The organism is Limnohabitans sp. Rim8, from assembly GCF_943326455.1.
Lineage (GTDB): Bacteria > Pseudomonadota > Gammaproteobacteria > Burkholderiales > Burkholderiaceae_C > Limnohabitans_A.
On the sequence record NZ_CALPTI020000024.1, the window covers coordinates 1 to 51,585 of the forward strand.

General features: G+C 59.3%; 54 protein-coding genes. 26 read left to right on the forward strand and 28 right to left on the reverse strand.

Annotated elements, in window-relative coordinates; genetic code table 11:
* The first annotated feature begins 238 nt into the window (after positions 1-238).
* The 3 genes from Q1M54_RS13745 (at position 239) to Q1M54_RS13755 (ending at position 3,052) form a co-directional block, all read left to right on the forward strand.
* Complete coding sequence (locus tag Q1M54_RS13745; protein ID WP_300558237.1) at positions 239-763, forward strand: helix-turn-helix domain-containing protein; 525 nt, start codon at positions 239-241, stop codon at positions 761-763.
* A gap of 117 nt (positions 764-880) precedes the next feature.
* The gene (locus Q1M54_RS13750; protein WP_300558240.1) at positions 881-1,555 is read left to right on the forward strand and encodes a response regulator transcription factor; all 675 of its coding nucleotides are present in this window, start codon (positions 881-883) and stop codon (positions 1,553-1,555) included.
* 36 nt (positions 1,556-1,591) lie between these two features.
* Entirely contained in the window at positions 1,592-3,052 is a 1,461-nt protein-coding gene (locus tag Q1M54_RS13755; protein WP_300558243.1) for a sensor histidine kinase, read from the forward strand.
* A gap of 12 nt (positions 3,053-3,064) precedes the next feature.
* Here Q1M54_RS13755 and Q1M54_RS13760 read toward each other — a convergent pair whose 3' ends face one another.
* The 4 genes from Q1M54_RS13760 to Q1M54_RS13775 are packed head-to-tail and all read right to left on the reverse strand — an operon-like array spanning position 3,065 to position 5,372.
* Complete coding sequence (locus tag Q1M54_RS13760) at positions 3,065-3,724, reverse strand: glutathione S-transferase family protein (protein ID WP_300558246.1); 660 nt, start codon at positions 3,722-3,724, stop codon at positions 3,065-3,067.
* Between the two features lie 26 nt (positions 3,725-3,750).
* Positions 3,751-3,942 carry a hypothetical protein gene (locus tag Q1M54_RS13765; protein ID WP_300558249.1) on the reverse strand — a complete coding sequence of 64 codons (192 nt, stop codon included), beginning with the start codon at positions 3,940-3,942 and terminating at the stop codon, positions 3,751-3,753.
* Positions 3,943-3,956: 14 nt separating this feature from the next.
* Positions 3,957-4,727: a biotin--[acetyl-CoA-carboxylase] ligase gene (locus Q1M54_RS13770; RefSeq protein WP_300558252.1), complete on the reverse strand. Its 771-nt coding sequence runs from the start codon at positions 4,725-4,727 to the stop codon at positions 3,957-3,959.
* 3 nt (positions 4,728-4,730) lie between these two features.
* On the reverse strand, positions 4,731-5,372 hold the full coding sequence (locus tag Q1M54_RS13775) for an SET domain-containing protein-lysine N-methyltransferase (protein WP_300558254.1): 642 nt from the start codon (positions 5,370-5,372) through the stop codon (positions 4,731-4,733).
* A 96-nt stretch (positions 5,373-5,468) separates the two neighbouring features.
* On the opposite strand from Q1M54_RS13775, the gene Q1M54_RS13780 reads away from it, so the two are divergent.
* Complete coding sequence (locus tag Q1M54_RS13780; RefSeq protein WP_300558257.1) at positions 5,469-8,399, forward strand: DNA topoisomerase III; 2,931 nt, start codon at positions 5,469-5,471, stop codon at positions 8,397-8,399.
* A 13-nt stretch (positions 8,400-8,412) separates the two neighbouring features.
* Here the strand turns inward: Q1M54_RS13780 and Q1M54_RS13785 are convergent, their stop codons facing one another.
* Positions 8,413-10,308: an acyl-CoA synthetase gene (locus Q1M54_RS13785; RefSeq protein WP_300558260.1), complete on the reverse strand. Its 1,896-nt coding sequence runs from the start codon at positions 10,306-10,308 to the stop codon at positions 8,413-8,415.
* Positions 10,309-10,424: 116 nt separating this feature from the next.
* Here Q1M54_RS13785 and Q1M54_RS13790 point away from each other — a divergent pair, with 116 nt between their 5' ends.
* Positions 10,425-11,399: a threo-3-hydroxy-L-aspartate ammonia-lyase gene (locus Q1M54_RS13790; protein WP_300558263.1), complete on the forward strand. Its 975-nt coding sequence runs from the start codon at positions 10,425-10,427 to the stop codon at positions 11,397-11,399.
* A gap of 96 nt (positions 11,400-11,495) precedes the next feature.
* On the opposite strand, the gene Q1M54_RS13795 is transcribed toward Q1M54_RS13790, so the two are convergent.
* The 5 genes from Q1M54_RS13795 to sucC form a co-directional block, all read right to left on the reverse strand.
* A complete protein-coding gene (locus Q1M54_RS13795; protein ID WP_300558266.1) occupies positions 11,496-12,128 on the reverse strand; it encodes a response regulator in 633 nt (210 codons plus the stop codon).
* Positions 12,129-12,212: 84 nt separating this feature from the next.
* On the reverse strand, positions 12,213-12,695 hold the full coding sequence (locus Q1M54_RS13800; RefSeq protein WP_300558269.1) for a pilin: 483 nt from the start codon (positions 12,693-12,695) through the stop codon (positions 12,213-12,215).
* A gap of 122 nt (positions 12,696-12,817) precedes the next feature.
* Positions 12,818-13,525 (reverse strand): TerC family protein, encoded by a 708-nt coding sequence (locus tag Q1M54_RS13805; protein WP_300558272.1) that lies wholly within the window; start codon positions 13,523-13,525, stop codon positions 12,818-12,820.
* A gap of 139 nt (positions 13,526-13,664) precedes the next feature.
* A complete protein-coding gene (gene sucD, locus Q1M54_RS13810; RefSeq protein ID WP_300558275.1) occupies positions 13,665-14,561 on the reverse strand; it encodes a succinate--CoA ligase subunit alpha in 897 nt (298 codons plus the stop codon).
* A gap of 94 nt (positions 14,562-14,655) precedes the next feature.
* On the reverse strand, positions 14,656-15,816 hold the full coding sequence (gene sucC, locus Q1M54_RS13815; protein ID WP_300558277.1) for an ADP-forming succinate--CoA ligase subunit beta: 1,161 nt from the start codon (positions 15,814-15,816) through the stop codon (positions 14,656-14,658).
* Positions 15,817-16,005: 189 nt separating this feature from the next.
* Between sucC and argC the strand changes: the two genes are divergently transcribed.
* Positions 16,006-16,929 (forward strand): N-acetyl-gamma-glutamyl-phosphate reductase, encoded by a 924-nt coding sequence (gene argC, locus Q1M54_RS13820; RefSeq protein ID WP_300558279.1) that lies wholly within the window; start codon positions 16,006-16,008, stop codon positions 16,927-16,929.
* Between the two features lie 48 nt (positions 16,930-16,977).
* Here argC and Q1M54_RS13825 read toward each other — a convergent pair whose 3' ends face one another.
* On the reverse strand, positions 16,978-17,538 hold the full coding sequence (locus Q1M54_RS13825) for a YaeQ family protein (RefSeq protein ID WP_300558282.1): 561 nt from the start codon (positions 17,536-17,538) through the stop codon (positions 16,978-16,980).
* Positions 17,539-17,542: 4 nt separating this feature from the next.
* Positions 17,543-18,943, reverse strand: a complete 1,401-nt coding sequence (gene purB, locus Q1M54_RS13830) for an adenylosuccinate lyase (RefSeq protein WP_300558285.1) — start codon at positions 18,941-18,943, stop codon at positions 17,543-17,545.
* Between the two features lie 125 nt (positions 18,944-19,068).
* Between purB and Q1M54_RS13835 the strand changes: the two genes are divergently transcribed.
* The 10 genes from Q1M54_RS13835 (at position 19,069) to Q1M54_RS13880 (ending at position 29,165) form a co-directional block, all read left to right on the forward strand.
* Positions 19,069-19,683, forward strand: coding sequence for a glutathione S-transferase N-terminal domain-containing protein (locus Q1M54_RS13835; RefSeq protein ID WP_300558288.1), 615 nt, complete (start codon positions 19,069-19,071; stop codon positions 19,681-19,683).
* A gap of 179 nt (positions 19,684-19,862) precedes the next feature.
* The gene (locus Q1M54_RS13840) at positions 19,863-20,735 is read left to right on the forward strand and encodes a fumarylacetoacetate hydrolase family protein (protein WP_300558291.1); all 873 of its coding nucleotides are present in this window, start codon (positions 19,863-19,865) and stop codon (positions 20,733-20,735) included.
* 20 nt (positions 20,736-20,755) lie between these two features.
* The gene (locus Q1M54_RS13845; RefSeq protein WP_300558294.1) at positions 20,756-21,730 is read left to right on the forward strand and encodes a tripartite tricarboxylate transporter substrate binding protein; all 975 of its coding nucleotides are present in this window, start codon (positions 20,756-20,758) and stop codon (positions 21,728-21,730) included.
* Positions 21,731-21,791: 61 nt separating this feature from the next.
* A complete protein-coding gene (locus tag Q1M54_RS13850) occupies positions 21,792-22,685 on the forward strand; it encodes an alpha/beta hydrolase (protein ID WP_300558297.1) in 894 nt (297 codons plus the stop codon).
* A gap of 103 nt (positions 22,686-22,788) precedes the next feature.
* Positions 22,789-23,703 carry an alpha/beta fold hydrolase gene (locus tag Q1M54_RS13855; RefSeq protein WP_300558300.1) on the forward strand — a complete coding sequence of 305 codons (915 nt, stop codon included), beginning with the start codon at positions 22,789-22,791 and terminating at the stop codon, positions 23,701-23,703.
* 2 nt (positions 23,704-23,705) lie between these two features.
* Positions 23,706-24,674, forward strand: coding sequence for a tripartite tricarboxylate transporter substrate binding protein (locus Q1M54_RS13860; RefSeq protein WP_300558302.1), 969 nt, complete (start codon positions 23,706-23,708; stop codon positions 24,672-24,674).
* 68 nt (positions 24,675-24,742) lie between these two features.
* The gene (locus Q1M54_RS13865) at positions 24,743-25,714 is read left to right on the forward strand and encodes a tripartite tricarboxylate transporter substrate binding protein (RefSeq protein WP_300558305.1); all 972 of its coding nucleotides are present in this window, start codon (positions 24,743-24,745) and stop codon (positions 25,712-25,714) included.
* A gap of 3 nt (positions 25,715-25,717) precedes the next feature.
* Positions 25,718-26,203, forward strand: coding sequence for a (2Fe-2S)-binding protein (locus tag Q1M54_RS13870; protein ID WP_300558308.1), 486 nt, complete (start codon positions 25,718-25,720; stop codon positions 26,201-26,203).
* Entirely contained in the window at positions 26,200-28,461 is a 2,262-nt protein-coding gene (locus Q1M54_RS13875; RefSeq protein WP_300558311.1) for a molybdopterin cofactor-binding domain-containing protein, read from the forward strand. Before Q1M54_RS13870 ends, Q1M54_RS13875 begins: the two co-directional genes overlap by 4 nt.
* Positions 28,462-28,475: 14 nt before the next feature.
* Positions 28,476-29,165, forward strand: coding sequence for a substrate-binding domain-containing protein (locus tag Q1M54_RS13880; RefSeq protein ID WP_300558314.1), 690 nt, complete (start codon positions 28,476-28,478; stop codon positions 29,163-29,165).
* A 23-nt stretch (positions 29,166-29,188) separates the two neighbouring features.
* On the opposite strand, the gene Q1M54_RS13885 is transcribed toward Q1M54_RS13880, so the two are convergent.
* The 9 genes from Q1M54_RS13885 to Q1M54_RS13925 all read right to left on the reverse strand — a co-directional run bounded on the left by Q1M54_RS13885 (position 29,189) and on the right by Q1M54_RS13925 (position 37,151).
* The gene (locus Q1M54_RS13885; RefSeq protein ID WP_300558317.1) at positions 29,189-29,623 is read right to left on the reverse strand and encodes a nuclear transport factor 2 family protein; all 435 of its coding nucleotides are present in this window, start codon (positions 29,621-29,623) and stop codon (positions 29,189-29,191) included.
* A 20-nt stretch (positions 29,624-29,643) separates the two neighbouring features.
* On the reverse strand, positions 29,644-30,414 hold the full coding sequence (locus Q1M54_RS13890; protein WP_300558385.1) for an SDR family NAD(P)-dependent oxidoreductase: 771 nt from the start codon (positions 30,412-30,414) through the stop codon (positions 29,644-29,646).
* 155 nt (positions 30,415-30,569) lie between these two features.
* Positions 30,570-31,163 carry a DUF3833 domain-containing protein gene (locus Q1M54_RS13895; RefSeq protein WP_300558320.1) on the reverse strand — a complete coding sequence of 198 codons (594 nt, stop codon included), beginning with the start codon at positions 31,161-31,163 and terminating at the stop codon, positions 30,570-30,572.
* A 32-nt stretch (positions 31,164-31,195) separates the two neighbouring features.
* A complete protein-coding gene (locus Q1M54_RS13900) occupies positions 31,196-32,524 on the reverse strand; it encodes an MFS transporter (RefSeq protein WP_300558323.1) in 1,329 nt (442 codons plus the stop codon).
* On the reverse strand, positions 32,521-33,135 hold the full coding sequence (locus tag Q1M54_RS13905) for a chalcone isomerase family protein (RefSeq protein WP_300558326.1): 615 nt from the start codon (positions 33,133-33,135) through the stop codon (positions 32,521-32,523). Before Q1M54_RS13905 ends, Q1M54_RS13900 begins: the two co-directional genes overlap by 4 nt.
* A 5-nt stretch (positions 33,136-33,140) precedes the next feature.
* Positions 33,141-34,382 carry a cyclopropane-fatty-acyl-phospholipid synthase family protein gene (locus tag Q1M54_RS13910; protein ID WP_300558329.1) on the reverse strand — a complete coding sequence of 414 codons (1,242 nt, stop codon included), beginning with the start codon at positions 34,380-34,382 and terminating at the stop codon, positions 33,141-33,143.
* 29 nt (positions 34,383-34,411) lie between these two features.
* On the reverse strand, positions 34,412-35,203 hold the full coding sequence (locus tag Q1M54_RS13915; RefSeq protein ID WP_300558332.1) for a DUF1365 domain-containing protein: 792 nt from the start codon (positions 35,201-35,203) through the stop codon (positions 34,412-34,414).
* Positions 35,200-36,519 (reverse strand): FAD-dependent oxidoreductase, encoded by a 1,320-nt coding sequence (locus Q1M54_RS13920; protein WP_300558388.1) that lies wholly within the window; start codon positions 36,517-36,519, stop codon positions 35,200-35,202. The genes Q1M54_RS13915 and Q1M54_RS13920 overlap by 4 nt, the downstream gene beginning before the upstream one ends.
* A 20-nt stretch (positions 36,520-36,539) precedes the next feature.
* Positions 36,540-37,151: a glutathione peroxidase gene (locus Q1M54_RS13925; protein WP_300558335.1), complete on the reverse strand. Its 612-nt coding sequence runs from the start codon at positions 37,149-37,151 to the stop codon at positions 36,540-36,542.
* Between the two features lie 87 nt (positions 37,152-37,238).
* Between Q1M54_RS13925 and Q1M54_RS13930 the strand changes: the two genes are divergently transcribed.
* Together Q1M54_RS13930 and Q1M54_RS13935 are read left to right on the forward strand one after the other, a co-directional pair.
* The gene (locus Q1M54_RS13930; RefSeq protein ID WP_300558337.1) at positions 37,239-37,472 is read left to right on the forward strand and encodes a DUF2256 domain-containing protein; all 234 of its coding nucleotides are present in this window, start codon (positions 37,239-37,241) and stop codon (positions 37,470-37,472) included.
* Positions 37,469-39,007 carry a cryptochrome/photolyase family protein gene (locus tag Q1M54_RS13935; RefSeq protein WP_300558340.1) on the forward strand — a complete coding sequence of 513 codons (1,539 nt, stop codon included), beginning with the start codon at positions 37,469-37,471 and terminating at the stop codon, positions 39,005-39,007. Before Q1M54_RS13930 ends, Q1M54_RS13935 begins: the two co-directional genes overlap by 4 nt.
* A gap of 3 nt (positions 39,008-39,010) precedes the next feature.
* Here the strand turns inward: Q1M54_RS13935 and tgt are convergent, their stop codons facing one another.
* Together tgt and Q1M54_RS13945 are read right to left on the reverse strand one after the other, a co-directional pair.
* The gene (gene tgt / locus Q1M54_RS13940; protein ID WP_300558343.1) at positions 39,011-40,183 is read right to left on the reverse strand and encodes a tRNA guanosine(34) transglycosylase Tgt; all 1,173 of its coding nucleotides are present in this window, start codon (positions 40,181-40,183) and stop codon (positions 39,011-39,013) included.
* A gap of 63 nt (positions 40,184-40,246) precedes the next feature.
* Positions 40,247-41,194: a LysR family transcriptional regulator gene (locus Q1M54_RS13945; protein WP_300558346.1), complete on the reverse strand. Its 948-nt coding sequence runs from the start codon at positions 41,192-41,194 to the stop codon at positions 40,247-40,249.
* Positions 41,195-41,299: 105 nt separating this feature from the next.
* On the opposite strand from Q1M54_RS13945, the gene Q1M54_RS13950 reads away from it, so the two are divergent.
* The 3 genes from Q1M54_RS13950 to Q1M54_RS13960 are packed head-to-tail and all read left to right on the forward strand — an operon-like array spanning position 41,300 to position 43,373.
* Positions 41,300-42,565 (forward strand): aromatic ring-hydroxylating dioxygenase subunit alpha, encoded by a 1,266-nt coding sequence (locus Q1M54_RS13950; protein ID WP_300558349.1) that lies wholly within the window; start codon positions 41,300-41,302, stop codon positions 42,563-42,565.
* 5 nt (positions 42,566-42,570) lie between these two features.
* Entirely contained in the window at positions 42,571-43,059 is a 489-nt protein-coding gene (locus Q1M54_RS13955) for an aromatic-ring-hydroxylating dioxygenase subunit beta (RefSeq protein ID WP_300558352.1), read from the forward strand.
* Complete coding sequence (locus tag Q1M54_RS13960; RefSeq protein WP_300558355.1) at positions 43,056-43,373, forward strand: non-heme iron oxygenase ferredoxin subunit; 318 nt, start codon at positions 43,056-43,058, stop codon at positions 43,371-43,373. The genes Q1M54_RS13955 and Q1M54_RS13960 overlap by 4 nt, the downstream gene beginning before the upstream one ends.
* A 22-nt stretch (positions 43,374-43,395) precedes the next feature.
* Here Q1M54_RS13960 and Q1M54_RS13965 read toward each other — a convergent pair whose 3' ends face one another.
* From Q1M54_RS13965 to Q1M54_RS13980, 4 genes are all read right to left on the reverse strand, one after another.
* A complete protein-coding gene (locus Q1M54_RS13965; RefSeq protein WP_300558358.1) occupies positions 43,396-43,704 on the reverse strand; it encodes a type II toxin-antitoxin system RelE/ParE family toxin in 309 nt (102 codons plus the stop codon).
* Between the two features lie 18 nt (positions 43,705-43,722).
* Positions 43,723-43,992 (reverse strand): prevent-host-death protein, encoded by a 270-nt coding sequence (locus Q1M54_RS13970; protein WP_300558360.1) that lies wholly within the window; start codon positions 43,990-43,992, stop codon positions 43,723-43,725.
* 53 nt (positions 43,993-44,045) lie between these two features.
* Positions 44,046-45,134, reverse strand: coding sequence for a tRNA preQ1(34) S-adenosylmethionine ribosyltransferase-isomerase QueA (queA, locus tag Q1M54_RS13975; RefSeq protein WP_300558363.1), 1,089 nt, complete (start codon positions 45,132-45,134; stop codon positions 44,046-44,048).
* A gap of 67 nt (positions 45,135-45,201) precedes the next feature.
* Positions 45,202-45,567: a response regulator gene (locus tag Q1M54_RS13980; protein WP_300558366.1), complete on the reverse strand. Its 366-nt coding sequence runs from the start codon at positions 45,565-45,567 to the stop codon at positions 45,202-45,204.
* Between the two features lie 169 nt (positions 45,568-45,736).
* Here Q1M54_RS13980 and Q1M54_RS13985 point away from each other — a divergent pair, with 169 nt between their 5' ends.
* From Q1M54_RS13985 to ubiA, 4 genes are read left to right on the forward strand one after another with little or no spacing between them, the layout of a single operon-like run.
* On the forward strand, positions 45,737-46,150 hold the full coding sequence (locus tag Q1M54_RS13985) for a hypothetical protein (protein ID WP_300558369.1): 414 nt from the start codon (positions 45,737-45,739) through the stop codon (positions 46,148-46,150).
* A 43-nt stretch (positions 46,151-46,193) separates the two neighbouring features.
* Entirely contained in the window at positions 46,194-48,263 is a 2,070-nt protein-coding gene (gene recG / locus Q1M54_RS13990; RefSeq protein ID WP_300558372.1) for an ATP-dependent DNA helicase RecG, read from the forward strand.
* 16 nt (positions 48,264-48,279) lie between these two features.
* Complete coding sequence (locus tag Q1M54_RS13995) at positions 48,280-49,242, forward strand: LysR substrate-binding domain-containing protein (RefSeq protein WP_300558374.1); 963 nt, start codon at positions 48,280-48,282, stop codon at positions 49,240-49,242.
* 9 nt (positions 49,243-49,251) lie between these two features.
* Positions 49,252-50,100 (forward strand): 4-hydroxybenzoate octaprenyltransferase, encoded by an 849-nt coding sequence (gene ubiA / locus Q1M54_RS14000; RefSeq protein ID WP_300558376.1) that lies wholly within the window; start codon positions 49,252-49,254, stop codon positions 50,098-50,100.
* Between the two features lie 42 nt (positions 50,101-50,142).
* Here the strand turns inward: ubiA and proC are convergent, their stop codons facing one another.
* Positions 50,143-50,967, reverse strand: a complete 825-nt coding sequence (gene proC / locus Q1M54_RS14005) for a pyrroline-5-carboxylate reductase (protein WP_300558378.1) — start codon at positions 50,965-50,967, stop codon at positions 50,143-50,145.
* A 405-nt stretch (positions 50,968-51,372) separates the two neighbouring features.
* Here proC and Q1M54_RS14010 point away from each other — a divergent pair.
* Positions 51,373-51,585: uL14 family ribosomal protein (locus tag Q1M54_RS14010; protein WP_300558381.1), on the forward strand; the 213-nt coding region annotated here is incomplete at its 3' end.

A 51,585-nucleotide genomic window follows, 5' to 3' on the forward strand; every position in this document is an offset into this window, starting at 1 on the left:
CCCAGACGCATGATGGTGCCTTTGCCGAATTGCTTTTCAATCTGGGCCAGGGCGGCTTGCAGGGCTTTGGACTTTTCGCTGTTGTCGTCGCTCATGAGAATCTCCTTGAATATCAATGGGTTGAGGCACCGGTTTCAACAGCGACGCGCTGTTTACTGGATGTGTGAACAGTACTGTAAACGACCTGTATAAACGTGTAAACCATATTTTTGGTCAGTTTGCCTTACCATATGAGGCCATGAACTCCATCCCTAATGCGGCCTTTCAAGTACCAGAAAACAGCCCCTCTGAGCGGCTGGAAATCCAAGACGACCGTTGGCGACAAAGCCATCTAGGTCGCCTTTTAGGTCATGCCATGCGGCGTTTTGACGAGCGTGTGCTGCACCTGATGGCGGTCAACGAGGGTGTACCGCTGGCCTTGGCCAATTTGGCTTCGCGTGACCAGATCAGCGCTGCGCATGTGCACATCACAAGGCATTTGGGGCTGAACGGCTCGCGATTGACCGATTTGGCTCGCGCAGCGGGCATGAGCAAACAGGCCATGGGTGATCTGGTGGACCAATGCACAGCTTGGGGTTTGGTGCAGCGCGGGCCGGACCCTTTGGATGCACGGGCACGGCTTGTGGTGTTCACGCCAGTTGGTTTGGCTTGGCTGCAGGCCTTCAAGGATGCGGTGGCCCAAGCGGAGGCCGAATTCCGTGATGCGGTAGGTAAAGATGTGGCCACGGTGGTTGCTTTGGGACTCGAGGCGTATGCCCATTGACACGAAGACCGCATTCAGCGGGGCGCAAGGCACATGCCTGACACTAGAATCAGACAGCGGGTGCACCCAGCCGAGTCAAAAGGCCCTGCGCCATAGCCACAACAACAGGAGACAGCCATGCGCATTCTGATAGCCGAAGACGACCAGGTGCTTGCGGACGGTTTGTTGCGCACTTTGCGCAGCGCAGGCGCCGCAGTGGACCACGTGGCCAGTGGCAGCGAGGCCGATGCGGCCTTGATGACCAACAGTGAATTCGATCTGCTGATTTTGGACCTTGGCTTGCCTAAAATGCACGGCCTTGAGGTCCTCAAGCGCTTGCGCGGCAGAGGCTCTGTGTTGCCTGTCTTGATCCTCACGGCCGCCGATAGCGTGGAAGAGCGTGTCAAGGGTTTGGATTACGGCGCCGATGATTACATGGCCAAACCCTTCAGCCTCCAAGAGCTCGAAGCCCGAGTTCGTGCGCTGACCCGCCGCGGCATGGGCGGTGCCACATCGCAAATCAAGCACGGCCCCTTGGTGTATGACCAATCTGGCCGTGTGGCCACCATCGACGGCAAGATGGTCGAGTTGTCGGCGCGCGAGCTGGGTCTGCTCGAAGTCTTGCTGCAACGCGCAGGGCGTTTGGTGAGCAAAGACCAGTTGGTCGAGCGCTTGTGCGAGTGGGGCGAAGAGGTCAGCAACAACGCGATTGAGGTGTACATCCATCGCTTGCGCAAGAAAATCGAGAAGGGTCCGATCCGCATTGCGACCGTGCGCGGCTTGGGTTATTGCCTCGAAAAAATTCCTGGCTGACCCCGCCCAGTGACGATGCTGCAGGTCATTTGAGCCATGAAGTCCAAGGGCTTGAACCTGCGGGTTTTCAAACGCGAGCAACGCTCGTTGTTCGGCGAAATCCTGGACTGGATGCTGACGCCCTTGCTGTTGCTTTGGCCGATCAGTTTGGCGCTGACCTGGTTGGTGGCGCAAGGCTTGGCCAACAAGCCGTTTGACCGGGCTTTGGTGCACAACGTGCATGCGTTGGCGCAGCAGGTCAAATTGGGGCCAGACAAAACAGTCGAATTCAATTTGCCCCAACCGGCCAGCGAACTGCTGCGCGCAGATGAGACCGATTTGGTTTACTACCAAGTGCGCGGTGCCCTCAATGAGCACTTGAGTGGTGAGCGTGACTTGCCGCTACCCCAACCCAATGAACCCAAGGGCAGCAGTTACGAGGTGCACATCCGCGACGATGAAATGCGGGGCCTGGAGGTGCGGGTGGCGTACACCTGGATACGGCTCGATGCCGAGGGCAATCGGCCCGCGCTGGTCCAGGTGGCCGAAACGCGTGAAAAGCGCTCGGTGTTGGCGGCTGAAATCATCAAGGGCGTGATGCTGCCCCAGTTCGCCTTGTTGCCGCTGGCCGTGCTTCTGGTTTGGCTGGCTTTGGTGCGTGGCATCAAGCCCTTGTCACAGTTGGAGGAGAGAATCCGCGCTCGCAAATCGGATGACCTGAGCCCCTTGGACGACAAGGCGGTGCCAATGGAGGTGGCGCCTTTGGTGGTGTCGGTGAATGACTTGCTGGAGCGGCTGAAGGACTCGATCGTCACGCAAAAAAGGTTTTTGGCCGATGCGGCCCATCAGCTCAAAACACCGTTGGCCGGATTGCGCATGCAGGCCGACTTGGCCCAGCGCTCGGGCTCTAGCGAAGACGATCTCAAAAAGTCCTTGCAGCAGATTGGACGTGCCAGTGTGCAGGCCACGCACACGGTGAACCAGTTGTTGTCATTGGCCCGCGCCGAAGGGGGCAGCAACCACCTGCCGCAACAGCGCTGTGACATGGCGGCCCTGAGCAGCGAGGTGTTGCAAGACTGCCTGCCCCGTGCCATGGACAAAGGTATTGACTTGGGCTATGAGGGTGTGGCGCCCGGTACCCGCGGCGCACAAGTTCAGGGCAACTTGACCTTGCTCAAAGAGATGCTGCGCAACTTGGTGGAAAACGCGGTCCACTACACCCCCAGTACACCAGAGCGGCAAGGGGTGATCACGCTCCGTGTGTTGGTGGATCCTTACAGCAAAGTCTTGGTGGTTCAGGTAGAAGACAACGGACCGGGCATTGCGCATCACGAACGGGACTTGGTGTTTCAGCCGTTTTTCAGGGCGCTGGGTACCAACGTAGATGGTTCTGGCTTGGGCTTGCCCATCGTCAAGGAGATTGCACAGCAACACGGCGCCACGGTCAGCATTGATGCCGCTATCGCCGGCGCACCCATGCCGGGGGCCTGTTTCACCGTGCGATTCGGCATGGCTTGAGGGACTGGCTTCTCAAGCTGGAGTGGCCATGTTGAGCTGTAAACGCTCGCGTGCTATGACCCGCGATACAGCAGGAGTAGCGGCTACTTTTTCCACAAAGCGCCATAAAGCGGGGTGTTCTTCTGCTGTGATGCCCGCAATCGTTCCCCAACGTGCCAGGGTCAGGGTGTAGGCATCCAGTGCGCCCAAGCGTTCGCCACCAAGCCAGTCTTGGCCTTGGTTTTCAGCGGCTTGCACCAAGGCCTGCAACTCACTGAGCATGCCTCGAAACAGCTGCGTGTTGTAAGGTTTGAGCGCCGCCTGCACTTCGGCTTGGTCCGAGAATTTTTGCGGCATGAAAATGTGTGTGAAGGTCGGGTGAACCGTGTTGTTCATCCAGGCCAAGGTGGACAAAGCGCGGGCGCGGGCCATGGGTTCGGTCGGCAAAAACCCCATGCTTGGGAACAGTTGATCCAAGTGCAGCACGATCGCCAAAATTTGTGTGACAGGCTGGCCTTCGTGCACCAGCACGGGCACTTGACCTCGCGGATTGATGGCTTTGTAGTCGGCGCTGTTTTGCTCGCCTTTGTGCAATTTCACCATGCTGGGCTCAAACTCGGCGCCGCTCAGCTCCAGCAGAACATGGGGCACAAAGGAACAGGCCCCAGGGGCAAAGTAAAGTTGTAATGACATGGTGGTGGTTCTCGGGTTGAATGGTCCTAGCGTGGTGCTGCATTTGGAACGCTTGGCGCAAGCACCGGTTGAATGGCTTCAGGGCGCAGTTGTTGCTGCAGCCGTTCAGGTTCTTGGGGCTGCTGAGGCCCCAGACCCAAGGGGGCCAGCGCATCCCATTGCCATGCCAGTGCAGCGGCGTTGAGCACCACCAAAAGGGCTAGCCAGTATTTCAACATGGTTCGGTGTCCAGTCAGATGAAAGGTCGTACGCTGATTTCGGCGCTGTGGATTTCTTGCGCGCCCAGCTCGGTTTGCAATCGTAACGCACCCCCGCGGCTGACACCCAAGGCAATCCCCTGCTGACCGTCGCTGGTGTGCACACGGCGGTCTTTCAGCACATCGCGCGCCTCGAAGCGCTTTTGCAGGGGTGCAAAGCCGGTGGTTTCAAAGGCCAACAACGCTTGAACCAAGGGAAAAGCCAGTTTGCCCAGTGCATCGGCTGCGGTGCAGCCTGGCCACAGCTCAGACAAGGCAGCAGGGGCTGTGCTCAAGCCTTCTGACGGGCGGGGGCGTATGTTCAGGCCCACGCCGACCACCACTTGGCTGCGCCCAGCCATGCTGGCTGCTTCAACCAATATGCCGCCGAGCTTGCGGTCTTCAAACCATAAATCATTGGGCCATTTCAGGCGCACATCGGGGTGCAAACTTTCGGCCAAACTCAGACCCACAGCCAAAGACAAGCCGGACCAATCTTGCGGGCTCAAAGCCAAGCTGATTGAAAAGGTGAGCGAATCACCCGGCTGGCTTTGCCAGACGCGTCCTTGGCGGCCACGTCCCGCAGTTTGGCGCTCGGCCACCAGCAAAGTGGCTTCGTGCTGTCCTGCCCGGGCCCTGCGCATGAGCTCGCTGTTGCTGGAGTCGATTTCGGGCAGCACCTCAACCGTGAAATCGGGCAGCAGGGGGTACACCTGCGTCCAGATCGTTTCGGCGGGCCATGGGTGAACCATGCTGACCAGTGGCATGACTCAGCGCTTTTTGGGGCTGGAGGCTTTGCCCGTTTTATCGGCCTTGACGGCCTTGGAGGCTTTTGGAGGGGTTTTGGCTTTGACCTTGTCTTTGGCTTTGGCCTTGGCCTTTGCTTTCTTTTGCTTGGGGGTCTTGGGTGTGTCTTTGCGCTCTTTGGGCGACAGCAAGGTGCCGCGGCAGTTGGCGCTGCCGCACCAGCAAGGGTATTCGGCTTTGAGCTTCTTGGTGTAAGGCTCGTCGATGATCAGGCCGTAGTCGTAGTTCAGCTCTTCACCGGCCGCAATGTTGCGAATCGCCTTGATGAAGATGCGGTCGTTGTCCTCGTCGGCTTCACAGTTGGGATCGCAGCTGTGGTTGATCCATCGCGATGAGTTGCCGCCGTGCAGCGCATCGATCACCCGGTCCTCGTTCACATGGAAGTAAAACGTGTGGTTGGGATCGTTGGGATCATGCGGGTGGCGGTCTTGCGCTTCATCCCAGCTGATGACCTCACCCACGTATTCGATCAGGGTCTCGCCCTCGGTGATGTCTTGTAAAGCGAAGACACCTTTGCCATGCACGCCTGAGCGGCGGGTCTGGATGCGTTTGCCAGACGCACAAGCAATTCGGTGACTGGGGGAGGAAACAGGGGTTTTGGCCACGACGTCAAAAAATTTGTTATGGTGAATTCATGTGGGCGCGTGCGTGAGCGCGTGCCCGGGCGCGTGCGCACACGCGAGACAACGGATTGTAATGACATGAAGACACTGGTAATTGCAGAGAAGCCTTCAGTGGCCCAAGACATCGTGAAGGCCTTGACCCCGACCTCGGGCAAGTTCGAGAAACACGACGACCATTTTGAAAACGACCGCTATGTCGTGACCAGTGCGGTGGGCCATCTGGTGGAGATCCAAGCCCCCGAGCAGTACGACGTCAAGCGCGGCAAGTGGAGCTTTGCCAACTTGCCCGTGATCCCGCCCCACTTTGACTTGAAGCCTGTGGACAAAACCAAGAGCCGCCTCTCTGCGGTGGTCAAGCAGGCCAAGCGCAAAGATGTGAATGCCCTCATCAACGCCTGTGACGCGGGCCGCGAGGGTGAATTGATCTTCCGCCTGATTGAGCAGTACGCCGGTGGTACCAAGACCCTGGACAAACCCGTGCAGCGCCTGTGGCTGCAGTCCATGACGCCGCAGGCCATTCGAGATGGCTTTGACAACCTGCGCAGCAACACCCAGATGCAGGGCCTGGCCGATGCCGCCCGCAGCCGCTCGGAGGCCGATTGGCTGGTCGGTATCAATGGCACGCGTGCCATGACCGCGTTCAACTCGCGCGATGGCGGCTTCTTCTTGACCACTGTGGGCCGGGTGCAAACGCCCACGCTGGCCGTGGTGGTGGAGCGCGAAGAGCAAATCCGCAAGTTCATCAGCCGCGACTATTGGGAAATCCATGCCGAGTTCAGCGCCGCCGCAGGCACCTATGCCGGCAAGTGGTTTGACCCGAATTGGAAGAAGGAAGAAGACGCTGAAAAGAAGGCCGACCGAAAGTGGACGGCCCTTGAGGCGCAAGCCATTGTCGATGCCGTGCGTGGCAAAACGGCCACCGTGACCGAAGAGGCCACGCCCACCACGCAAGCCAGCCCCGGCCTGTTTGACTTGACCAGCTTGCAGCGCGAGGCCAACGGCAAGTTTGGCTTCTCAGCCAAGACCACGCTGGCGCTGGCCCAAAGCCTGTACGAACGCCACAAGGCCCTCACCTATCCACGTACCGACTCGCGTCACCTGCCCGAAGACTACGTGCCCGTGGCCAAGCAAACCTTTGAAATGCTGGCCGACAGCGGCATGCGCCACCTCGCCCCGCACGCGCTCACGGCGCTGAACAACAACTACGTGCGCAAGATGCCACGCGTGTTCGACAACAAAAAGGTGTCGGACCACTTTGCCATCATCCCCACACTGCAAGCGCCCAGCGGCTTGTCTGAGGCCGAGCAAAAGCTCTATGACCTGGTGGTGCGCCGCTTTATGGCGGTGTTTTTCCCCAGCGCCGAGTACCAAGTTACGACCCGCATCAGCTTAGCTGCAGGCCACAGCTTCAAGACCGTGGGCAAGGTGTTGGTCAAACCGGGTTGGTTGGCCATTTACGGCAAAGAAGCCGCAGCCGAAGTGGAAGACGCCAAAGACGGTGACAAGGGCCAGAACCTGGTGCCGGTACAGCCGGATGAACAGGTCGGGGTCGACTCGGTTGAAGCCAAGGGCCTCAAAACCCGTCCTCCGGCCCGCTACTCAGAAGCCACGCTTTTGGGTGCCATGGAGGGCGCGGGCAAATTGGTGGACGACGACGAGCTGCGCGAAGCGATGCAGGAAAAAGGCCTGGGCACACCCGCCACCCGCGCCGCCATCATCGAAGGTCTGCTGAACGAAAAATACATGCTGCGCGAGGGCCGCGAGATGATTCCAACGGCCAAGGCTTTCCAGCTCATGACGTTGCTTCGCGGCTTGCAGGTGGAAGAGCTGTCCAAGCCCGAACTCACGGGCGAGTGGGAATACAAGCTTGCGCAAATGGAGCAAGGCAAACTCAGCCGCGCTACCTTCATGGCCGAGATTGCGGCCATGACCGAGCACATCGTCAAGAAAGCCAAAGAGTACGACCGCGACACCGTGCCCGGTGACTACGCGACGCTCAGCACGCCTTGCCCCAATTGCGGCGGCGTGGTCAAAGAAAACTACAGACGCTATACCTGCAATGGGGCTGACGGCGCCAGCGACGGCTGTGGTTTCTCTTTTGGCAAGTCACCCGCAGGCCGAACCTTTGAGCCGGCCGAAGTCGAACAGTTCATGCAGGACAAGAAAATTGGACCGCTTGATGGTTTCCGCTCCAAAGCTGGGTGGCCGTTCGTGGCGGAGATGGCGCTGAAATACAACGAAGAAGAGAAGAACTGGAAGCTGGAGTTCGATTTCGGTGACGACAAGAAAAACGAAGAAAGCGGTGAGATTGTCGAGTTCAGTGATGAATCGCTGGGCGCATGCCCCAAGTGCGGCAGCGCGGTACACGAGCACGGCAGCAACTACGTGTGCAGCAAAGCCGTACCGACAAACGAGCAACCCACGCCCAGTTGCGACTTCAAGAGCGGCAAGATCATCTTGCAGCAACCGGTGGAGCGTGAGCAGGTGACCAAGCTGCTGGCCACCGGCAAGACCGATTTGCTCGACAAGTTCATCAGCAACCGCACGCGTCGCCCCTTCAAAGCCATGCTGGCTTGGAACCCCGAAGAGGGCAAAGTGACTTTCGAGTTTGAGCAGCGCGAAGGCGCAAAGAAGTACCCGCCACGCAAGACGGCGGCCAAAAAGACGCCGTTTGGCAAAGTGGCCGTGAAGAAGGCCGTTGCCAAAACCACGTCAGCCAAAACGCCCGCGGCTAAAAAAGCGGCCAAAACTGCCGTACCCAAAGCGCCCCGCAAGGCCGCAGTGGGGACGCTTAAACCCAGCCCAGCTTTGATGGCGGTGATTGGAGATGGTGCCTATGCCCGCACCGAGGTGGTCAAGAAAATCTGGGATTACATCAAGGCCAACAACTTGCAGGACCCGGCAGATAAGCGCTCGATCAAGGCCGACGGAAAGTTGCAAGCCGTATTTGGCAAAGACCAAGCCACGATGTTTGAGTTGGCAGGGATCATCGGCAAGCACCTGAGCTGAGGGGCTCAGCCCCTCAGGGTGCGTGCAACACCAGTTTCACGGGCAAAGCGTCCAGCAGGGGCTTGAGCGCCGCCCAGGCATCGGCAGGCGTGGCGCGGGCGTCCACCGCCACCAGTGCATCGCCTGTTGCCTGCACTTGCGGCCATTGCGCGGGTGCAAGCTGTAAGGGTGCCATCGCGTTTTGGATCAGTTTCTGCACCACGGCCGCTGTGGCTGAGGTGCGCAATTCGGGTTTGTAAATTTTGCCCACGTTGGTCACGGGCATGGCGTTGAGCACCGTGATCGATTTGGGTTTGGCGGGGCCTTCGTCCACACGTTCGGCTGTGAAGGCGAGCAACTCGGCTTCGGTCACCTGGCTGCCGGGTTTGAGGGTGGCAAAGGCCACAGGCACCTCGCCTGCGTAGGCATCTGGCGCACCGACAGCCGCGCACAAGGCCACCTGCGGATGCGCACCCAAGGCGTCTTCAATCACCTTCGGGTCAATGTTGTGACCACTGCGGATGATCAGGTCCTTGGCGCGGCCCGACAGGTGCAGGCGGCCCTGCGTGTCGATGAAGCCCACATCGCCCGTGATGAGCCAGCCGTCCGGCGTGAAGCTGCGTGCTGTCTCTGCGGCATCCAGATAGCCGGAGAACAAATTCGGTCCTTGGTAAAGCACCATGCCTTTTTCTCCAGCGGGCAGGGTGTGCGTTGTGGCCTGGTCATCGCTGCTCAGCGCCACGATGCGCACACGCGCATGCGGCAAAGGCCAACCCACGCAGCCAGCGGGCGCGCTTAAGGCCGGCGGGGCCACGGTGCTCAGACCGGCGGTTTCGGTCATGCCCAAGCTCTCGTTGATGTGCAAACCGAAGGCTTGTTCAAAGCGTTGCGCCAACTCTGGCGGCAGCGGTGCCGCGCCTGTGCGCACAGCACGCAGGGTGGAGATGTCGGCCCCCTGCAGCGGCACGTCCGCGAGGGCAGCCAGCACCGTGGGCACCCCCGACATCAGTGTGCAGCGGTGGTGGGCCACCAGCCGCCAATAGTTTTGCACCACCTCTCGGTTGCGAAACAAAGCCTCGGTCGGAATGATCACATGCATGCCGACTGCCAGCGAACACAAGGCGCCGGGCAGTACACCCGCCACATGGAAGAGCGGGTAGCCGTTGATCGTCACATCGCTCGAGCGAAAGCCCTGCATGTTGGCATTGGCCCAAGCTGTAAAAACCTGTGCGCCATGGCTGTGTCTGGCCAGTTTGGGGGCTCCGGTGGTGCCGCCCGTGTGAAAGTATGCCGCGATGTCTTCGGGCTGAAAAACACGTTGGCTGACCAGGTGGTCGGCCACTTGCGAGCTGCGCAAGGCGTGGAAGTCGTGGGCTCCAGCAGGCAGTGCGTTCCCATCTTGAAGTGGACCTCCGTCCGGTTGGACCAGCAACACCGTCTTCAAGCTGGGCAACTGGGTTTGCAGCCGCAAGGCTTTCGCCCTGAGTCGGCTGTCGTCTTCGACGCCATGCGCGATCAGCACTTTGGCTTGGCTGGCTTGCAGCAGCGACAACAGTTTCTCTTCGCTGAGCAAGGGGTTGAGCGGCTGCACAATGCCTGCGGCTTCGCCCCCCCAAAGGGCCAGGTGGTAGGCCAAGCCGCCGGGCAACAGAACGCCCACAGGGTCTTGAGGGCCCACACCCAGATGGTGCAACAAATTGGCCGTTTGGTGGATGCCTTGCAGCAAGCTGCGGTAGGTCCAAGTGGTGGACGCTCCGCCGGGTTGGCCCGTGTGCAAAAAGCTCAGCGCGGGCTGGCCGGCATGAACCTGGGCACTGGTATGGATCAGGTCATAGGTGCTGGCCCAGGGCATGGCGTCGGCCAACGGCGTGGCCTCGATGCGGTAAATGTCGGCCAAACTTTGAACAGGATATGAAACAGTCAGGTGCATGACCGATGTTAGCCGCCCTCTGCGGCTGTTTTGTCTCGCAAGTGGCAAGCGGGCGCTTTTCAACCCGCTGGTCATGTCACCATGCAGACTTTGCCGCCACCATTCAGGGATCACCGATGCACGATGCCAGCGCCCTACCCACTTTTGAAGACGTCTTGGCCGCCGCCGCGCGGCTGCAAGGACATGCCCTCCGAACGCCAGTGCTGCAATCGCGCACGCTCAACGCGCAGTTGGGCGCCCAGGTCTTCATCAAGTGCGAAAACTTTCAGCGCATGGGGGCCTTCAAGTTCCGCGGCGGCTTCAATGCCCTGTCACGGCTGACACCTGCCGAGCGCCAAGCCGGGGTGGTGGCTTATTCATCGGGCAATCACGCCCAGGCCGTGGCCTTGTCGGCGCAAATTTTGGACATCCCGGCCACCATCGTCATGCCGCACGACGCCTCACCCGCCAAGCTGGCGGCCACACGCGGCTATGGCGCGCAAGTGGTGGGTTACGACCGCTACACAGACGATGCATTGGCCATTGCAAAAGGCCTGGCCGCCGAGCACGGCATGCGCTTTATTCCGCCGTTTGACCATCCGGACGTGCTGAGCGGCCAAGGCACAGCGGCGTTGGAGTTGTTTCAGGAAGTGGGCGAGCTCGATGCCTTGTTCGTGTGCTTGGGCGGTGGCGGCCTGCTCAGCGGCAGCGCCCTGTCGGCCAAGGCCCTGTCCCCAGCCTGCAAGATTTACGGCGTGGAGCCCGAAGCGGGCAACGATGTGCAGCAGTCCTTGCAACAGGGCCAGCGGGTGCGCATCGCGACCCCGGTGACGATCGCCGATGGCGCGCAAACGCCCATGGTCGGCGAAATCACCTTCGAGATCATTCGCCGCCTGGTGGACGCTGTGCACACCGTGACCGATGCGCAACTTGTGCAGGCCATGCGCTTTTATGCCGAACGCATGAAGATGGTGGTCGAGCCCACGGGTTGTTTGTCACTGGCAGCGGCCATTCAGGCCAGCGAGCAGCTTCAAGGTCAGCGCGTGGGTGTCATCGTGAGCGGCGGCAACGTGGATTTGAGCCGCTTTGCGCAGTTGCTCAGCCAAGGCTGAAACCAGGCCTTCGGCCGGCACAGGCCAGCACCGCCGCATTGCGGTCGGTGCGGTCAAGCCTTGGACCAAGGGCATCGGCTTGCGCGCTTTGGCAGCTCAGTCGTTTGTCAGAAGTTGACTCAAATCGATTTGACGGCACATGCCCATCACTTGGGCCGAACTGTTGACCTGAAACTTTTGGTAGATGGTGGCGCGGTGTTTTTTGGCTGTATTGGGCTGAATGCCTGCGATCTGAGCGATGTCCGTGTTGGTTTTCCCTTCTGCAATCAGCATGAAAATTTCCTGTTCGCGCTTGGAAAGGCTTTCAAACAATCGTCGCAGCTCATTGGCCTTCACCCGTTCAATGTGTCTTTGCCGATCCAGTGCCAGAGCCTTGTCGATTGAGGCGCACAACTTGTCGCGCTTGAAGGGTTTGAGCAGGAAGTCAACCGCCCCAAGCCTGAAGGCCTCGATGATTTCATTTTTGTCGCTTTCACCGCTGATGTAGACCACCGGGGGTCTTCTGTTCAGCGTTTCCAGGCGGGCTTGCAGGTCCAGACCACTCAGGCTAGGCATTCTCATGTCCAAAAGCAACACGGCGGGAGAAATGTCCAATGCGCGGTCCAAATACGCTTGTGCATTGTCAAATGTGTCCACCGTGTAGCCCAGCATGGTCAGCGTGTCGCTGAGGTAAAAGCGGATATCGGGGTTGTCGTCAACCAAAAAGATATGGCCTAGCCGTTGTTCCATGTTGACAGTATGCCGAGGCACGCCGGCAGAGACGAAATCCCCTTGGGCAAGGGGTTATGCGTCTGACCACCAGTTGTGCCGCCGTCACTGGGCTTTGCATGAGGCAGGTAAGTACTTGGTGGGCAGTCCGTTGGTTGCGGCAGGCCCACATCGCCAGCTGGCAACAGGTTTGCCGCCATCGGTACTGCCGTTGACCGCGGTGGTGCCTGCTTGCAACGGTGTCAGTGAAAGGCTGTTGGCCGATGCCGAGGTGCTGCCCCGCAAAGCTTGGTGGTTGCCCACCACGGTGATCACGCCATTGGCGTCAACCCCGATGCTGGTGACGTATTTGCTGGTTTGGGTATCGCACGCTCTGGACAAGCTGGCTGATACATCAGCCTCAGAGGCTGAGCCAATGGCTTCGTTGACGGCAGTTTTACAGCCACTGGTGGCCAAAAGCATCTCTGAAACTTTGGCCCTGATGCTGTAGTCTTGGTACGCCGGAAGCGCCAAGGCACCCAAAATCCCAATGATCGCAATGACGATCATCAGCTCAATCAATGTCAAACCCTGTTGCCTTTTTTGCATGGCATTTCTCCCTTAAGAATGGGCATTGATGGTAATCCATTCAATACCCAAATTCCATAAGGTCAAATGGGAGCCGAAGCTCCCAAAGGATCAAGCGGAGCGCACTGGACGCCCTTTGAGGGTCAGGTGGCTTCTTGTGCCGTGCGACGGGCCATGATGATCTTGCCAGCGGCCAGAACCAACAAAGCACCTGCCAAGCCCAAACCGTAGCCCCAGATCTTGTCTTGAGGGATGTACTCGACCAAGCCTGGGTCAGTTTGGATCATGGTGCCGGCAATCCAACCCAAGAGCATGCCGCCCGCAACGATGATGGCCGGAAAGCGGTCCATCAACTTGAGCACCAACTGGCTGCCCCAAACAATGATCGGGATGCTGACCAGCAAGCCAAAGATGACCAAAGGCATTTGGTGATCGGGGTTGCCAGAGGTTTGGGCGGCGCCTGCGATGGCGATCACGTTGTCCACGCTCATGACCAAGTCGGCAATGATGACGGTTTTGACCGCGCCCCAGAGCTTGTCGCTGCCCTGGATATTGCTGTGGTCGTCATCGGCATCGGGGGTCAGCAGTTTCACACCAATCCAGATGAGCAAAAGCGCGCCCACAAATTTGAGGAACGGAATCGCCAACAATGTGAGCGCAAAAAAGATCAGGATGACCCGCAAGATGATGGCACCTGCTGTGCCCCACAGGATGCCTTGTCTGCGCTGGTGCTCGGGCAACTGACGGCAAGCCAGGGCGATCACGACGGCGTTGTCGCCGCCCAGCAGGATGTCGATCATGATGATCTGGGCGACAGCAACCCAGAACGTAGCGGTCAGAAATTCTTCCACGGTGGTCCTTTTGCCCGTTGGAGCGGGCGCTTATATGCAAAAAAATAAAGCCGGATTTTCCCTCAGAAAATCCGGCTTATCTATTGTGGCAAACCACATCCCTGCCAAAAGCAGGTCATTTTGGTACAGAAGAAACGTTTTATTTCAGCTGAGCTTTGAGCAACTTGCCCAATTCAGATGGGTTGCGTGTGACGATGAAGCCGCACTCTTCCATGATGGCCAGTTTGGCATCGGCCGTGTCGGCGCCGCCAGAGATCAAAGCACCTGCATGGCCCATGCGCTTGCCGGGAGGGGCCGTCACACCGGCGATGAAGCCCACAATCGGCTTCTTCATGTTGGCTTTGCACCACTGAGCAGCTTCGGCTTCGTCCGGACCGCCGATTTCACCGATCATGATGACCGCGTCGGTGTCGGGATCGTCGTTGAACGCCTTCATCACGTCGATGTGCTTCAAGCCATTGATCGGGTCGCCACCGATGCCGACGGCGCTGGACTGGCCGAGACCCACTTCGGTCAACATCGCCACGGCTTCATAGGTCAAAGTGCCCGAACGCGACACCACGCCAATGCGGCCTTTGCGGTGGATGTGACCGGGCATGATGCCAATCTTGATTTCTTCAGGGGTGATGAGGCCTGGGCAGTTGGGGCCCAGCAACAACGTGCGCTTGCCGCCAGCGGCTTCTTTGGCTTTCATCTTGTTGCGCACTTCCAGCATGTCCTTGACCGGAATGCCTTCGGTGATGCAAATGGCCAAGTCGAGGTCGGCTTCGACGGCCTCCCAGATCGCAGCGGCTGCGCCCGCTGGTGGCACATAAATCACCGACACGGTGGCGCCTGTGTTCTGAGCCGCTTCTTTGACAGATGCGTAGATCGGGATATCAAAGATGGACTCGCCGGCCTTCTTGGGATTCACGCCTGCGACAAAGCAGTTTTTGCCGTTCGCGTATTCCTGGCACTTCTCCGTGTGGAATTGACCGGTTTTGCCGGTGATGCCTTGGGTGATGACTTTGGTGTCTTTGTTGATGTAGATCGACATATTTGTTCCTAATCAGTTGGGGGCAGCGCTGAAAATCTGTCCCGCAAAGTTAATCAGTTGGGGACAGAGCTGAAGATCTGTCCCACAAAGACATTTATTTCACAGCGGCCACAATGGCGGTTGCGGCTTCGGCCATGGTGTCGGCCGAGATGATGGGCAGACCGGATTCGGCCAGCATTTTCCGGCCCAACTCATCGTTGGTGCCCTTCATGCGCACGACCAAAGGCACGGACAGGTTCACGGCCTTGCAGGCAGTGATCACACCGGTGGCGATGGTGTCGCACTTCATGATGCCGCCGAAGATGTTGACCAAAATGCCTTTGACATTCTTGTTGGCCAGCATGATCTTGAAGGCTTCAGTGACTTTCTCAGCCGTTGCGCCGCCGCCCACATCCAGGAAGTTCGCGGGCTCGCCGCCGAACAACTTGATGGTGTCCATGGTGGCCATGGCCAGGCCAGCGCCGTTGACCAAGCAACCGATGTTGCCGTCCAAGCTGATGTAGGCCAAATCGAATTTGGAAGCTTCGACTTCGGCGGGATCTTCTTCGTCCAAGTCGCGGTAAGCCACGATGTCCGGATGACGGAACAAGGCGTTGGCGTCAAAGTTGAACTTCGCGTCCAAGGCCATCACTTGGCCTTTGCTGTCGCGGTTCAGTGGGTTGATTTCGACCAACGAAGCGTCGGTGTCCATGTAGCACTGGTACAGCTTCTTGAAGATGTCCACCGCTTGCGCTGTGGAGTCAGCAGGCATGCCAATCGCGTCAGAAATCTTCTTGGCTTGCGCGTCACCCAGACCGGTCAAGGGGTCGATGAACTCGGTGATGATTTTTTCGGGAGTGGAGTGGGCCACTTCTTCGATGTCCATGCCGCCTTCGCTGGACGCGATGAAAGCGATCTTCTGTGTGGCGCGGTCGGTGACCACGGACACGTAATATTCTTTGTGGATGTCAGCGCCGTCTTCAATGTAGAGGCGACGCACTTTTTGGCCTTCGGGACCTGTTTGGTGTGTCTTGAGCTGCATGCCCAAGATCTCGCCAGCGATGCGCTTGACGTCTTCAATGGTCTTGGCCACTTTGACGCCGCCGCCTTTGCCACGCCCACCGGCGTGGATTTGTGCTTTGACGACCCAAATCGGGCCGCCCAGTTTTTGAGCGGCTTCTACCGCCTCTTGAACCGTGAAAGCTGGAATGCCACGGGGAACGGGCACACCGAATTGACGCAAGATTTCCTTGCCTTGGTACTCGTGAATCTTCATGAGGTCTTCTCTCAGAGGGGTGGGTAATTTCGGCCGGTCCGCTGGGGCCTTTCATTGCAAGAAAGACCAGCCAGCATGCGCTGGACACTGCAGACAGCGACTGTATCATGCTGCAATGCACCAATCCTGAGCCACTCGTCTTACGTTGACTTGACGTTGTGAGTTCGATTTCCAGTGAAAGTAATACCCATGGCCAAAATTTTCATCGACGGCGAAGCCGGCACCACCGGTTTGCAAATTCGCGATCGATTGGCGCAGATGCCGCATCTGGAGTTGCTCAGCATTGACCCTTCTCGCCGTAAAGATCCCGAGGCCAAGCGCGAGCTGATGGCTGCTGCCGATTTGGTGGTGCTGTGCCTGCACGACGATGCGGCGATCGAGTCGGTGGCCATGATCGACAGTCTGCCGGGCGCCAAGCCACGGATCGTGGACGCTTCTACGGCCCACCGTTGCCACCCCGATTGGGTGTTCGGCTTTCCAGAATTGGCCGCAGATCAGGCCGCTGCCGTGCGCCAAGCGCAGCGGGTGGCCAACCCCGGCTGCTACGCCACGGGTGCGATTGCAATTTTGCGCCCTTTGATCGAGGCAGGCCTATTGGCCTCTGATTTCCCGGTCTGCTTGCCCTCAGTGAGTGGTTACTCTGGTGGTGGCCGCACCATGATTGAGGACTATGAGGCGGGCAAGGCCCCATTGTTTGAAGCCTACGCATTGGGTTTGCAGCACAAACACATCCCCGAAATCATGCGCTACACCGGTCTGATCTGCCGGCCTTTGTTTGTCCCCGCGGTGGGCAACTTCCGCCAAGGCATGCTGGTGCAACTGCCCCTGCACCTGGACACTTTGCCGGGCAAACCGACGGGCGCAGACCTGCACGAAGCTTTGCGTTCGCATTACGCGGCCAGCCGTGCCGAAGGCGGCTGGGTGAGCGTAGAGCCTCCCACCGACAACCTGAAGCTGGACGCCACGGCTCTCAATGACACGAACAAGCTGGAAATTCGTGTGTTCGCCAACGAGGCCGTCCGCCAGGCTGTGGTGATTGCCCGCCTGGACAATCTGGGCAAAGGTGCCAGCGGTGCAGCGGTGCAGAACATCCAGCTGATGCTGGGTGTGTGATTGCTCCAGCTTGTCGGCCAAACGCCGCTTCTAACGGCGGCGTTGGCTTCACTTCCAGCGGATCAGCTCGATGTGCACGCTGCCCTTGTCGCTGCTGAAGGTGACGCTGCCTTCTTGCACGGTGGCTTGCAGTTGCATGCTGCGCTCGGCCAATTTCGCCAGCTCTTGTGAGCCTTCGGTGGGCACGCGCCAGACCTGCAGTTTGTCCAAGCGTGTGAGTTTGGTTTCGATGCCTTTCCACCAAACCTCGGCCGCGTGGTTGAAGCAATACAGCAGCACCTCATCCGCCTTTTGACAGGCCTTCATGATCGGCTTGTCTTCGGGCTGACCCACCTCCATCCACACGCGGGTGCGACCTGTGAAGTCGCGCAAACTGCAATCGGGGTCATCTGGGTCGGACAAGCCGGCCCCAAAAGCCAGCTTGCCGTCCCCATTGCAAACCGCTTGCAGTTTGTAAGCATTGATGGCCAGGGCCAGCAGGCGAATCATCATCCGCTCATCGGTCTCGCTGGGGTGACGCGCCAGCGTGAGCTGGTGGTCTTCGTAACAGCTGTGATCGATGTCAGCGATCGACAGGTTGGCTTTGTAGATGGTGGATTTGAGGGCCATGGTGTCAGACGCGTTTGGCCAGCTCGGCCGCTTTGCCGATGTAGCTGCCCGGCGTCATGGCCAACAGGCGGTCTTTGTCAGCTTGCGGAATGTCGAGCACAGCGATCAAAGCATGCAAGTCGGCGGCCGTCACGGCTTTGCCGCGTGTGGCTTCTTTGAGTTTTTCGTAGGCACCCTGCACGCCATAGCGGCGCATCACGGTTTGGATAGGCTCGGCCAGCACTTCCCAGGCGACATCCAGGTCGGCGGCCAGGGCTTCTTCGTTCAGCTCCAGCTTGTTCAAGCCGGCCATGAGCGAGGCATAGGCCAAGGCGGTGTAACCCAAGCCCACGCCCATGTTGCGCAGCACGGTCGAGTCGGTCAGGTCGCGCTGCCAACGGCTGATGGGCAACTTTTCAGACAGGTGCTTGAGCACGGCATTGGCCAGGCCCAGGTTGCCCTCGGCATTTTCAAAGTCGATCGGGTTGACTTTGTGCGGCATGGTGCTGGAGCCGATTTCACCGGCTTTCAGGCGTTGCTTGAAGTAACCTAGGCTCACATAGCCCCAAATGTCCCGTGACAGGTCGATCAGGATGGTGTTGGTGCGGGCCATGGCATCGAACAACTCGGCCATGTAATCGTGGGGCTCGATCTGGATGCTGTAGGGCTGAAAGCACAGGCCCAGTCCCCAAGCGTCTGAAGCGCTTTCGCCAATCTCAGGGGTTTCCACCACTTGGCGGGCAAAATTTTCCCAGTCGAAGTCGGGCCAGGCAGACAGGTGCGCGTTGTAATTGCCCACAGCGCCGTTCATTTTGCCCATCAGTTGGACGGCAGCGATTTTGTTGCGGCAACCGTTCAGGCGCATCACCACGTTGGCCATCTCCTTGCCCACGGTGGTGGGGCTGGCGGTTTGCCCGTGGGTGCGGCTGAGCATGGGGACGTCGGCAAAAGCGTGCGCCATTTCGCGCAGTTTGGCGATCAGACCATCGAGACCCGGCAGGATCACCTCGGCACGGGCCCCCTTGAGCTGCAGCGCATGGCTGGTGTTGTTGATGTCTTCGCTGGTGCAGGCAAAGTGCACGAATTCAGCCGCTTTTTCCAACTCGGGGCGGTCTTCAAATTTGGATTTGATCCAATATTCAACCGCCTTCACATCGTGGTTGGTGGTCTTTTCAAACGCCTTGATGGCCATGGCGTCTTCTTCGTTGAAGTTCTTGACCAAGCCCGTGAGGTAACGCCGCGCACCGGGCGTGAGGGGCTTGAATTCGGCAAAACCGGCATCCGATAAAGCGATGAACCACGCAATTTCAACCTGAACACGGCGGTGCATGTAGCCTTGCTCACTCATGAGTGGTCGCAGGGCATTGAGTTTGCTGGCGTAACGACCATCCAGCGGTGACAAAGCGGAAACAGGGGTGAAATTCATCCTTTGATTGTAATTCCCGCTGCGTCTTGGACTTGCGCTCGCCCAAATGGGCCAATTGCAAGGAGGGGGGTGGCGTGTTTCACCTAGAATCGGCCATCGTTGACAGGTCCAACCCTCTTATCTTTATGAAACTCATCGGCTCCATTACCAGTCCTTATGTGCGCAAGGTGCGCGTCGTCATGGCCGAGAAGAAGTTGGACTACCAATTCGTCACCGAAGACGTGTGGTCAGCCCAAACCGTAATCCATGCGTCCAATCCGCTGGGCAAAGTGCCCTGCTTGGTGATGGAAGGTGGCGAAGCGGTTTTTGATTCCCGTGTGATCGTGGAGTATTTGGACACTTTGTCACCCGTGGGCAAGCTGATTCCGGTGGCGGGCCGTGAACGGGCTGAGGTCAAAACCTGGGAGGCGCTGGCTGACGGCTTGTTGGATGCGGCCTTGACGGCCCGCATGGAAGCGGTTTGGACTGGACGTGAAGATGCCCAGCGCAGCCAAGCCTGGATTGATCGCCATTTGGACAAAATCCAGCACGCCCTGAAGGCCATGAGCCATGGTTTGGGCGACAAAGCATTTTGTTCTGGCATTCACCTGAGCCTGTCGGACATCGCGGTAGGCTGTGCGGTGGCTTATTTGGACTTCCGTTTTCCTCAAATCGACTGGCGCACGCCTTACCCCAATCTGCACAAGCTTTACGACAAGCTGGCGCAGCGTTCCAGTTTTCAGGAAACCCAGCCGGGCTGATTTGTTTCTTGGCGGTCCGTACTGCGGTGGCCTTGTGTCGGTTGCTGCAAAAACCGGCAGATTGTCCGGTGCGCGTCTGTCCAGACAGGCTCGGCTCTTTATGATGATTCGGATGGGTTGTTCCAACGCCCATTCACATCGTCATGGGGCAGCGAGCTGCCCGTTTTCAGGAGAGTATTTTGCGCATTGCCACCTTTGTCTACAACAACAAACGCCAAGTCGGTCAAGTCTCGGTTGACGGCCTGCAGGTCACGCCTTTTGCCCTGACACAGGCCCAAGCCCAGCATGGCGCCCAAATGTTGATCGACGCCATGGTGGCTGGTCAGCCCTTGCCAGCTTTGACGGCCACCCCTTTGGCCATTTCTTCGGTCAAGCTCGAATCTCCTTTGCCTGTGCCGCGCCGCAATGTCTGGTGTGTGGGCCGCAACTACCACGCCCACGCCAAAGAGCTGCAGGCTTCGGTGTTCAAAGACAGCAACACAGACACCAAGGCTTGGCCCATCGTTTTCACCAAGGTGCCTGAATGCGTGGTGGGTCCCACCGACGATGTGCAGCTGCCCGGTGCTGCGGTGTCTGAGCAAATCGACTATGAAGCCGAGTTGGCGGTGATCATTGGCCAAGGCGGCAAAAACATCAGCCAGGCCGATGCGATGAAACATGTGTTCGGCTACACCGTGGTCAACGACGTGACCGCCCGTGATGTCCAGATGCGCCACCAGCAGTGGGACATGGGCAAGTCTTTTGACACCTTTTGCCCCATGGGTCCGTGGCTCGTGACCGCCGACGACATCGACGGCCGGAAAACCCGTGTGCGCTGCTGGGTCAATGGCGAATTGCGCCAAGACGGCCCGACCGAGAACATGATTTTCGACATCCCCACGTTGATTGAAACCATCTCGCGCGGCATCACGCTTTACCCCGGTGACATCATCGCCACGGGCACGCCTGCCGGTGTGGGCATGGGTTTGAATCCACCCCGTTACATCGCCAAGGGTGATGTGATCCGTGTTGAGATCGATGGCATCGGCCACATCGAAAACCGTTTCGTCTGACACCCATCAGGAGACAAAAAGTGAATTCAAGACAGTGGCTCAAAGTGATGATGGCTGCGGCCATCGCCTGTTCCGGTTGGTCGGCGATGGCGCAAGCCTATCCCACCAAGCCCATCACCATGGTGGTGCCTTTTCCGCCAGGTGGCGTGGCCGATACCGTGGGACGCCCCGTGGCCGAAGCCATGTCGCGCCACCTCAAGCAAAGCATTGTGGTCGAGAACAAAGGCGGTGCAGGGGGTGGCATCGGCATGGCGCAGGTGGCCAAATCCAAAGGGGATGGCTATACGCTTTTGATGTCGCTGTCTTCCTTGGTGGTGTTGCCAGAAGCCGCCCGCATCTTGCAGCAAACCCCGCTCTATGAAACCCGCCAACTCAAGCCCATTGCGCGTTTCACGGCCGACCCCACCGTGCTGGTGGTGCGCGCGGACAGCCCTTGGAAAACCTATGCCGAGTTCATGGCCTATGCCAAGACCAACCCGGGACGCATTTCTTTTGGGTCTTCGGGCAATTACGGCACGATGCACGTGCCCATGGAGCAGTTGAAAGCGGCCACGTCTTCGTTCATGTTGCACGTGCCGTACACCGGCGCAGGCCCTGCGGTCTTGTCTTTGTTGGGAGGCCAAATTGAAGCCTTGTCCACCGGGCCTGCCAGTGTGAAACAACACATTGCCTCTGGCCGTTTGCGTGCATTGGCGCACTGGGGTGAAGGTCGTTTGGCCAGCATGCCCGAAGTGCCCAGTTTCAAGGAGTTGGGTGTACCCATCCAGTATTCGCAATGGTCCGGCATGTTTGTTCCTGCCGACACCCCGCCCGCTGTGGTGGACGCTTTGCGCCAAGCCGCTCGCTTTGCTGCACAAGATGCGCGTGCTGTTGCCGCACTGACCTCTGCGGGCACGTCGTTCATGTACCAAGACGCGCCCGACTTTGAGCGCTTTGTCCAAGCCGACGCCAAAGACATGGGTGCTTTGGTCAAGCGCATTGGCAAAGTGGACTGAAGAGCCCCTTTGGCCTCGCTTTAGCCCATTCTTTCTCATTTGAATTAAACAAGGATTTCCCGTGATCTGGAGTCAAGAGTATTTTGTCAATCGCGAAGACGTTCGCCTGTATGTGTACCGCAAACGTGCCACCGCCCCTGTAGCGGGCGAGGCCGTCAAACCCGTGCTGTTTTTGGTTCATGGCTCGACAGTTTCAGGGCGCAGCACCTATGACCTGCAAGTGCCTGGAGGCCAGGACTATTCGGTCATGGATTACTTTGCAGAACGCGGCTATGACGTTTGGACTGTTGATCATGAGGGCTACGGCCGATCCAGTTGGTCTGGCCGTGGCAACAGCGATGTGCGTACAGGCGCCAAAGACTTGGCTGCGGTTGTTCCATTTGTCTTGCAAACAACAGGCGCAGAAAAAATCAACATTTTTGGTTCATCCTCCGGCGCATTGCGCGCTTGTCTTTACACCGAAGCGCACCCCCAAACTGTGGCGCGCCTGGGTCTTTCGGCCTTGGTTTACACCGGTGCCGGTTCGCCTACCTTGGAGCAGCGCCGCAAAAAACTGCCTGAGTACAGTGCCAGCCCCCGTCGCAAAGTGGATTTGGCTTTTTATGAAGGCATGTTCAACCGTGACAAACCCGGCTCCAGTGAAGACAGCGTGCCCAAGGCGATTGCAGCGGTGGAGTTACCGCTGGTCAGCGAGGTGCCCACCGGCACCTATGTGGACATGTGCGCCAACTTGCCTTTGGCCAAGCCCGAGGCCATTCCCTGTCCTACTTTGGTGATCCGCGGCGAGTTCGACGGCATTGCTGCTGAGCCCGATTTGTTGGACTTCTTCACACGCCTGCCGACCAAAGACAAACAGTTTGTGGTTTTGTCTGGCATTGCGCACAACCCGATGATGGGCGTGGTTCGCAACAAGTTCCACTTTGCACTGGAGAACTTTCTCAAAGCACCTCTTTGAGTGCGCCATCAACCCTATGCGTCAAGGGGCGCAGCAAGAACGCATGAAAGGCCCGCCAAGAGGCTTGATCTGCAATTAAAAATTCCAACAGGAGACAAGCACCATGGCAAACGTTGAATGGTCTGGCGGCCAAGAGCACTGGACCCATAAAGAAGACATCCGCCTTTTTTTGTGGCAGAAAACAGCATCTCCCAAAGTCCCGTATGCGGGCACGATTTTGTTTGTACATGGTTCGTCCATGGCCTCACAACCCACGTTTGATTTGAGTGTGCCCGGACGCCCACACTCGTCCGTGATGGACTGGTTTGCTGAGCGCGGCTTTGACACATGGTGCATGGACAACGAAGGCTATGGTCGTTCGGACAAGCACCGTCCCATCAACTTTGACATCAGCAACGGGGCCGATGATCTGTCTGTGGGTAGCGCCTACATTCTTGAAAAAACAGGCGCCAAGCAACTGCTGGTCTACGGCATTTCTTCGGGCGCCCTGAAGGCCGCCTTGTTTGCGCAAAGGCACCCAGAGCGTGTGGCCAAACTGGCGCTGGACGCTTTTGTTTGGACGGGTCAAGGCAGCCCAACTTTGGCCGAGCGCGCCAAAAAATTACCCGAATTTTTGGCCAAAAACAGCCGCCCCATTGACAGAGCTTTTGTGCACAGCATCTTCAACCGTGACCACGCCGAGTGCGCAGACGACGCCACCAAGGATGCATTTGCCGATGCCATCCTTACCCTGGACTCATCCATGCCCACGGGCACCTATGTGGACATGTGCTCCAAGTTGCCCTTGGTAGACCCCACCCAAGTCAAGGCCGCGACGCTCATCATGCGCGGCGAATACGATGGCATAGCCAGCTTGGACGACCTGATCAATTTCTACAAGTTGCTGCCCTGCACCAACAAGCAATTCAGCATCATGCAAGGCATCTCGCATGCCAGTTTCCAGCAAAAAAACCACCTGATGGTCTACCAAATTTTGCACAGCTTCTTTTCTCAACCGGACCCCATCTACAAAGGTTAAACATGAAAAAGCTATTGAACACTGTGTGTGCCGCTGCCTTATTGGCGCTGTCTTTGGGTGCAGCCCAAGCCCAGACCTACCCCAGCAAGCCGGTCAAAATTGTGGTGCCGTTTGGGCCGGGTGGGTTCACCGATGTCGTGGCCCGAATTCTGGGCGTCAAGTTGAGCGAAAGCTTGGGTCAGCCGGTCGTGATCGAGAACAGGCCTGGAGCGGGCTCGATGATCGGGACTGACCAAGTGGCGAAATCGGCACCCGATGGGCATACCCTGTTGATTGTTTCTTCGACCCATGTCATCAGCCCCTGGATTTACAAAAGCGTCCCCTACGACCCCATCAAGGCATTTGTGCCTGTCACCAAGTTGGTCGATTCGCCTTATGTGTTGTTGACCAACCCCAAGGTGCCAGCCAAAAACGTGCAAGAGTTCATTGCACTGGCCAAAGCGCAGCCTGATGCCATCCACTACGCGTCGTCCGGCAATGGCAGTGCGCAGCACTTGATCGGTGGCTTGTTCGCATCGATGACCAAAACCCAGCTCAAGCACGTGCCTTACCGAAGCAGCAATTTGGCGGCAACCGACTTGGTCGCTGGTGTCGTAGAAAGCAGTTTTGCGGGTGTGCCCAACGCCTTGGCCCAAGTGCCCAATGGCCGCCTCAATGCCTTGGCGGTGACGAGTGCCAAGCGCATACCTCAGCTGCCCAATGTGCCCACCATGCAAGAGGCCGGCGTTGCAGGTTTTGATGCCACCATTTGGTTGGCGCTGTTGGCGCCGGCCGGTACGCCCGCCAGCATCGTTAACCGCTTGAACAGCGACGTCGCCAAAATCATGAATACACCCGAAACACAAAAAGCCATGTTTGATGCGGGCGTTGAAGTCAGTTTGTCTACCCCTGCCGCGATGTCACAACTCATGGTTTCTGAAATGGACAAATGGGGCAAAGTGGTCAAAGAAGCGGGCATCAAGCTGGAGTAAAGCGGGTGTTCTGTGGTTTTTTCGTTGCTGTTTTTTTAATCAATTTTTAGACGACTTGGAGACAAAACATGTTGACCTTGCATCAATCTTTGAAATGGGTGGCCATGGGCTTGGCCTTGTCAGCGGGATGGGCACAAGCGCAAACCTACCCGAACCGACCCGTGAAAATCGTGGTGCCATTTGCAGCTGGTGGGCCAGCCGATAACTACGCCCGGTTTATGGCGCAACGACTGACCGAGGAGCTCAAGCAGTCGTTCGTGATCGACAACAAACCCGGCGCAGGTTCGATCATTGGCACCGACTTGGCTGCCAAGTCGCCGGCCGATGGTTACACCTTGTTGATGATGTCGAACACGCACACCGTCAACGAGTCATTGATCCCCACCAAACCGTTTGCCTTGATGCGCGATTTTGTGGGCATCGCGCCCATCAATTACTCGGCTTTGCTGTTGGTGGCTCACCCCTCTGTGCCAGTCAAAAACGTGGGCGAGTTGGTGGCTTTGGCCAAATCCAGACCCGGCAAGATCAATTACGCCTCGTCTGGCAACGGCACGCCATACCACATGGCTGGCGAGTTGTTCAAGTTCATGGCGGGCATTGACATGACCCATGTGCCCTACAAAGGCAGCTCCGGTGCTCGCACCGACATCGTGGGGGGCCAGGTGGACGTGATGTTCGATGCGGAAACCACCATGGCCACTTTGTCACGCGAAGGCAAGGTCCGCGCCTTGGCCAGCACCGGTCTGAGCCGCTCCAGCAACCTGCCCGATTTGGCAACTGTCCATGAGTCAGGTGTGCCCCGGTTTGAAGCCAGCATTTGGCTCGGCTTGATGGCGCCCAAAGGCACACCCGCCGATGTGGTGAACAGGCTCAATGCCGAAGTGCGCAAGATTGTGAACAACCCCGATGTGAGGGCCGCTTGGGCCAAGCAAGGCGCGGTGCCGATGTCGATGACTGTGTCGGAGTTCGACCAGTATCTGAACGCCGACATTGCCAAGTGGGCCAACATTGTGAAGGTCTCAGGCGCCAAGCCGGACTGACCCATGACCCAGGCTGTGGCTCAAGCCGTGCGATTTCAGCTGAACGGCCGCAGCGTGTCCGTGCAAGCTGAAAGCGGGCAAAGCCTGCTCGACTTATTGCGCAGCACGCTACAGCTCAAAGCCACGCGCATGGGCTGCGGGCAGGGCCAGTGCGGTGCTTGTCGCGTCATGCTGGATGGTCACGCTGTGTCATCCTGTGAAACGCCCTTGTGGGCCGTCGAAGGCAAAGCCGTGATCACGGTGGAAGGCCTGGGCAGTCGCTCGGCACCGCATGCCCTGCAAACCGCCTTCATCGAAGAGCAGGCCATGCAGTGCGGCTTTTGCACCAGCGGTATCTTGATGTCTGCCGCCGCCTTGCTGCAACGCCAGCCTCGTCCCAGCCGACAAGAAATTGTCCAAGCCATTGACGGGCACTTGTGTCGGTGTGGGGCGCACAACCGGGTGGTGCGGGCGATTGAAAAAGCCGCGGTGCGGCTGGCTGCGCCATGACCCCCGAATCCCTCAAAGCGCAACCGCTGCTGCGTCAATGGTTGGCATTGGGTCCGGATGGACGGGTGCAGGCGTTTTCAGGCAAAGTCGATTTGGGGCAAGGCATCTCTCACGCGCTGCGGCTGATCGTGGCCGAAGAATTGCGGCTGCGGCCCGAACAAATCGACATGGTGCCCGCCAGCACCGCGTTCAGTCCTGACGAAGCCGTGACCTCGGGCAGTTTGTCGATTCAGCACTCGGGCACAGCCCTGCGCTGTGCGGCCGCACATTGGCGCGAAGCTTGCCGACAAGTGATGGCGGAGCGACTGGGTGGTTTGGGTGTGGTTTTGCAAGATGTGCGCTGCGAAGGCGGGCTGTTTTACGTATCCTGCCAGCATCCGGATGACGCACCTGAATCCTTGCCTCGGGCCTCTTACGCGGCGTTGTCAAACCCTGCCATGTGGGAGGCTGCGATCGAGCCTTGGCACATTCAGGCGGTGCACGCCGTGCATGACCTGAACAGCGCAGAGTCAGCCCCCTTGCGCCCCGATGTGGCAGCCAAAGTGTTTGGTGAATTTGAATACATTCACGACCGTGTGATGCCGGGCGCGGCACACCCTATGTGCCATGGCCTGGTGTTTCGTCCTGGCACCCTCAGCGCCGAGCTGATCGAGCACGACATCCAAGAGCTGACCCTCGCTTTGCATCGCACCGCTGGCGTTCTGAAAGTCGTGCGTGACGGTTTGTTGTTGGGCGTGTTGGCCGAGACCGAATACGCTTTGAGCCAGATCGCCAGAAAGATTGAAGAAGATGTTGCGCTTGGGAAGCTTTGGCGCTGCGATGCAGAAGTGCCAGACCCCTTGGAACTTGCAAGCTGGCTGAAAACCCAAGCACTGGACACCACAGTCGTGGCCGATACGGCCAGCAAATCCGACACGAATGCAAATGTTGATTCGGGCAGGAGCCCAGCCAGTCACCTGCGCGTGGTCGCCGAGTTTGAAAGGCCGTTTTTGCAGCACGCGTCCATTGGTTTGTGCTGCGCCTTGGCGCAATGGAAGGAACAATCGTTGGAGGTCTGGACCCACTGTCAAGGCATTTACAACCTGCGTCGTGATTTGGCCTTGGCTTTTGATCAGCCTGCTGAACAGGTGCAGGTTACGCATGTCGAAGGTGCTGGATGTTATGGCCACAATGGCGCAGATGACGTGGCTTGGGATGCCGCATGGCTGGCGCGGCAAGTGCCTGGTCGCCCTGTGCGGGTTCAGTGGACGCGTCAAGCCGAGCTGGGCCACGCCCCTTTGGCCCCAGCCATGTCGGTGCGCATCGAAGCGGCTGTGAACAAAGACGGACAGTTGAGCCATTGGACGCAAACCGTGTGGGGCCAAGGCCATGGCACAAGGCCTGGCCGAGGCCAAACACCTGCTTTGCTCGGTGCATGGCAGACCGCCTGCCCCGCGCCTGTGACTTTGGCTGTGAATGCTGCCATGGCAGCCGGAGGCGGATCAGAGCGAAACGCCCAGCCGCCCTATAACATCCCTTTGGTCAAAGTCATCAACCACCGAGTGCTGAGCATGCCTTTTCGCGTCTCGGCCATGCGGGCTTTGGGCGCTCCTGTCAACGTGTTGGCCGCAGAGTCGGTCATGGACGAATTGGCGCAAGGGCTGCAGCAAGACCCATTGGCGTTTCGCCTGGCGCACTTGCAAGGTGCAGAGCACGCCCGTGCTGCAGCTGTGTTGCAAAAAGCAGCCGATATGGCGGGTTGGTCAAGGCCTGCGCATACAGACCGCCCCGAAGGCTGGGGTAGGGGCTTGGCCTATGCGCGTTATAAAAACACGGGTGCGTTTTGCGCTGTGGTGGTCGAATTGGTGGTGGCCGAAAAAGTCAAGTTGCACAAAATTTGGATCGCCGCCGATGTGGGCCATGTGGTGGATGCGGATGGTGCCATCAACCAGCTCGAAGGTGGCGCGCTGCAAGCCACCAGTTGGGCGCTGTGCGAAGCTGCGCAACTGAGCCCCCAAGGCATCGCATCGAACGACTGGACCCGCTACCCGATTTTGAAATTCAGCGACATGCCCGAAGTCTCGGTCAACTTGATGCCTGATGAAAGCCATGCCTCGCTGGGTGCTGGCGAATGCAGTGCCGGACCGACTTGCGCGGCCATCGCCAACGCCATCTTTGATGCCATTGGCGTGCGCGTGCGCAGCATGCCTTTTACGCCCGATAACCTGATGCGTGCCATCGACAACGGTGCACCGCCACAAGCTTCAACCTTTCCTTGAACTGAGAGAACAACATGCATGTATTGAGTGGCGGCGCTGCCGCAGCCGTGGTCCAGGGCGTTCAGGCCGAATTTGAAAAAATCTCTGGCAGCCGCATCAACGGTACCTTCAGCGCGGTGGGCATGATGCGTGACAAACTGCTGGGCGGTGCGCCCTGCGATGTGGTCATCCTCACCAAGCCTTTGATTGAGCAGTTGATCGCTTCGGGCCATGTGGTGCCAGGCAGCGCACGGTCCCTTGGCTTGGTCAAAACAGGCGTCGCCGTGCGCAGTGGCGCAGCACATCCCAGTGTCAAAACACGAGAAGCGTTGCATGCCGCCATGAGCGCGGCCCAAGGCATTTATTTCCCCGACCCGGAGAAAGCCACGGCGGGCATCCATTTCATGAACGTGCTCAAAGCACTGGGCTTGAATGAAAGCCTGCAAAGCCGTTTTCGCGTGTTCCCCAATGGCGCAACCGCCATGGCAGCGATGGCCCAAAGCCAAGAACCTGGACTGATTGGTTGTACGCAAGTGACGGAAATCAACTACACCGAAGGCGTGGACCTGATCGACGTGCTGCCCAGCGAGTTTGAGCTCAGCACCGATTACACCTTGGGCATTTGCACCGGATCTCACAACCCAGCGCAAGCGCAAGTGTTGTCCGATTTGTTGAGTGGCAGCGCATCCGAAGCGGTGCGCAGACAAGGTGGCTTTGAATTTTGATGCCACTGGCCTTTGGCCAGGGCTCAGGTGTTGGCGCGTTTTTTGAGCCAACGCATCAGGCCGCCCACCACTGGTAGTTTTTCATACAGCTCTTCGGCTGCGTCCCAGTAGTCTCGGTGCAAAGTGACCAAGCCTTGCGCGTTGAACACCACGTGACTGGCGCCCCGAACGGCTTGCAGGGTTTGGGTGTCAAATCGTTTGAAGTGAAAGCGAAACTCCCACGTCAAAAAGGCTTGATCCCCATCCACCACCTGGTGCGTGACGACAAAGTGGGGCTTGTCCAGGGCCACGTACATGTGCCGAAAAATGCCCTCGATGGCGGGCAAGCCTTGGACCTCATTGAACGGGTCTTTGAAGCTGGCATCAGCAGCGTAAATCTCGCCCAAGCGCGAAATGCTTTGCGGCGTCAGCGTTTCAAAAAATTCGGCCAGGTTTTGCGTGGCTTGTCGGGTGTCCATGGTCGGCTTTCAATTCGGATTCACAGCCCGGTGAACTTGCGCACCAGCGGAAAGTACAAACGGTAGGGCAGCAAGCGCAGCAACTTGAGCCACAGCGTGAAGCGTTTGGGAAAGTGGATGTCGAACTGTCCTTGGGCCCAGCCCTTGAGCATGTCTTGGGCTGCTTGCTCTGGGCTGATCAAGGCGGGCATGGTGAATTGGTTTTGCGCCGTGAGTGGCGTGGCCACAAAGCCAGGGTTGACCACGCTCACGCCAATGCCCTGGTCTTGCAAGTCCATGTACAGGGTCTCGGCCAAATGCGTGAGGGCCGCTTTGGTGGGGCCATAGGCCAAACCGTTGGGCAGCCCGCGCCAACCGGCCACGCTGCTGAGCAAACTGATGTGACCGCTTTGGCGTGCCAGCATGCCGGGCAGCACCGCACTGAGAACTTGCAAAGCGCCTTGGTAATTGACCTTGTCGTGTTGCAACAAGTCGTCCAGATCGATGGCTGTGGCGCGTTGGGCGCGGTAATAGCCTGCCGCATAAACCACCAGGTCCAGCGGCCCTTCGGCTTGCAGGGCTTGGGCGGTGGCTTGCACTTGCTCTGGGTCGCTCACATCGAGCGCACGCCATTGCACGTGCGCATCTTGGGCGGCCCAGTCCAGCACAGCTTGTGGGTTGCGTGCCGAGACGATCACGTGGGCACCCGCCGTGCGCAGTGCTTGGGCACAAGCCAGGCCAATGCCGGTGGAGGCGCCGACCAACCAGACTCGGCGACCTTGCCAATCGGTCATGGGGGTGTTCAGTTGCAGCCAGCTGCGTGGCGTGGGTTGGGTGTTCGATGGTGCGACACCCGTGGTTTGCGGACCGACTTTGGGTATGGCCGTGTTGGTCTGCAGCGAGGCATTCGTCAGCACCGCGCCCATGGCGTTCAGTCCCGTGTTGGAGGGGTTGGGGTTCATGCGCATCAACCCGGCTTGGCCGCCAAAGGCGTGCGCCGCGTGAAAGACAGAGTGACCTCGCCCAGTTTCACGCCCCATTTGCTCATGGTGGCTTTGTTGAGCATGACGCGGTCGTCCATCAAGAACATCCAGTCGTCAAAATCGACGTTCCACACCCGACCATCGACGGGCAATGCCAAGGTATAGCCCCAGCGAAACGCGTTGCCGCTGACTTGGCCCCGGGCCTCGCCCACCACATCGTCGGCACTGCCCGTGTAAGAGCCGTTGGGTCCGGCTTTGAGCCGCCAGATGCGGCGCTGCGTCGTGCCGTCCGAATACACAAAGGCTTCGTCCAGCACGCCTTCGTCGCCATTCCAGCTGCAATCCATGACCACGGTGAAGCGTTTGACCACTTGGCCGCTGCGGTCGGTGAACACACCCCAAGCGTCGATGGTGCCGGTGAAATAAGTGCGCAAATCCAGGACGGGCTTTTCCTGGGCGTAGTTTTGCACTTGGGGCCCGGCGCAGCTGGCCAAAAAGGGCGTGCTCGCCACCATGGACAAAGCGCCCAAGCGAGTCAAAGCTGTGCGGCGGTGGATCATGGCGTTTGGATGGCGCATGGAGGACTCCCGTTGTCTACATTCAAAGCGGCTCATGCCGAAGGGTGGGCCCGTGCGGGCCCCAAAATCAAATCAGGCTGGCGCATCAGGCTGGCGTACAAAGCCAAGCCGGCCAACAACTTGAGCACGCAAGGCAGCAAGCCATAGGCCAGGCCCAGCGCCATCACAGCATCGGCATCTTGCTGGCCTGGCGCATAGCCCCACAGGCCCAGCAAAGGCAGCGACAGCCCGGCGGCCAAAGCCAAATTGAGCTTGGTGGCCAGATTCCACCAGCCCATGAAAGCGCCATCAGTGCGGCCGCGCTCGCCGCAGCGGTCGATCAATTGGTTGAGCAAAGCCCCGGGGACTGTGAGGTCTGCGCCCAGCGCCATGCCCGACAAGGCACACACCACCAAAAACCCGGTGGTGTCGCCCGCACCCAGCGTGATGACACTCACAAAAGCCAGCACCGACAAAGTCATGCCGGTGGCCCAAGTGCGCAGCAGACCGATGCGGTCAATCACCTTGAGCCACAGCGGAAACGACAGTGCCCCGGCGGCAAAATACAAACCCAGAAACAAAGGCTCCATGGCCTTGGGTGCTTGCAACAGGTCTTGCACAAAAAACAGCACCAGCGTGGCGGGCACGGCGCTGGCCAGCCCATTGAGCATGAACACCAACAACAGACGCCGAAAACCGGCGTGCTTCCAAGGCTGCCAAAGGCTGCTGGCTTCATGGCGGGTTGCCACCGTGGCTATCGCGGGTTCAGCGTTTTGGGCGGTGCGCTGCCAAGTGATCAAACCCAGCGCCAGCATCACGACCAGCAATAGGGTGGTCAGCTCCCAGCCCCAAATCGCGGGCAGAGCCGACGCCAGCAACACACCCACCAAAGCAAAACCTTCGCGCCAAGCCACCCAGCGGCTTTGCGCAATACCGCCGCCGCCTTGCCGCGCTGCCCAAGCTTGGTGCAAGATGCCCAAGCCGCTGTAGGCCAAGTGGCTGAGCGTCAAGGCGCAGCCCACCCACCACAACAAGCCTGCAGACGACAAAGACGCTGCTGGCGGGAAAAACAGCGCTGCAAAGCCCAGCGCCACCACCGTGGCCAGCAGCAAGGCCGCGATCCACACCGCCTGCCAAGAGTGGCGGTACAAACGGTCGCCAAAGCGGCCCAGCCAAGGGTCCACCACCGCATCGATGCTGCGGCTCAGCAAGAGCACCGCGCCCAGTGCCGCCAGAGGCACGCCGTACTGCTGGGCATACAGGTTGGGCAAATGCACATACACCGGCAAAGCCACAAACGCCAAAGGCAAGCCCAGCAAGCCATAGGCTGCCGAGGTCTTGCGCTGCACAGCGCTGGGGTTCAACGGGGCCATGTCATTCATGGTTGCAGGCCTTGCAACAGTTGCGCACGCATCTTGGGCTCAGAGGTGCGTTCGTCGAGCCATATGCCAAAAAACAAACGCGCGAAATTGACGTCCTTGACGGCGCCAACGCGTTGGCCATTGACCCAAAATTCGGCCCCTTCACCGGGCAGATTGACGCCTGTGATGCGTTCTCCTGCGCTCACGTTGGGAAAGATCTCGCGCATGGCCGCCAGCCAAGCTTGCGCTTGTGCATCGGTGAAGCTGCCCACGCGCCGCATCTCGTCAATCGAACGGCTGGCAATGGCCGAGCCCTCCAGTTTGCGCAGGTATTGCAGCTCCAGAGCAAAGGCTTGTTGCATGGCCTGACTGTGCCGAAAACCACGGGGTGTCCACAACCTGGCGTCGTACACCTCAAACCCCCAGACCCGCAAGCGCACCGGCGCGGTGGGTACCACACCGCCCAAGCCCGCCAATTCGGGGCGGCTGAAGGCGGCGTTGGGGCTGGCCACGCTGGTGCTTTGCGCTTGAGCTGCGCCCAACAAGCCACCCCACAAGACCAGGAAAAAACCGTGTCGCCAGCCTTGCTGCAGCAGCCAGGACATGGCGCGGGTTGTCATTGAGGTGTGCATGGGTTTTAGCCGGGTTTGGCCAAGGTGAACTGCACCACGTCGATGTTGGCTTCATCGAACGCGGCTTCGCAATACGCCAGATAAAAGGACCACAAGCGGATGAAGCGGTCGTCAAATTTCAGTGTGCGCACGGTGTCCAGTTGGGACATGAAGCTCTCGCGCCAGCGGCGCAGGGTCTCGGCGTAATCGGGGCCGAAGTTCAGCTCGTCCACCACCTGCAGCCCCGCCGCTTGCGCTTGCTTGCGGAACTCGCTCGGGCTGGGCAAGCAGCCCCCTGGAAAGATGTACTGTTGGATGAAGTCGGTCGATTGCAAGTAGCGCTCAAAAAAGCGGTCGTCGATCGTGATGCTTTGCACGCAGGCACGGCCACCGGGCTTGAGCATGCGGCTGATGGTTTGAAAATAAGTCGGCCAGTATTCCTGCCCCACCGCCTCGATCATCTCGATCGAGCACACCGCGTCGTACGGTCCGTCGTGGATGTCACGGTAGTCTTGCAGGCGCAAATCGGCGCGCTGCTGCACACCCTGCGATTGCATGCGGGCATTGGCAAAAGCCAGCTGCTCGGTGGACAAGGTCACACCTGTGATGTGGGCTCCAAACTCGGTGGTGGCGGCCTCGGCCAATGCGCCCCAGCCGCAGCCGATCTCCAGCACGCGGTCGCCGGGCTTGGCATTCACCATGCGCAGGGCGCGGCGCACCTTGGCTTTTTGGGCGTCGGCCATGTCTTGGCTGTGGTCGCCTTCGAACCAGGCCGACGAGTAGTTCATCGTGCCGTCCAGCCACAGCTCGTAAAACGCATTGCCCAGGTCGTAATGGGCGTGGATGTTTTTGCGGCTGTTGCTGCGGTTGTTGCGGTTGAGCAAGTGCTTGATGCGGTAGAACAAGCGCCCCAACCAGTGGCCATAAATCGCGCTCTCGATGTGGTCGCGGTTGGCAATGGTCAGGCGAAGCAAGGCGGCCAAATCGGGCGTGGTCCAGTCGCCGGCCATGTAGCCCTCGGCAAAACCAATGTCACCCGATTTCAGCACCTCGGCGCACATCTCCCAACGGTGGATATGCAAGGCGGCAAAAGGGGCCTCGTGCGTGCCAAAGACCTGGAGGTTGCCGTCGGGTGCGTGCACCGTGAGCGTGCCAATCTTCAGGCGCGTCAAAAGACTCAACAAGCGTGCAGCGGCTTTGGGCAGGCTGGCATGCGAAATGGTGGTGGTGCGGTGGCCCAAGGCTTGGGCGTGGTCGGCAGTCTTCATGGAGGGTGGCATCCGGTGGGTTCCAGTGTTCATCGGGTCACAAAATCACGGGGCGGCTCGGGCTTGCGCCAAAACGGTACTTTTTTCAGCCACAGCAAAAGCGCGTGCCAGTGGATGCGGGCCACCACGCCAAAGGTCAGCAGCGGAAAACGCCACATCACCCGGCGCAAAGCAGCTGCCGTAGCGGGCTCGAGCACGCCGCTCCAGCTGGTGTCTATCAAGGGGCCGTCGGCGTCGCCATGGTCCACACGCGCGACGATGCGGTCTTGGCCGTTGTGTTGCGTGCGCATGAATCGAAAGCGGTACTCGCCTTGCACATCGCAAAAGGGTGAGACATGGAACACCTTGTGGGCCAGCATGGTTTGGCCGTATTGCGGCTCGGGCAACAGGTAACAGTGGCGTTCACCAAAGGTGTTGTTCACCTCGGCCACGATGGCGGCCAAGCTGCCATCGGCGCGGTGCGCATACCAAAAGCTCACGGGCTTGAAGGCATGGCCCAGCACGCGGGGAAAAGCCTGCAGCCAGACCTCGCCTGTGGCGTCCTCGATGCCTTCTTTGTTCAACAAAGCATCGAGCCAAGCCAAGGCTCCGCCCGTCTCGGCCGGGCGACCATCACCGTGGTCGGCATCGTGAAAGGCAAACCAGGCACGGCGGTTGATGGCCAATGCCGTGGGGCAACATCCGGTTTGCACACTGCGCATGGGCAGCATCAAAAATGCTGTGGTGTAAGCGAAAGCATGGTGTGCCGGGCGGTGGCGCGTGTGGCGCACCTGGCCCCAGCCGATGAGCGCGGTGTGGGCATGGACTGGAGTGGGTGTCATGCGGCCAGTCTGTCCTGAACAGGGCTGGCCTGTTCGTGGATCAGTTTGAGCAAAGCGCGGCCCACTTGCAGGCCCGATTTCAGGCCGTCTTCGTGAAAGCCATAACCCGTCCATGCCCCGGCATACCAGCTGTGCTGTTGGCCTTGCAGCAAGGGCAAGCGCTTTTGCGCCTCGATGGCGGCCAAATCAAACACAGGGTGGGCGTAATCGTATTCGCCCACGATGGTGGCCGGATCGATGTCGTGCAAAGGGTTGAGAGAGACCACCACGGGTTGCGCAAACGGGATGCGTTGCAAACGGTTGAGCAGGTAATGCAGGCACACCCTTGAAGACTCGCGCTCGCTGCTGGCGGCGCGTTCGTAATTCCACGCGGCCCAGGTCTTGGGGTTGGCGGGCAGCACGCTGGCGTCAGTGTGCAACACGGCACGGTTGTCCTGGTAGCGAATGGCCCCCAGCAGGCTGCGTTCTTCACCAGACGCCTCACGCAGCATGCTCAACGCTTGGTCGGTGTGGGTGGCGATGACCACTTGGTCAAAACGCTCTGCATGGCCGTCGGTGATGACGCGCACGCCTTGTGCGTCGCGTTCGATCAAGCGCACGGGGGTGTTCAGGCGCTTGTCGTGCACACCCGCCAAAATTTTCTCGACGTAGTGGCGGGCACCGCCCACCACGCTGAACCACTGCGGGCGGTTGGTCACCTGAATCAGGCCATGGTTGTGGCAAAACCGGATCATGGTCGCCACCGGGAATTGCAGCATCTGGTCGGTTGGACAACTCCAGATGCAGCCCAGCATGGGCAAGAAATACCAATCGCGAAACGGCTCGCTGAATTGGTGCGTACGCAAAAAATCCGACAGTGGCTGCTGCAGCTCTTTTTCGCGCTGTTCTTTGGCGATGCGGGTGCACAGGGCGTTGAAGCGCACCACATCCAGCAACATGCGCCAAAAACGCGGGTTGACCAAGTTGCTGCGCTGCGCGAACACGCTGTTCAGATCGGTGCCGCTCCACTCCAGGGTTTTGCCGTTCAGAGCGCCCGGCACCTTGACCGAAAACGACATGTCGGACGGCGCAGTCTCGACATTCAATTCAGCAAACAAGTTGATCAGGTTGGGGTAGGTGCGCTCGTTGAACACCAAAAAACCCGTGTCCACGCCGTGCGTGACCGTGCCTTGCGGTGTGGGCAGCGTGATGTCCACCGTGTGGGTGTGGCCGCCAAAATAGTCTCCCGCCTCGAACACGGTGATGTCGGCTTGGTCTTTCAGGGTGTGGGCCACGGCCAGGCCGGAAATGCCCGAGCCCACAATCGCCAGTTTCATGCGTGGCTTCGCTGTGGGGCTCATGGCTTGGCCTTCAGGGCTTTGTCGATAGCCGACACCAAGGTCTTGCTCTCAGGGCCGGTCATGCTGCTGTACTGTTCAATCACCTTGCCATCACGGCCGATCAGGTATTTGTGAAAGTTCCAGCGGGGTTTTTGGCCGGTTTGTACGCTCAGCTGTTTGAAAAAGGGAGCCGCGCCATCGCCCGTCACTTGGGTTTTGGTGAACATCGGGAACTTGACGCCAAAGGTGCTTTCACAAAACGCGGCGATGTCTTTGTTGCTGCCTTTTTCTTGTGAAAAGTCATTGGATGGAAAGCCCAGCACCACCAAGCCCTGGTCTTTGTATTGGGTGTTCAGGTTTTCAAGTCCCTTGTACTGGGAGGTGAAACCGCAAAAACTGGCGGTGTTGACCACCAACACCACTTTGCCTGCGTATTGGCACAGCGATTGGGGCTTTTCATCTTGGAGCCGGTCAAACGTGTGGTTCAAGAGGGCAGGGCACGCGACTTTGTCAGGGCTTGAGGTGGTGTTGGGGCTGGCCAAAGCGGCTTCCATGCCCAGACCCAGCACGGCGGCCACCAGCGCCAGCAAGAGATTGCCACCCCATTGTTTGACCCATGAGTGATTCATTTGCACTTTTAATTCCATTTTGTGACTGATCAGTTTAAACTTGTTTGGCCCTATTGTCACGCCAGCCCTTTGCGATTGGAAAAATGAATGCCCAAACCCTCTGGTTTTAAGGGAAACAAACAGGATTTGCCGCAAAAACCCTGTGTGGTTTGCGGCCGCGCCATGAGCTGGCGCAAAAGCTGGGCCAAAAACTGGGACAAGGTGCTGTACTGCAGCGACCGATGCCGGGCCGACAAACCCAAGAACTCCAACGCGGGTCCCACTCCAGCGACCCCCACCCTCACACCCACACCCTCACCGCGCAAGAAAGTCTCTGCATGACACGCCACCTGATCTTGGTGTTGGGTGACCAGCTCGGATGGGACAACCCGGCTTTGGCCGACTTTGACCCCAACCAAGACCGCTTGTTGATGATCGAAGCGGACAGCGAAGCCGACGAAGTCTGGAACCATAAAGCGCGAATTGCTATTTTTTTGTCGGGCATGCGGCACTTTGCCAACGAAGCGCACCGCCGCAAAATGCCCTTTACTTATATGAAGGTCGACGACAAGGCCTTGCCCGCTGACTTTGCCGGTCGCTTGGCCCATGCCTTGCAAGAGCACCGCCCCCAAGCCCTGGTGGTCATGGAAGCCGGGGCTTGGCGCATGGAACGGCTCATCGAAGATGCCGCCGATCACGCCCAAGTGCTGCTGCGCTGGGTGAACGACACCCACTTTATGTGCAGCCGCGCCGAGTTTGCCAAGTGGGCGGGCGACAAGAAAGAGCTGCGCCTAGAGTTCTTTTACCGCGAGATGCGCAAACGGCACGGCATCTTGATGGAAGGGAAAGAACCCATTGGAGGCCAATGGAACTTTGATGCCGAGAACCGCAAAGGTTTTGGTGCCAAAGGCCCGGGCACCGTGCCGCCACCCGCTCGCTTTGCGCCCGACAGCGTCACGCAAGACGTGATCGACTTGGTCAACACACGCTTTGCCCAGCACCCCGGCACGCTTGACCATTTCGCTTGGGCCGTGACCCGCGAAGACGCGCTCGTGGCACTGCAGCACTTTGTGGACCAGCGCCTCGAAAACTTTGGCGCGTGGCAAGACGCCATGTGGACCACGCTGCCTTTTGGCTGGCACGCGCTGGTGGGCAGCAGCTTGAACCTGCATTTGCTCCACCCGCGTGAGGTGATTGCCGCGGCCGAGCAGGCTTATCATGCACGCGGCTTGCCGCTGGCCAGCGTCGAGGGCTTCATCCGCCAGGTGCTGGGTTGGCGCGAGTTCATTCGAGGGGTGTACTGGCTGGACATGCCGCACATGGCCGAGGCCAACCACTACGGCCACACCCGCGATTTGCCCAAGTGGTATTGGACGGGCAACACCCACATGGCCTGCATGCAGGCCACCATTGGGCAAAGCCTGCAGCATGGTTATGCGCACCACATCCAGCGCCTCATGGTCACCGGGCAGTTTGCGGTGCTGGCGGGTTTGTCGCCGCAGCAGGTCAGTGCTTGGTACCGCGCCATGTATGTGGACGCGGTGGAGTGGGTGGAAACGCCCAACACCTTAGGCATGGCCCTGCACGCCAACGGCGGGCGCTTCACCAGCAAACCCTATGTGGCCAGCGGTCAGTACGTCAGCCGCATGAGCAACTACTGCAAAGGCTGTCGTTACCAACCCGAAGTGCGTACCGGCCCCAACGCCTGCCCCATGACCACGTTGTACTGGGACTTTTTGATCCGCCATGAAAAAGACTTTTCAGGCAACCCGCGCACCGCCCTCATGGTCAAGCATGTGGGCAAGATGAGCGAAGACGATAAGGCGCAAATTCGGCAACAGGCCGATGCCACCCGCGAAGGTCTGGACGGCGTGTGAGGCTCAGACCCCGCGTGCCCGGTCCGTTTTGAACTGCGCCCGGAAAGCGGAGAACTGACCCGCTTCCAGCGAGGCGCGCACTTCGCTCATCAGGTTCAGGTAATAGTGCAGGTTGTGGATGGTGGTCAGCATGGGGCCGAGCATCTCGCCGCAGCGGTCCAGGTGGTGCATGTAAGCGCGGCTAAAACCCTCGCGCCCACCCTGGTCCCAAGACACACCGGATGTTCCGGCACACGCATGGCAGGTGCAGCTGGTGTCCAGGGGCTGGGGGTCATTTTTGTGGCGTGCATTGCGCAGCTTCAGGTCGCCAAAGCGGGTGAACACCGTGCCGTTGCGGGCGTTGCGGGTGGGCATCACGCAGTCGAACATGTCCACGCCATCGGCCACACCTTGCACCAAATCCTCGGGCGTGCCCACGCCCATCAGGTAGCGCGGTTTGTTCGCAGGCAGTCGGTGTGGCGTGTGCGCCATGATCTGCAGCATCAGGTCTTTGGGCTCGCCCACGCTCACGCCGCCAATCGCGTAGCCGGGAAAGTCCATCTCCACCAGCGCATCCAGCGATTCCTGCCGCAGGTTCTCGAACATGCCGCCTTGCACGATGCCAAACAGCGCGTTGGGGTTTTCCAGGCGCGCGAACTCGTCTTTGGAGCGCACCGCCCAGCGGCGGCTCATCTCCATCGACTTGCGTGCTTCGGCTTCGGTGGTGAGGTGGCCCTTGGTCTCGTAAGGTGTGCACTCGTCGAGTTGCATCACGATGTCCGAGTTCAGGATGGTCTGGATCTGCATGCTCACCTCGGGCGACATGAAGAGCTTGTCGCCGTTCACGGGGCTGGCAAAGGTCACGCCCTCTTCGGTGATCTTGCGCATCTCGCCGAGCGACCAGACCTGAAACCCTCCCGAGTCGGTCAGGATGGGTTTGTCCCATTTTTCAAACTGGTGCAGGCCGCCAAAGCCTTGCATGATGTCCAGTCCGGGCCGCATCCACAGGTGGAAGGTGTTGCCCAAAATGATCTGCGCACCCATCTCGTGCAGGCTGCGCGGCATCACGCCCTTGACCGTGCCATAGGTCCCCACGGGCATGAAGATGGGGGTTTGCACCACGCCATGGTTCAGGGTCAGCGTGCCGCGGCGGGCGTGGCTGGCGGGGTCGGTTTTGAGCAGGTCGAATTGGAGCATGTAAGGCCTAAAGCTGAGGCCTGAATTGTAGGAGCTCACCCTGTGCGCGATTCTGCAAAAAACTCAGGCCATTTGTTCTGCGCTGCTTTTGCCGCCATCGCCAAAGCATTGCGCCACCAGCTCTCGTAACCACTGGTGCCCCGGGTCTTTGTGCAGGCGGGCGTGCCAGAACTGGTGAATGGCACTGCCATCCACGGTCAAAGGCAGGGCGCGGCTAATCAGTGCAAACGGGCGGGTCACACGCTGCGCAAAGCGCTCAGGCACTGTGGCGATCAGGTCGGAGTGGCTGAGCACATCCCCCAAAGCCACGTAGTGCGGCACCGTCAGGCGGATGCGCCTTGGCAAGCCCTGTCGCTCCAGCGCTTCGCTGATGGCCTCGTCGATCCGTCCGTGCCCTGTGCCCGCAGCGATCACCCGCACATGGCTGGCAGCGGCAAAGTCGGCGAGTGCCAAACTGGGCGCATGGGCCAGCGGATGGCCTTCGCGCATCAGGCAGACATAGGGCTGGCGAAACAGCGCTTGCTGGAAGAAGCCCGCTTGCAACTGCGGCAGCAAGCCCAGCGCCAAGTCGGTGCGGCCCGTGGCCATGTCATCGCCCAGGCTGGCGCTGGTCACGGCCACCACGTTCAGTGTCACGCCGGGCGCGTTTTGGGACAGCGCGTCCATCAGCACCGGCAGGAAATACATCTCGCCCACGTCGGTCATGGCCAAGCTGAAGCGGCGCGCGCTGGTGGCCGGGTCAAACGAGGCGCGCACCTGCAGTGCTTGCTGCAGGCCGTCGAGCGCGGTGGCCACAGGTTCGGCCAGCTGCAAGGCATAGGGCGTGGGCACCATGCCGCCTTGGGTGCGCAAAAACAGGGGGTCGTCCAGGTTGGTGCGCAAACGGCCCAAGGCGCTGCTCACGGCCGGCTGGCTCATGCCCAGCACCGTGGCCACCGCCGAGACGCGCTTTTCGCGCAGCAGGTGGTGAAACACCAGCAGCAGGTTCAGGTCGAGGCGGGCGAGGTCCATGGTGTCTTTGTTATTTGAAATTCGAATAGTGATTATCTTTGAATTTCGATTTACGAAATTCATGGGTTTGCGCATGATCCGCATCAAGAATTTCGAGGAGTCTCCATGCGCGAACAAGCCATTCACTGGGAAACGCCCGGCACCAGCCGCGTTCCGTTTGCCGTGTACACCGACGAAGACCGGCACAAAAAGGAGCTGGAGCGCTTCTTCTACAAAAGCCATTGGAGCTATGTGGGCCTGGAGGCCGAGGTTCCCAACCCCGGAGACTTCAAGCGCACGGTGGTGGGCGAGCGCTCGGTCATCATGACGCGCGCCACCGACGGGCAGATCCATGTGGTCGAGAACGTCTGCGCCCACCGGGGCATGCAGTTTTGCCGCGAGCGTCATGGCAACAAAAAAGAGTTTGTTTGCCCTTATCACCAGTGGAGCTACAGCCTCCAAGGCGATTTGCAGGGCGTGCCGTTTCGGCGTGGCGTGCGGCAAGACGGCAAGGTCAATGGCGGCATGCCGTCTGACTTTGACCCCAAAGACCACGGCCTCACAGCCTTGAAAGTCACTACACGCGGGGGTGTGGTGTTCGCTTCGTTCGACCATGGTGTGGAGTCGTTCGAAGACTTCATGGGGCCCACCATCCTGAAATACTTCGACCGTCTGTTCAACGGCCGCCAGCTGGTGGTGTTGGGCTACAACCGCCAGCGTATTCCGGGCAACTGGAAGCTGATGCAGGAAAACATCAAAGACCCGTATCACCCCGGCTTGCTGCACACTTGGTTTGTGACTTTTGGCCTTTGGCGTGCCGACAACAAGAGCGAGCTGCGCATGGACGCGCATCACCGCCACGCGGCCATGATCTCGACCCGGGGCAGCGCGGGCCAGGCCACGGGGCAGGCGTCGCAAGTCACACAAGTGAGCAGCTTCAAAGAAAGCATGCAGCTGCACGACGCCAGCTTTCTGGACATCGTGCCCGAGGGCTGGTGGCAAATGGAAGACCAGATGCCCACGGCGGTGATGATGACGCTGTTCCCCAGCGTGATCTTTCAGCAGCAGGTCAACAGCGTGTCCACACGTCACATCCAGCCCGACGGGCATGGGGCGTTTGACTTTGTCTGGACGCACTTTGGCTTTGAAGACGACACGCCCGAGATGACCGAGCGCCGCCTGCGCCAGTCCAACCTGTTTGGCCCGGCCGGCTTTGTGAGCGCGGACGATGGCGAGGTGATCGAGTTTTCGCAGCAAGCCTTCGAGACCAAACCTGAGCACCGTATGCTGGTGGAGCTGGGCGGGCGCGATGTGGGCGAGACGGACCACATGGTGACCGAAACGCTCATTCGAGGCATGTACGAATACTGGCGCAAAGTGATGGAGGCATGAACCCCATGAGCACGATCCCCATGGTGAACTTTGAAACCCACATGGCCCTCGGCCGCCTGTACGCCGATTACGCCTTGGCCGTGGACAGCGGGCAGTGGGACTTGTGGCCGGAATTTTTCACCGAGCAATGCGTGTACAAACTCATCCCACGTGAGAACCACGAGCGCGGCTTTCCGCTTTGCACCCTGTCGTTCACCAGCCAAGGCATGTTGAAAGACCGGGTGTATGGCATCCAAGAAACGCTGTACCACGACCCGTATTACCAGCGCCATGTGGTGGGCGCGCCGGTGGTTCGCCGTGTGGAGGGCGAGCGCATCCACGCCGAAGCCAACTACGCCGTGTTTCGCACCAAACTCGACAAAGCCAGCACCGTGTTCAATGTGGGCCGCTACATCGACACCATCGTGCCAACGCCCGAAGGCCTGAAGTTTGCTGAGCGCCTGTGCGTGTACGACAGCGAAATGATCCCCAACGCCATCATTTACCCGATATGACCATGACAAACTGGACCGACGTGGCCGCCGAGGCCGATTTGTTTGAAGGCGCAGGCATCGCCGTCGCCCCCGAGGGCCAAGACATCGCGCTGTTCAGCTTGGATGGCGAAGTCTTTGCCATCAACAACCTGTGTACCCATGGCAACGCCAAGCTGTGTGACGGCTTTGTCGAAGGCGACCATGTGGAATGCCCCTTTCATCAGGCCCAGTTCAGCCTGCGTGACGGTTCGGTGGCCTGCGGCCCGGCGACCGAGCCGGCCAAGACTTGGCCGGTCAAGGTGGAAGGTGGGCGGGTGTTTCTTCAGCTGGGCTGATGCCAATTGAGAGCCATTTTCATCAGTGGAAATCGTCTTCTCGCTGATGTCGCAATGCGAGGACGGTCACCGTGTGAGCGTCTTCAATTTCAAAAAGTGCCAGATACCCAGATGCTCCAAACGAAATGATGAGCTCTCTGAGCATAGGGCCGTGTGCACCATCGGCTGCTTTGCGACAAGAAAAAGGCGATTTGCGTAAAAAATCTAGACCGTTTTCAATGGCTTGCAATGCCCGTTCAGCAGTATGGGTGTCAAATTCCAAGAGATACTCATAAAGCCTGTTCAGATCAGATTGGGCTTTTGCAGTAAAGCGAACTTGAAACTCATCCATGATCGAGCCCGGTCCGACTCAAGAGGCCGAGGACTTGGCTTTGGCCAGTTTGCTCTTCAATTCATGCAGCACGTCATCAGCGGAAAAGTAGACCTGACTTTGACGGGCTTCTTCGGCAGATCGCAAACCACGGGCAATGAACTCGTCTTCGGCCGCGCGGTGTGCAATGAATCTTTCCAGTGAGATTTCCATCAGCTTGGAAATGGTCTCATCGGGGCGAAGTGCATTTTCGGCGGCTTGTCTGAGACTTGGGCTGACACGAAGGGCCGGTAGTGTGGCGGTTTTCATAGGAAGCCTTTCAATTGCGATGCAATTGTAATGCGCCAATGATCTGGCAAGAATCAATCGATCCTGGTGCGCGTCAACAGCATCGAATCCCCATAGCTGAAAAACCGGTACCGCTGCGCCATCGCGTGGCGGTACAGGCCCATGATGTGTTCGTAGCCTGCAAAGGCGCTGACCAGCATCATCAGCGTGCTTTTGGGCAGATGGAAGTTGGTGATCAGCCGGTCGATCACTTGGAACTCAAAACCCGGGGTGATGAAAATCTCGGTGTCGCCGCTGGCCTGGCCAAACTTGGCCCACGACTCCAGCGTGCGCACCGTGGTGGTGCCCACCGCCACCACCTGGCCACCGCGTGCCTTGCAAGCCGCAATGGCCTGCTGCGTGGCTTCGGGCACCTCGTACCACTCGCTGTGCATGGTGTGTTCGGCAATGTTCTCGGTCTTGACCGGCTGGAAGGTGCCTGCGCCCACATGCAGCGTGACGCTGGCCGTGTGCACGCCACGCGCCGCCAGGGCCGACAACACCCCCTCGTCAAAATGCAGCGCCGCCGTGGGCGCGGCCACCGCGCCCGGTGCCCGCGCAAACACGGTCTGGTAACGGCGTGCGTCTTCTTCGGTGTCGGCGTGGTCGGCAGTGCCTGCAGGTCGCTCAATGTATGGAGGCAGCGGCACCACGCCGTGCTTTTCCATCAAGGCGTGCGGCTCGTCGCTCAGCTGCAGGTGAAACAGCTGGCCGTTTTCATCGGGCCAGCGGCCCAGCAGCACGGCATCAAAACCGCCGTGGCGCGCGCCGCCTGCCAAATACATCTTGCCGCCCACCAAAGGTTTTTTGCTCACCTTCATGTGCGCCACCACCTGGTGGCCCTGCAGCACGCGCTCGATCAGCAACTCCAGCTTGCCGCCACTGGCCTTCTCGCCAAAGATGCGGGCCTTGACCACCTTGGTGTCATTGAACACCAGCAAGTCGCCCGGGTTGAGCAGGCTGGGCAGATCGCGAAAAATCCGGTCTGTGACCGCCCCGGGCGCGCCGTCCAGCAAGCGCGAGGCGCTGCGCTCCGCAGCAGGGTGTTGGGCAATCAGTTCGGGTGGGAGCTCAAAGTCGAAATCGTTGAGCGTGAAGGCGCGGGGGGAGGCAGAAGAGGACATGGTGTGTGGGCTTGACAGGCCCGTTGGAATGAAAACGGCGTGATTTTCTCACGCGAAGTACCCGTGCTCAGCGAGCAATGTGCATTCGGATGTTGGCAAGGAGATCGCCAAAAAGAAATGGTTTGGAAATGAAGGCTGCGACACCCAGTTCAAGTGACTGTTTGTTGTCAAGGCTGTGACGACCAGACATCAGGATGATCGGGGTGTTGATGTTCAGGTCTTGAAGTCTGCGCAGCAATTGAAAGCCATCCATACCTGGCATTTCAATATCGCTCAAGATGAGATCGGTTGAAGTCATGGTGTTCTGCGCTAGAAAGTCTTCGGCACATCCATAGGCCACGACATCGAATCCTTTCAGCGTCAGCAGCCTCGAGAGTGAGTCTCGGATCGAGAGATCGTTCTCGACGATGGCTAGCCTTTGGAGAGTTTGCATCTGCGTGTGACTGGGTGGATAAATTAATATTAATTAAAAAATTATTTGTTTTAAAAAGAGTTGTCTAGAGATGTTAATGTTTGCATTAAATGAAAATTGTAATTAACTTTTAACAAATTTGTTAATTAAATTACAGAAGAAAAAGGAGTCAAGAGATACCTTTGCCAAGATGGGCTCCCTATCCGAACCAGAAGCATTTGCACAGCGTCTCAGGCAGGCGCTGGATGCTTCTGCTGTGCGGGCTTCGCCCACGGTGGTGGCCAATGTATTCAATCTTCGTTATTGGGGCCGCAGCATCACCCCGCATACGGCGCGCAATTGGTTGTTGGGCAAAGCGATTCCTACGCAGGACAAATTGCGGGTGCTGGCGGACTGGTTGCAGGTGAGCCCGGATGAACTGAGGTTTGGTCGGACGGGCGGCGCTGTCATGGCCGCGGAGGCTTCGACAGACCCTGCCACGTTGAGCATGGCCGATCGTGAAATGCTCAGCCGCTACCTCGGCTTGGATGTTAATGACCGCAAAACGGTGCGCGAGGTCGTGACGGCTTTGGCTTTGGCTGCCAGCTTGAAGTCAAAAGTGTGAACCCCCCTGTGTTGTGCAGACTTGGACGCGGCACAATCGCCCCATGCCCTCCCCGTCAGCCCCCGCGTCAGCCAAGCCGCTCAGCGCTCCGCAAAAAGCGCTGATCAAGCTGGGCTTGAAGCGCGACATTGATCTGGCGCTGCACCTGCCGCTGCGCTACGAGGACGAGACGCGCATCGTCAAGCTGCGCGATGCGCGCGAGGGCGATACCGCGCAGATCGAGGCGACGGTGACGGCCTGCGAGATCACGATGCGGCCGCGCCGCCAGTTGCTGGTCACGGTGGATGACGGTTCAGACACCTGCGTGATGCGGTTTTTCAGTTTTTACCCTTCGCACCAGAAGGCGCTGGCGGTGGGTAACCGCATCCGGGCGCGGGGAGAGGTCAAGGGTGGCTTCATGGGCCTGACCATGATGCACCCGACCTTCAAGGCGGCGGGCGGGCATTTGGCCGAGGCTTTGACGCCGGTGTATTCCACGGTGGCCGGGCTGGCGCAGGCGTATTTACGCCAGGCGGTGATCAATGGCCTGAACCATGCCGACCTGAGCGAGACCTTGCCCCCCGGCATCGCTTGGCCGGACCCGCGTGGCGCTTGGTCGCTGCGCGATGCGCTGCAGTTTTTGCACCACCCCACGCCCGATGTGTCTCTGGCCGCCTTAGAGGACCGCAGCCACCCGGCCTGGGTGCGCCTGAAGTGCGAGGAGTTGCTGGCGCAGCAGCTTTCGCAACTGACAGCCAAGCGCGAGCGCGATTTGTTGCGTGCCCCGGCTTTGAAGATGAAGCGCGGCGCTTTGCACGATCAGTTGCTCAAAGCGCTGCCATTTGCTTTGACGAATGCCCAGCAGCGCGTGGGGCGCGAAATAGCGCATGACCTGGCGCGTAACGTGCCGATGCACCGCTTGTTGCAAGGCGATGTGGGCGCGGGCAAGACGGTGGTGGCCGCGCTGGCGGCGATGGTGGCCATCGATGCGGGCTGGCAATGCGCCCTGATGGCCCCAACCGAAATTTTGGCCACTCAGCACTTTGCCAAGCTGGTGGGCTGGCTGGAGCCGCTGGGTGTGAAGGTGGCTTGGCTGATTGGCAGCCAGAAAAAGAAAGAGCGCGCCACCATGCTGGCGCTGATCGAGTCGGGCGAGGCCGCGCTGGTGGTGGGCACGCACGCGGTGATTCAAGAACACGTCAAGTTCAAGTGCTTGGGGCTGGCGGTCATCGACGAGCAGCACCGCTTTGGCGTGGCCCAGCGCCTGGCCTTGCGCGGCAAGATGCAGGCCCCTGGCATGGAGCCGCACATGCTGATGATGACGGCCACGCCCATTCCGCGCACGCTGGCCATGAGCTATTACGCCGATCTGGATGTGTCGGTGATTGACGAATTACCCCCCGGCCGCACGCCTATCGTGACCCGCGTGGTGTCAGACCATCGCCGGGACGAAGTGGTCTCGCGTATCGGGGCTCAGTTGCAAGAGGGGCGGCAGGTGTATTGGGTGTGCCCGCTGATCGAAGAAAGCGAAGCCCTGGACCTGACCAATGCCACCCAAACCCACGCTGACCTGAGCGAGGCGCTGCCGGGCGTGATGGTGGGCTTGTTGCATTCGCGCATGCCGGTGGCCGAAAAGAAGGCCGTGATGGAACTCTTCACCGCAGGGGTGATGGGCGTGCTGGTCAGCACCACGGTGATTGAGGTGGGGGTGGACGTGCCCAATGCCTCGCTGATGGTGATCGAGCACGCCGAGCGTTTTGGCCTCTCGCAGTTGCATCAGCTTCGTGGGCGGGTAGGCCGGGGTGCGGCAGCTTCGGCCTGCGTGCTGCTGTACGGCACGCCCGAGGGCGGCCGCTTGAGCGAGACGGCCCGCGAGCGCCTGCGGGCCATGGTGGAGACGAACGACGGTTTCGAGATTGCAAGACGTGACTTGGAGATTCGCGGGCCGGGTGAGTTTTTGGGGGCGCGCCAGTCGGGCGCGCCTTTGCTGCGCTTTGCCGATCTGGAGACCGACAGCCATCTGCTGGACTGGGCACGTGCGCTGGCCCCGGTGATGCTGGACCGGCACGCGGGTTTGGCCGAGCGTCACATAGGCCGTTGGCTGGGCGGCAAATCCGAGTACCTCAAGGCTTGATGTTCAAATACCGACCATGACCCTGACCGAACTCAAATACATCGTGGCCGTGGCCCGCGAAAAGCACTTTGGCAAAGCAGCCGAGGCGTGCTTCGTGTCGCAGCCTACGCTGTCGCTGGCCATCAAGAAGCTGGAAGAAGAGCTGGAGGTCAAGCTGTTTGAGCGCAGCGCCAGCGAGGTCTCGGTCACCACCTTGGGCGAAGAAATCGTGCGCCAGGCGCAAAGCGTGCTGGAGCAGGCCGCCGAGATCAAGGAAATCGCCAAGCGGGGCAAAGACCCGCTGGCGGCCACCATGCGGCTGGGCGTGATTTACACGATTGGCCCGTATTTGCTGCCCGATCTGGTGCGCCAGATCATCACCGACATGCCGCAAATGCCGCTGATGCTGCAGGAGAACTTCACCGTGCGGCTGCTCGAGATGCTGCGCACAGGCGAGATCGATTGCGCCATCCTGGCCGAGCCTTTCCCCGAGTCGGGTTTGGCCGTGGCGCCTTTGTACGACGAAACTTTCATGGCCGCTTTGCCTTTGAGCCACCCTTTGGCCAATCAAACGTCCATCACGCCCGAGCAACTGAAAAACGAAACCATGCTGTTGCTGGGCGCAGGCCATTGCTTTCGCGACCATGTGCTGGAGGTCTGCCCAGAATTTGCCCGTTACGCGAGCCAGACCGATGGCATTCGCAAGACATTTGAGGGCTCGTCGCTGGAGACCATCAAGCACATGGTGGCAGCAGGCATGGGCGTGACTTTGGTGCCGCGTCTGTCGGTGCCCGATCTCAAGCCGGTGCACAAACGCTCGGGCGGGCACAGCGATTCGCCTGTGCGTTATCTGCCCATCGTGGATCCGGCAGGCGGCAAGCCGCCCACGCGCCGTGTGGTGCTGGCCTGGCGGCGCAGTTACACCCGCTATGAGGCGATTGCCGCCATGCGCAATGCCATCTACGCCTGCCCATTGCCGGGCGTGACCCGTTTGTCTTGAGGCGCCTGTGTGACCACAAAGCTCAAGCTGTATCTGGATTTGATCCGCTGGAATCGTCCCGCGGGTTGGTTGCTGCTGCTGTGGCCGTCTTTGGCCGCGCTGTGGGTGGCTGCCGACGGATTTCCCGGCTGGCACCTGATCGCGGTGTTCACCTTGGGCACCGTCTTGATGCGCAGCGCGGGTTGCTGTGTCAACGATGTGGCCGACCGCGACTTTGACAAACACGTCAAGCGCACGGCCAACCGACCGGTCACGAGTGGGCGTCTGGGCGTGAAAGAAGCCTTGGCCGTGGGCGTGGTGCTGGCACTGTGTGCGTTTGGCCTGGTGTTGACCACCAATGCGGCCACCATCGCCTGGTCTTTTGCGGCGCTGGCGGTGACGCTGGTCTATCCGTATGCCAAGCGCTTTGTGTCCATGCCACAGGCTGTGCTCGGTGTGGCTTTCAGCTTTGGCATTCCGATGGCGTTTGCGGCAGTTCAGGGGCAGGTGCCGCTTTTGGCTTGGGGTTTGCTGCTGGGCAACTTGTTTTGGGTGTTGGCCTATGACACCGAATACGCCATGGTGGACCGCGACGACGACTTGAACATCGGCATGAAGACCTCGGCCATCACCCTGGGCCAGTGGGATGTGACCGCCATTACCGGGTTCTATCTGGCCTATTGGCTGGCTTGGGTGCTTTTGTTGGAAGGCGCTTCACGCGGGGTTTGGTTTTGGGCAGGCTTGCTCTCGGCTTTGGCGCAGGTGGTTTGGCACGTGCTGTTGATCAAAGACCGCACGCGTGAAGGCTGCTTCAAAGCCTTCAGGTTGAACCATTGGCTGGGTTTCAGCGTGTTTGTTGGCGTGGCGCTGTCTTATTAGCAGGTGCCCGAAAACCCCATGGGGCTTTCACAACGACAGGCCTCAGGCTTTGCCAAATTCGTCACCCAGCTCGGCGGCTCGCTTTTGAGCGGCCTGCATCGCCTGGATAAAAGAAGCCTTGATGCCGGCGCTGTCCATGCTGGTCAAGGCCGCGTAAGTGGTGCCGCCCTTGGAGGTCACACGCTGGCGCAGCACTTCGGGTGTTTCACTGGACGCGGCGGCCAAAGCCGAGGCTCCAGAAAAGGTGGCCATTGCCAGTTGGTAGGCCTGAGCGGCTGTCAGCCCCATGCCCACGCCAGCTTCGGTCATGGCTTCTAAAAAGTAAAAAACATAAGCTGGGCCCGAGCCCGACAGGGCGGTCACGGCATCCAAGAGTGATTCTTGATCGACCCACACACTCTGGCCTGTGGTGCGAATGACTTGTTCAACGCCAGCTTTGTCGGCAGGCGTGACCGATGGGCAGGCGAACAAGCCGGTGATGCCCTGACCGACCAGCGCAGGCGTGTTGGGCATGCAGCGCACCACGCGCTGCGTGCCCAACCAGCGGCAAATGCTGTCGGTGCGGATGCCTGCAGCCACCGACAGGTGGAGCGCTGGGCGGGTGAAGGGCATGACCGGAAGGGCGGCCTCATGAAAAACTTGTGGTTTGACGGCCCAGACCACCAACTGGGCTTGCGCCAAAGCCGGTCCAGCAGCAGGCAGGGCGGTGATGCCAAAGTCTTGCTGCAACTTGGCGGCGGTTTCTGCATAGGGTTCGACCACGGTGAATTGTTCGGGCTTCATGCCTTGGCGAATCAGGCCGCCAATGATGGCGCTGGCCATGTTGCCGCCGCCAATAAAGGCCGTGTGGTGTGCGAGGTGTGTCATGCGTAGCAAACTCCGAAAGTGACGCTAAATGGGCTGATGGGCGACCCTGTTAGGCGATTGTCGCTGTTTGCGTGCCCGTCTTTGGGTCATCTTTGCCAGCGGACCGCATTCTTGCCATTGACCAAGGCATGACAAGCTTCAAAAGGGCTTGTGGAACGATTTGAGACGGCTAATTTCCAAGATGGCCCCCCCAAAAAAGCCTGTTTTACAAAAAAGATTCTTCAATTGATTGCACAAGCCAATTTTTAAAGGCATAATAGAGGGCTTCGCCTTGCAAAAGGCGTAGGTATCTGCCCAATCTGAAGCGCCGCGAGTGGTTTGCGGTGTGAATGACGGGTCCAAGACTGATTCTTGTAGGCTGGCTGTTGGGCTGGTGGACAAAGAATACAAGTTGGGAACAAAGAAATGATCCAGACAGAATCTCGGTTGGATGTGGCCGACAACACCGGCGCCAAGTCCGTGCTGTGCATTAAGGTGCTCGGCGGGTCCAAGCGTCGCTATGCAAGTGTTGGCGACATCATCAAAGTGAGCATCAAAGAAGCCGCCCCACGTGGTCGCGTCAAAAAAGGCGAGATTTACAGTGCTGTGGTGGTTCGCACCGCCAAGGGCATTCGCCGC

Bases quoted from the DNA above. Each gene is read 5' to 3' on its own strand.
- Q1M54_RS13945 (WP_300558346.1), bottom strand. From the start codon at position 41,194: ATGGACCTCGCCCGCCTCGACCTGAACCTGCTGCTGGTGTTTCACCAC.
- Q1M54_RS13875 (WP_300558311.1), top strand. From the start codon at position 26,200: ATGACCCCCGAATCCCTCAAAGCGCAACCGCTGCTGCGTCAATGGTTG.
- Q1M54_RS13885 (WP_300558317.1), bottom strand. From the start codon at position 29,623: ATGGACACCCGACAAGCCACGCAAAACCTGGCCGAATTTTTTGAAACG.
- sucD (WP_300558275.1), bottom strand. From the start codon at position 14,561: ATGTCGATCTACATCAACAAAGACACCAAAGTCATCACCCAAGGCATC.
- Q1M54_RS13980 (WP_300558366.1), bottom strand. From the start codon at position 45,567: ATGCAAACTCTCCAAAGGCTAGCCATCGTCGAGAACGATCTCTCGATC.
- proC (WP_300558378.1), bottom strand. From the start codon at position 50,967: ATGACACACCTCGCACACCACACGGCCTTTATTGGCGGCGGCAACATG.
- recG (WP_300558372.1), top strand. From the start codon at position 46,194: ATGCCCTCCCCGTCAGCCCCCGCGTCAGCCAAGCCGCTCAGCGCTCCG.
- Q1M54_RS13965 (WP_300558358.1), bottom strand. From the start codon at position 43,704: ATGGATGAGTTTCAAGTTCGCTTTACTGCAAAAGCCCAATCTGATCTG.
- Q1M54_RS13745 (WP_300558237.1), top strand. From the start codon at position 239: ATGAACTCCATCCCTAATGCGGCCTTTCAAGTACCAGAAAACAGCCCC.
- purB (WP_300558285.1), bottom strand. From the start codon at position 18,943: ATGAATTTCACCCCTGTTTCCGCTTTGTCACCGCTGGATGGTCGTTAC.
- Q1M54_RS13800 (WP_300558269.1), bottom strand. From the start codon at position 12,695: ATGCAAAAAAGGCAACAGGGTTTGACATTGATTGAGCTGATGATCGTC.
- tgt (WP_300558343.1), bottom strand. From the start codon at position 40,183: ATGCTCCAATTCGACCTGCTCAAAACCGACCCCGCCAGCCACGCCCGC.
- Q1M54_RS13835 (WP_300558288.1), top strand. From the start codon at position 19,069: ATGAAACTCATCGGCTCCATTACCAGTCCTTATGTGCGCAAGGTGCGC.
- argC (WP_300558279.1), top strand. From the start codon at position 16,006: ATGGCCAAAATTTTCATCGACGGCGAAGCCGGCACCACCGGTTTGCAA.
- Q1M54_RS13795 (WP_300558266.1), bottom strand. From the start codon at position 12,128: ATGGAACAACGGCTAGGCCATATCTTTTTGGTTGACGACAACCCCGAT.
- Q1M54_RS13955 (WP_300558352.1), top strand. From the start codon at position 42,571: ATGAGCACGATCCCCATGGTGAACTTTGAAACCCACATGGCCCTCGGC.
- Q1M54_RS13950 (WP_300558349.1), top strand. From the start codon at position 41,300: ATGCGCGAACAAGCCATTCACTGGGAAACGCCCGGCACCAGCCGCGTT.
- Q1M54_RS13995 (WP_300558374.1), top strand. From the start codon at position 48,280: ATGACCCTGACCGAACTCAAATACATCGTGGCCGTGGCCCGCGAAAAG.
- Q1M54_RS13880 (WP_300558314.1), top strand. From the start codon at position 28,476: ATGCATGTATTGAGTGGCGGCGCTGCCGCAGCCGTGGTCCAGGGCGTT.
- sucC (WP_300558277.1), bottom strand. From the start codon at position 15,816: ATGAAGATTCACGAGTACCAAGGCAAGGAAATCTTGCGTCAATTCGGT.
- Q1M54_RS13900 (WP_300558323.1), bottom strand. From the start codon at position 32,524: ATGAATGACATGGCCCCGTTGAACCCCAGCGCTGTGCAGCGCAAGACC.
- queA (WP_300558363.1), bottom strand. From the start codon at position 45,134: ATGTCCTCTTCTGCCTCCCCCCGCGCCTTCACGCTCAACGATTTCGAC.
- Q1M54_RS13960 (WP_300558355.1), top strand. From the start codon at position 43,056: ATGACCATGACAAACTGGACCGACGTGGCCGCCGAGGCCGATTTGTTT.
- Q1M54_RS13855 (WP_300558300.1), top strand. From the start codon at position 22,789: ATGGCAAACGTTGAATGGTCTGGCGGCCAAGAGCACTGGACCCATAAA.
- Q1M54_RS13870 (WP_300558308.1), top strand. From the start codon at position 25,718: ATGACCCAGGCTGTGGCTCAAGCCGTGCGATTTCAGCTGAACGGCCGC.
- Q1M54_RS13910 (WP_300558329.1), bottom strand. From the start codon at position 34,382: ATGAAGACTGCCGACCACGCCCAAGCCTTGGGCCACCGCACCACCACC.
- Q1M54_RS13755 (WP_300558243.1), top strand. From the start codon at position 1,592: ATGAAGTCCAAGGGCTTGAACCTGCGGGTTTTCAAACGCGAGCAACGC.
- Q1M54_RS13930 (WP_300558337.1), top strand. From the start codon at position 37,239: ATGCCCAAACCCTCTGGTTTTAAGGGAAACAAACAGGATTTGCCGCAA.
- Q1M54_RS13925 (WP_300558335.1), bottom strand. From the start codon at position 37,151: ATGAATCACTCATGGGTCAAACAATGGGGTGGCAATCTCTTGCTGGCG.
- Q1M54_RS13765 (WP_300558249.1), bottom strand. From the start codon at position 3,942: ATGTTGAAATACTGGCTAGCCCTTTTGGTGGTGCTCAACGCCGCTGCA.
- Q1M54_RS13985 (WP_300558369.1), top strand. From the start codon at position 45,737: ATGGGCTCCCTATCCGAACCAGAAGCATTTGCACAGCGTCTCAGGCAG.
- Q1M54_RS13970 (WP_300558360.1), bottom strand. From the start codon at position 43,992: ATGAAAACCGCCACACTACCGGCCCTTCGTGTCAGCCCAAGTCTCAGA.
- Q1M54_RS13935 (WP_300558340.1), top strand. From the start codon at position 37,469: ATGACACGCCACCTGATCTTGGTGTTGGGTGACCAGCTCGGATGGGAC.
- Q1M54_RS13865 (WP_300558305.1), top strand. From the start codon at position 24,743: ATGTTGACCTTGCATCAATCTTTGAAATGGGTGGCCATGGGCTTGGCC.
- Q1M54_RS13825 (WP_300558282.1), bottom strand. From the start codon at position 17,538: ATGGCCCTCAAATCCACCATCTACAAAGCCAACCTGTCGATCGCTGAC.
- Q1M54_RS13785 (WP_300558260.1), bottom strand. From the start codon at position 10,308: ATGCACCTGACTGTTTCATATCCTGTTCAAAGTTTGGCCGACATTTAC.
- Q1M54_RS13760 (WP_300558246.1), bottom strand. From the start codon at position 3,724: ATGTCATTACAACTTTACTTTGCCCCTGGGGCCTGTTCCTTTGTGCCC.
- Q1M54_RS13770 (WP_300558252.1), bottom strand. From the start codon at position 4,727: ATGCCACTGGTCAGCATGGTTCACCCATGGCCCGCCGAAACGATCTGG.
- Q1M54_RS13750 (WP_300558240.1), top strand. From the start codon at position 881: ATGCGCATTCTGATAGCCGAAGACGACCAGGTGCTTGCGGACGGTTTG.
- Q1M54_RS13920 (WP_300558388.1), bottom strand. From the start codon at position 36,519: ATGAAACTGGCGATTGTGGGCTCGGGCATTTCCGGCCTGGCCGTGGCC.
- Q1M54_RS13790 (WP_300558263.1), top strand. From the start codon at position 10,425: ATGCACGATGCCAGCGCCCTACCCACTTTTGAAGACGTCTTGGCCGCC.
- Q1M54_RS13860 (WP_300558302.1), top strand. From the start codon at position 23,706: ATGAAAAAGCTATTGAACACTGTGTGTGCCGCTGCCTTATTGGCGCTG.
- Q1M54_RS13780 (WP_300558257.1), top strand. From the start codon at position 5,469: ATGAAGACACTGGTAATTGCAGAGAAGCCTTCAGTGGCCCAAGACATC.
- Q1M54_RS13895 (WP_300558320.1), bottom strand. From the start codon at position 31,163: ATGCGCCATCCAAACGCCATGATCCACCGCCGCACAGCTTTGACTCGC.
- Q1M54_RS13905 (WP_300558326.1), bottom strand. From the start codon at position 33,135: ATGCACACCTCAATGACAACCCGCGCCATGTCCTGGCTGCTGCAGCAA.
- Q1M54_RS13915 (WP_300558332.1), bottom strand. From the start codon at position 35,203: ATGACACCCACTCCAGTCCATGCCCACACCGCGCTCATCGGCTGGGGC.